Source organism: Bifidobacterium parmae (genome assembly GCF_002860365.1).
Lineage (GTDB): Bacteria > Actinomycetota > Actinomycetes > Actinomycetales > Bifidobacteriaceae > Bifidobacterium > Bifidobacterium parmae.
Genome location: NZ_NMWT01000001.1, coordinates 230,686 through 287,378 on the forward strand (window position 1 = coordinate 230,686; position 56,693 = coordinate 287,378).

52 protein-coding genes and 1 tRNA gene (1 of these 53 running past the window's edge) are annotated in these 56,693 nt (G+C 66.6%); 42 read left to right on the forward strand and 11 right to left on the reverse strand.

Annotated elements, in window-relative coordinates; translation table 11 throughout:
- Positions 1-413 carry the 5' end (the start) of an ROK family glucokinase gene (locus Uis4E_RS00900; RefSeq protein WP_101621364.1) on the reverse strand. The gene continues 538 nt to the left of window position 1, outside the view, so the window shows 413 of its 951 coding nt (coding positions 1-413); the start codon lies at positions 411-413; the stop codon falls past the left edge of the window.
- A 533-nt stretch (positions 414-946) separates the two neighbouring features.
- Here Uis4E_RS00900 and Uis4E_RS00905 point away from each other — a divergent pair.
- The 14 genes from Uis4E_RS00905 (at position 947) to Uis4E_RS00970 (ending at position 15,489) form a co-directional block, all read left to right on the forward strand.
- Complete coding sequence (locus tag Uis4E_RS00905; RefSeq protein ID WP_101621365.1) at positions 947-1,957, forward strand: sugar kinase; 1,011 nt, start codon at positions 947-949, stop codon at positions 1,955-1,957.
- A gap of 106 nt (positions 1,958-2,063) precedes the next feature.
- On the forward strand, positions 2,064-2,747 hold the full coding sequence (gene eda, locus Uis4E_RS00910; protein WP_101621366.1) for a bifunctional 4-hydroxy-2-oxoglutarate aldolase/2-dehydro-3-deoxy-phosphogluconate aldolase: 684 nt from the start codon (positions 2,064-2,066) through the stop codon (positions 2,745-2,747).
- Positions 2,748-2,905: 158 nt separating this feature from the next.
- A complete protein-coding gene (locus Uis4E_RS00915) occupies positions 2,906-3,745 on the forward strand; it encodes a sugar phosphate isomerase/epimerase family protein (protein ID WP_101621367.1) in 840 nt (279 codons plus the stop codon).
- A gap of 161 nt (positions 3,746-3,906) precedes the next feature.
- A complete protein-coding gene (gene bglB / locus Uis4E_RS00920) occupies positions 3,907-5,010 on the forward strand; it encodes a beta-galactosidase BglB (protein ID WP_207764523.1) in 1,104 nt (367 codons plus the stop codon).
- A 75-nt stretch (positions 5,011-5,085) separates the two neighbouring features.
- On the forward strand, positions 5,086-5,892 hold the full coding sequence (locus Uis4E_RS00925) for a gluconate 5-dehydrogenase (RefSeq protein WP_279324949.1): 807 nt from the start codon (positions 5,086-5,088) through the stop codon (positions 5,890-5,892).
- A 14-nt stretch (positions 5,893-5,906) separates the two neighbouring features.
- A complete protein-coding gene (locus Uis4E_RS00930; protein ID WP_101621369.1) occupies positions 5,907-6,545 on the forward strand; it encodes an RpiB/LacA/LacB family sugar-phosphate isomerase in 639 nt (212 codons plus the stop codon).
- A gap of 219 nt (positions 6,546-6,764) precedes the next feature.
- The gene (locus tag Uis4E_RS00935) at positions 6,765-7,829 is read left to right on the forward strand and encodes a LacI family DNA-binding transcriptional regulator (protein ID WP_101621370.1); all 1,065 of its coding nucleotides are present in this window, start codon (positions 6,765-6,767) and stop codon (positions 7,827-7,829) included.
- A gap of 355 nt (positions 7,830-8,184) precedes the next feature.
- Complete coding sequence (locus tag Uis4E_RS00940) at positions 8,185-9,489, forward strand: ABC transporter substrate-binding protein (protein ID WP_165784792.1); 1,305 nt, start codon at positions 8,185-8,187, stop codon at positions 9,487-9,489.
- A 199-nt stretch (positions 9,490-9,688) separates the two neighbouring features.
- A complete protein-coding gene (locus Uis4E_RS00945) occupies positions 9,689-10,669 on the forward strand; it encodes a carbohydrate ABC transporter permease (RefSeq protein WP_101621372.1) in 981 nt (326 codons plus the stop codon).
- Between the two features lie 6 nt (positions 10,670-10,675).
- On the forward strand, positions 10,676-11,557 hold the full coding sequence (locus Uis4E_RS00950) for a carbohydrate ABC transporter permease (RefSeq protein WP_101621373.1): 882 nt from the start codon (positions 10,676-10,678) through the stop codon (positions 11,555-11,557).
- 150 nt (positions 11,558-11,707) lie between these two features.
- Entirely contained in the window at positions 11,708-12,451 is a 744-nt protein-coding gene (locus Uis4E_RS00955) for a DUF624 domain-containing protein (RefSeq protein ID WP_133125362.1), read from the forward strand.
- The gene (locus Uis4E_RS00960) at positions 12,448-13,437 is read left to right on the forward strand and encodes a LacI family DNA-binding transcriptional regulator (RefSeq protein ID WP_101621375.1); all 990 of its coding nucleotides are present in this window, start codon (positions 12,448-12,450) and stop codon (positions 13,435-13,437) included. Before Uis4E_RS00955 ends, Uis4E_RS00960 begins: the two co-directional genes overlap by 4 nt.
- A 57-nt stretch (positions 13,438-13,494) precedes the next feature.
- A complete protein-coding gene (locus Uis4E_RS00965; protein ID WP_133125363.1) occupies positions 13,495-13,875 on the forward strand; it encodes a glycerophosphodiester phosphodiesterase in 381 nt (126 codons plus the stop codon).
- A gap of 204 nt (positions 13,876-14,079) precedes the next feature.
- Positions 14,080-15,489, forward strand: a complete 1,410-nt coding sequence (locus Uis4E_RS00970; protein WP_101621377.1) for an NAD-dependent succinate-semialdehyde dehydrogenase — start codon at positions 14,080-14,082, stop codon at positions 15,487-15,489.
- Positions 15,490-15,512: 23 nt separating this feature from the next.
- Here the strand turns inward: Uis4E_RS00970 and Uis4E_RS00975 are convergent, their stop codons facing one another.
- Entirely contained in the window at positions 15,513-16,511 is a 999-nt protein-coding gene (locus tag Uis4E_RS00975) for an EamA family transporter (protein ID WP_101621378.1), read from the reverse strand.
- A 290-nt stretch (positions 16,512-16,801) separates the two neighbouring features.
- Between Uis4E_RS00975 and Uis4E_RS00980 the strand changes: the two genes are divergently transcribed.
- Entirely contained in the window at positions 16,802-17,611 is an 810-nt protein-coding gene (locus Uis4E_RS00980; protein WP_133125364.1) for a hypothetical protein, read from the forward strand.
- A gap of 141 nt (positions 17,612-17,752) precedes the next feature.
- On the opposite strand, the gene Uis4E_RS00985 is transcribed toward Uis4E_RS00980, so the two are convergent.
- The gene (locus Uis4E_RS00985) at positions 17,753-18,181 is read right to left on the reverse strand and encodes a glycerophosphodiester phosphodiesterase (protein WP_101621380.1); all 429 of its coding nucleotides are present in this window, start codon (positions 18,179-18,181) and stop codon (positions 17,753-17,755) included.
- 511 nt (positions 18,182-18,692) lie between these two features.
- On the opposite strand from Uis4E_RS00985, the gene Uis4E_RS00990 reads away from it, so the two are divergent.
- The 9 genes from Uis4E_RS00990 to Uis4E_RS01030 all read left to right on the forward strand — a co-directional run bounded on the left by Uis4E_RS00990 (position 18,693) and on the right by Uis4E_RS01030 (position 26,727).
- Positions 18,693-18,766 (forward strand) — tRNA-Ile (locus Uis4E_RS00990).
- Positions 18,767-18,992: 226 nt separating this feature from the next.
- Positions 18,993-19,205 (forward strand): 50S ribosomal protein L31, encoded by a 213-nt coding sequence (rpmE, locus tag Uis4E_RS00995; protein WP_034526683.1) that lies wholly within the window; start codon positions 18,993-18,995, stop codon positions 19,203-19,205.
- A 171-nt stretch (positions 19,206-19,376) separates the two neighbouring features.
- Entirely contained in the window at positions 19,377-20,465 is a 1,089-nt protein-coding gene (gene prfA, locus Uis4E_RS01000; RefSeq protein WP_101621381.1) for a peptide chain release factor 1, read from the forward strand.
- Between the two features lie 2 nt (positions 20,466-20,467).
- Positions 20,468-21,373 (forward strand): peptide chain release factor N(5)-glutamine methyltransferase, encoded by a 906-nt coding sequence (gene prmC / locus Uis4E_RS01005; RefSeq protein ID WP_101621382.1) that lies wholly within the window; start codon positions 20,468-20,470, stop codon positions 21,371-21,373.
- Between the two features lie 347 nt (positions 21,374-21,720).
- Positions 21,721-22,899, forward strand: a complete 1,179-nt coding sequence (locus Uis4E_RS01010) for an ABC transporter substrate-binding protein (protein ID WP_101621383.1) — start codon at positions 21,721-21,723, stop codon at positions 22,897-22,899.
- Positions 22,900-23,111: 212 nt separating this feature from the next.
- Complete coding sequence (locus tag Uis4E_RS01015; protein ID WP_101621384.1) at positions 23,112-24,038, forward strand: branched-chain amino acid ABC transporter permease; 927 nt, start codon at positions 23,112-23,114, stop codon at positions 24,036-24,038.
- A gap of 1 nt (position 24,039) precedes the next feature.
- Positions 24,040-25,152 (forward strand): branched-chain amino acid ABC transporter permease, encoded by a 1,113-nt coding sequence (locus Uis4E_RS01020; RefSeq protein ID WP_165784793.1) that lies wholly within the window; start codon positions 24,040-24,042, stop codon positions 25,150-25,152.
- 1 nt (position 25,153) lies between these two features.
- Positions 25,154-26,023: an ABC transporter ATP-binding protein gene (locus Uis4E_RS01025; protein WP_101621385.1), complete on the forward strand. Its 870-nt coding sequence runs from the start codon at positions 25,154-25,156 to the stop codon at positions 26,021-26,023.
- On the forward strand, positions 26,023-26,727 hold the full coding sequence (locus Uis4E_RS01030) for an ABC transporter ATP-binding protein (RefSeq protein WP_101621386.1): 705 nt from the start codon (positions 26,023-26,025) through the stop codon (positions 26,725-26,727). The genes Uis4E_RS01025 and Uis4E_RS01030 overlap by 1 nt, the downstream gene beginning before the upstream one ends.
- 64 nt (positions 26,728-26,791) lie before the next feature.
- Here the strand turns inward: Uis4E_RS01030 and Uis4E_RS01035 are convergent, their stop codons facing one another.
- Positions 26,792-27,394, reverse strand: a complete 603-nt coding sequence (locus tag Uis4E_RS01035) for a sugar O-acetyltransferase (protein ID WP_423734896.1) — start codon at positions 27,392-27,394, stop codon at positions 26,792-26,794.
- A 248-nt stretch (positions 27,395-27,642) separates the two neighbouring features.
- Between Uis4E_RS01035 and Uis4E_RS01040 the strand changes: the two genes are divergently transcribed.
- From Uis4E_RS01040 to guaB, 3 genes are read left to right on the forward strand one after another with little or no spacing between them, the layout of a single operon-like run.
- Complete coding sequence (locus Uis4E_RS01040; RefSeq protein WP_101621388.1) at positions 27,643-28,290, forward strand: L-threonylcarbamoyladenylate synthase; 648 nt, start codon at positions 27,643-27,645, stop codon at positions 28,288-28,290.
- A complete protein-coding gene (locus tag Uis4E_RS01045) occupies positions 28,287-29,501 on the forward strand; it encodes an MraY family glycosyltransferase (RefSeq protein WP_101621389.1) in 1,215 nt (404 codons plus the stop codon). The genes Uis4E_RS01040 and Uis4E_RS01045 overlap by 4 nt, the downstream gene beginning before the upstream one ends.
- A gap of 45 nt (positions 29,502-29,546) precedes the next feature.
- Positions 29,547-31,097, forward strand: a complete 1,551-nt coding sequence (guaB, locus tag Uis4E_RS01050) for an IMP dehydrogenase (RefSeq protein WP_101621390.1) — start codon at positions 29,547-29,549, stop codon at positions 31,095-31,097.
- Positions 31,098-31,243: 146 nt separating this feature from the next.
- Here the strand turns inward: guaB and Uis4E_RS01055 are convergent, their stop codons facing one another.
- Positions 31,244-32,326 (reverse strand): LacI family DNA-binding transcriptional regulator, encoded by a 1,083-nt coding sequence (locus tag Uis4E_RS01055; RefSeq protein ID WP_101621391.1) that lies wholly within the window; start codon positions 32,324-32,326, stop codon positions 31,244-31,246.
- 404 nt (positions 32,327-32,730) lie between these two features.
- Here Uis4E_RS01055 and Uis4E_RS01060 point away from each other — a divergent pair, with 404 nt between their 5' ends.
- The 5 genes from Uis4E_RS01060 (at position 32,731) to Uis4E_RS01085 (ending at position 41,480) form a co-directional block, all read left to right on the forward strand.
- Positions 32,731-34,461 carry a glycoside hydrolase family 13 protein gene (locus tag Uis4E_RS01060; protein ID WP_101621392.1) on the forward strand — a complete coding sequence of 577 codons (1,731 nt, stop codon included), beginning with the start codon at positions 32,731-32,733 and terminating at the stop codon, positions 34,459-34,461.
- Positions 34,462-34,507: 46 nt separating this feature from the next.
- The gene (locus Uis4E_RS01065) at positions 34,508-35,773 is read left to right on the forward strand and encodes an MFS transporter (RefSeq protein ID WP_101621393.1); all 1,266 of its coding nucleotides are present in this window, start codon (positions 34,508-34,510) and stop codon (positions 35,771-35,773) included.
- Between the two features lie 1,246 nt (positions 35,774-37,019).
- On the forward strand, positions 37,020-37,667 hold the full coding sequence (gene orn / locus Uis4E_RS01075; RefSeq protein WP_101621432.1) for an oligoribonuclease: 648 nt from the start codon (positions 37,020-37,022) through the stop codon (positions 37,665-37,667).
- 250 nt (positions 37,668-37,917) lie between these two features.
- Entirely contained in the window at positions 37,918-39,363 is a 1,446-nt protein-coding gene (locus Uis4E_RS01080) for a DEAD/DEAH box helicase (protein ID WP_101621394.1), read from the forward strand.
- A gap of 536 nt (positions 39,364-39,899) precedes the next feature.
- A complete protein-coding gene (locus tag Uis4E_RS01085) occupies positions 39,900-41,480 on the forward strand; it encodes a polysaccharide deacetylase family protein (RefSeq protein ID WP_101621395.1) in 1,581 nt (526 codons plus the stop codon).
- A 12-nt stretch (positions 41,481-41,492) separates the two neighbouring features.
- On the opposite strand, the gene amrS is transcribed toward Uis4E_RS01085, so the two are convergent.
- On the reverse strand, positions 41,493-42,587 hold the full coding sequence (gene amrS, locus Uis4E_RS01090) for an AmmeMemoRadiSam system radical SAM enzyme (protein WP_101621396.1): 1,095 nt from the start codon (positions 42,585-42,587) through the stop codon (positions 41,493-41,495).
- Complete coding sequence (gene amrB, locus Uis4E_RS12130) at positions 42,574-44,388, reverse strand: AmmeMemoRadiSam system protein B (protein WP_243394262.1); 1,815 nt, start codon at positions 44,386-44,388, stop codon at positions 42,574-42,576. The genes amrS and amrB overlap by 14 nt, the downstream gene beginning before the upstream one ends.
- A 203-nt stretch (positions 44,389-44,591) precedes the next feature.
- Between amrB and Uis4E_RS01105 the strand changes: the two genes are divergently transcribed.
- Positions 44,592-45,338, forward strand: a complete 747-nt coding sequence (locus Uis4E_RS01105) for an HdeD family acid-resistance protein (RefSeq protein ID WP_101621397.1) — start codon at positions 44,592-44,594, stop codon at positions 45,336-45,338.
- 52 nt (positions 45,339-45,390) lie between these two features.
- Here the strand turns inward: Uis4E_RS01105 and Uis4E_RS11610 are convergent, their stop codons facing one another.
- The 3 genes from Uis4E_RS11610 to Uis4E_RS01115 all read right to left on the reverse strand — a co-directional run bounded on the left by Uis4E_RS11610 (position 45,391) and on the right by Uis4E_RS01115 (position 46,121).
- Positions 45,391-45,624, reverse strand: coding sequence for a hypothetical protein (locus Uis4E_RS11610; protein ID WP_133125365.1), 234 nt, complete (start codon positions 45,622-45,624; stop codon positions 45,391-45,393).
- A gap of 97 nt (positions 45,625-45,721) precedes the next feature.
- A complete protein-coding gene (locus tag Uis4E_RS01110) occupies positions 45,722-45,877 on the reverse strand; it encodes a DUF4160 domain-containing protein (RefSeq protein WP_101621398.1) in 156 nt (51 codons plus the stop codon).
- Positions 45,861-46,121: a hypothetical protein gene (locus tag Uis4E_RS01115; RefSeq protein WP_101621399.1), complete on the reverse strand. Its 261-nt coding sequence runs from the start codon at positions 46,119-46,121 to the stop codon at positions 45,861-45,863. The genes Uis4E_RS01110 and Uis4E_RS01115 overlap by 17 nt, the downstream gene beginning before the upstream one ends.
- 272 nt (positions 46,122-46,393) lie before the next feature.
- Here Uis4E_RS01115 and Uis4E_RS01120 point away from each other — a divergent pair, with 272 nt between their 5' ends.
- The 6 genes from Uis4E_RS01120 to Uis4E_RS01145 all read left to right on the forward strand — a co-directional run bounded on the left by Uis4E_RS01120 (position 46,394) and on the right by Uis4E_RS01145 (position 52,688).
- Positions 46,394-47,425: a ketopantoate reductase family protein gene (locus tag Uis4E_RS01120; protein WP_101621400.1), complete on the forward strand. Its 1,032-nt coding sequence runs from the start codon at positions 46,394-46,396 to the stop codon at positions 47,423-47,425.
- A gap of 99 nt (positions 47,426-47,524) precedes the next feature.
- Entirely contained in the window at positions 47,525-48,427 is a 903-nt protein-coding gene (locus tag Uis4E_RS01125) for a MetQ/NlpA family ABC transporter substrate-binding protein (RefSeq protein WP_101621401.1), read from the forward strand.
- Between the two features lie 7 nt (positions 48,428-48,434).
- A complete protein-coding gene (locus tag Uis4E_RS01130) occupies positions 48,435-49,547 on the forward strand; it encodes a methionine ABC transporter ATP-binding protein (protein ID WP_101621402.1) in 1,113 nt (370 codons plus the stop codon).
- 2 nt (positions 49,548-49,549) lie between these two features.
- Entirely contained in the window at positions 49,550-50,209 is a 660-nt protein-coding gene (locus Uis4E_RS01135; protein WP_101621434.1) for a methionine ABC transporter permease, read from the forward strand.
- A gap of 84 nt (positions 50,210-50,293) precedes the next feature.
- Positions 50,294-51,070 carry a type I methionyl aminopeptidase gene (gene map, locus Uis4E_RS01140; RefSeq protein ID WP_101621403.1) on the forward strand — a complete coding sequence of 259 codons (777 nt, stop codon included), beginning with the start codon at positions 50,294-50,296 and terminating at the stop codon, positions 51,068-51,070.
- 325 nt (positions 51,071-51,395) lie between these two features.
- The gene (locus Uis4E_RS01145) at positions 51,396-52,688 is read left to right on the forward strand and encodes a citrate synthase (RefSeq protein WP_101621404.1); all 1,293 of its coding nucleotides are present in this window, start codon (positions 51,396-51,398) and stop codon (positions 52,686-52,688) included.
- 328 nt (positions 52,689-53,016) lie between these two features.
- Here the strand turns inward: Uis4E_RS01145 and dapD are convergent, their stop codons facing one another.
- Positions 53,017-54,036: a 2,3,4,5-tetrahydropyridine-2,6-dicarboxylate N-succinyltransferase gene (gene dapD / locus Uis4E_RS01150; RefSeq protein WP_101621435.1), complete on the reverse strand. Its 1,020-nt coding sequence runs from the start codon at positions 54,034-54,036 to the stop codon at positions 53,017-53,019.
- Between the two features lie 224 nt (positions 54,037-54,260).
- Here dapD and Uis4E_RS12295 point away from each other — a divergent pair, with 224 nt between their 5' ends.
- From Uis4E_RS12295 to ftsE, 3 genes are all read left to right on the forward strand, one after another.
- Entirely contained in the window at positions 54,261-54,395 is a 135-nt protein-coding gene (locus Uis4E_RS12295; RefSeq protein WP_274518530.1) for a hypothetical protein, read from the forward strand.
- A gap of 182 nt (positions 54,396-54,577) precedes the next feature.
- Complete coding sequence (gene prfB, locus Uis4E_RS01155; RefSeq protein ID WP_101621405.1) at positions 54,578-55,708, forward strand: peptide chain release factor 2; 1,131 nt, start codon at positions 54,578-54,580, stop codon at positions 55,706-55,708.
- Positions 55,709-55,781: 73 nt separating this feature from the next.
- Positions 55,782-56,693: cell division ATP-binding protein FtsE (gene ftsE, locus Uis4E_RS01160; protein ID WP_101621406.1), on the forward strand; the 912-nt coding region annotated here is incomplete at its 3' end.

Genomic DNA, 56,693 nt, shown 5'->3' on the forward strand with positions numbered 1-56,693 from the left:
AGGCCGGTGCCGACGGTGAGCGCCACCATGTTGCGGCTGCCCTGGCCGGCGCCGTGCACGAATTCGCCCCAGCCGGCGCAGTTCGCGTCGTTCTCGACGACGACCGGCACGGCGTGGTCGATGAGCGCGCCCACGTGCTCGGACAGGTTGTAGTCGATCCACGCGGGGATGTTCGCGGCGAAGGTCAGGGTCTTGCGGTCCGCGGCGACGTTGCCGGCCGCGGAGATGCCGATCGCCTGGATGTCGGTGTGGCCGGCGGCGACGGCCTCGCGGTAGATCTCGGCGATGTGCTGGTTGATGGCGTCGGCGTCCATCGGCGTGGGCACGCGCCAACGCTGGATGATGCTATCGTTTTCATCGCACACGGCGCCCGCGATCTTCGTTCCTCCGATATCGATGGCCAGCGTGGTCATGGTGTTCTCCTTCGATCGATTCCTAACGCTGTAGACATTGAAAAGCATAACGTTTGCATCTGACGTAGCGGCATTGCGAAACGCACGTTCTGTCCGTATATTGGCACGTTCTGTTGCAATGTGATGACTGGGAGCGTTCACAGCAAACGAACTCGCACAGGAACAATCAGCAAACGATTGCATACGTGGTTCGGCCACTCTCGTCAGGGAGGCAAGGGGGAGCCGGGGGCGGAGAAGGAGGGCTCTTTGCGGGATTTGCATCGGGGATTGCAGAGCGGGTTGCATCAGGGCGCGGTCGTCCGGAATCCCGTGGGAGGCGTTGCGGCCGTTGGGATGAGGGCGGCCGTGCGACTCAATTCGGATGGAACGCGCGGCATGCCGGGTGAAACGAATGGCAACTTATTCCGCGAATCATCCGCGGCCCCATACTCTGAAGACACAACGACGACGAAGGTCCCGGACGAAGCGGTCGGGGCCCGGCAACGACGACGACCATAACCATAACGACGACCAATCAGGAAACGAGGTGTGCGATGGAGACCGGCAATGATTTCCGCGTTCCCGGCATACGACCAGGCGGCGTGCTCCTCGCCGGCGAGGCGATGGGCCTGTTCACTGCGGGGCAGGAAGGCCCGTGCAGCAGCGTCGGCATGTTCCAGGCCTCCGTGGCCGGCGCCGAACTCAACGTGGCCATCGGCCTCAAACGGCTCGGCCAGAACCCGCGCTACCTGACCCGCGTGGGCGACGACCCGCTCGGCGTCCGCATCCGCCTGCTCATGGAGGCCGAGAAGCTCGACACCTCCCTGCTGACCGTCGACGCCGATCACCACACCGGATTCATGATGAAGACCCGCGAGCACGTGGGCGACCCGAAGACCTACTACTACCGCAAAGGCTCCGCCGCCTCCACGCTCAGCGGCGACGACGTCAACAGAGTCGACCCCGCCGGCCTGTCCCTGGTCCACCTGACCGGCATCCTGCCGCCGCTCTCCCCGTCGACGATGGACGCCGCCGAGGCGCTCGTCGTCTACGCCAGGCGGCACAACCTGTTCCTCTCCTTCGACCCGAACCTGCGCCCCGCGCTGTGGATGAGCGAGACCGTGATGAAGTCCACGCTGCGCCGGCTCGCCGCGCAGTCCGACCTCGTCCTGCCCGGCATCGGCGAAGGCCGCGAACTGTTCGGCGTCGACGACGTCGAATCGATCGGCAAGGCGTTCATCGACAACGGCGCGCGCTGCGTCGTCGTCAAGGACGGTCCGCGTGGCGCCTACGCGACCGACGGCAAGGACGGCGTCTACGTGCCCGGCTTCGTCGTCGACCACGTGGTCGACACGGTCGGCGCCGGCGACGGCTTCGCCGCCGGACTCCTCTCCGCGCTGCTCGAAGGCCACACCATCGCCACCGCGATGGAGCGCGCCTGCGCGGTCGGCGCGATGCAGACGCAGGTCGTCTCCGACAACGAGGGACTGCCTACCATCACCGCACTCGACGAATTCATGATGCTGCACGACCGCGCGCCGCTGCGCGAGACCGTCCTCGTGTGACGCGTCCGCGCCTCACCCGCGCATCATCCACCCATATGATCCGCAATCGCAACCCGCAACCACAACACGACCAACGGCCATAGGCCTTCAAGCAAAGGAGCCCGTCATGAGCACCGCAGTCCTCGAACCCACCCTCACCACCCTGTCCGACAAGCAGGCCACCATCGACACGATGTCGCGTCTCGGCGTCGTTCCGCTCGTCACCCTGAACGACGTGGACGAGGCCATCCCGCTCGCCCACGCCCTCGCCGACGGCGGCGTGCCGATCGCCGAGGTCACGTTCCGATCCGAAGCCGCCCTCGCCGGCATGGCCCGCATCCACGATTACGTGCCCGAGGTCATGCTCATCGCCGGCACCGTGCATAGCGTTGAGCAGGCGCGTCAGGCCGTCGCCGCCGGCTGCATCGGCATCGTCACCCCGTCCTTCGACGAGCGCGTCGTCGACTGGTGCCTCGACAGCGACGTGCTCGTCCTGCCCGGCACCGCCGTCCCCTCCGACATCGAGAAGGCCTACGACCGCGGTCTGCGCTACGCGAAGTTCTTCCCGGCCGAGGCGTACGGCGGCGTGAAGACCCTCAAGGCGCTCGCCGGCCCGTTCGCCGAGATGAACTTCCTGCCCACCGGCGGCGTGAACCTGAAGAACGTGGCCGACTACGCGGCGCTGAGGAACGTGTTCGCCGTCGGCGGCAGCTTCCCGGTGCCGTCCGCCGCGCAGAAGATCGGCGACTGGGCGGCCGTCGCGCAGGCGTGCCGCGCCGCGCGCGAGGCCGTCGCCGCCGCCCGCGCCTGACCGGAGCCGCGCGCGGGACCGGTCCGTGCGCCCCCACAGACTTGCCGGCGTCGTGACGAGCGAGGACGCACCCCTGCCTTTTTGGTCCTCGCCCGTCGCGGCGCCGGCATTCCAATGCCCGAAGACACCACCCGCAATGCATCACAGGAGACGATACGATGATCAATTTCGGCGTTCGCGGCCATGACGTGCCGTTCGACGGCACCCCCGAGGACCTGGCGCGAGGCATCGCGGCCACCGGCGCGCACAACGTGCAGTTCGCGCTCAACGCGCTCTTCCCGGACCTCAAGTCCGGGGCGAAGGAGATCAATCCCGGCATGGGCACGTACTTCCGCCGCGTGCTCGACGAGCAGGGCGTGCGGATCGCCGTGCTCAGCTGCTACATCAACATGATCCACCCCGATCCCGCCACGCGCGAGACGCTGCTCGAGAAGTTCGAGGCGTACCTGCGCCACGCGAAGTACTTCGGCGCGCCGATGGTCGCCAGCGAGACCGGCTCCGTGCTCGAGACGCTCGGCGTGTACACGGAACGCAACTTCACCGAGGACGTCTACCTCGACACGGTCGGCGTGATCCGCCGGCTCGTCGCCGCGGGCGAGCGGTACTCGACGCTCGTCGGCATCGAACCGGGCCGCAACCACCCGATCCACGACCTCGCCACGATCGAACGGCTGATCCGCGACATCGACTCGCCGTGGATGGGCATCGTGCTCGACCCGTCCGTGCTCATCGACGGCGAGACGTACGACAGCCAGATCGACCTGATCGAGGAGGCGTTCTCCCGCTTCGGCGACCGCATCGTCGCCATGCACCTCAAGGACTTCCGCCCGGTGCCCGGACAGCTGGAGCTCGACATGGTGGACATCGGCGAAGGCGTGATGCGCGTCGCCGACGCGCTCGCCGTCGTCGAACGGTACCGGCCGTACCTGCCGGTCATCACCGAGGAGACCAAGGGCGAGGCGATCGCGCGCGCCATCGCACGGTACAAGGGCGTGTGATGGAAATTATGCAACACGCTGGAAATTGATTTCCATCTTTGCTGGAAACGTTGTATAGTATTCCATGAAAGCGAAAACCTCCAATCTCCATCGCTTTCCCGTCGGCAAACGGGATCACTGCCGATCCACGCCGGCGCCATATACACCAGAAACGAGGATCCATGGAACCACCACAGATGCCGGCCACCAAGGAACGGCTGACACGACTCATCGACGCCATGACGGACAACCTCGTCTCCATCGCGTCCAACGATGGTGAGGGGCTGTGGAAGGTCGGCGACGTCGTCATCGACGACAAGAGCTGGAACGTCTGGAACTGGCCGCAAGGCGTCGGCCTGTACGGTCTGTACCGCAACTACGAGGTCACCGGCAACGCCAAGGCGCTCAAGGCCGTCACCGCATGGTTCGACGCCCGCCTCGCCGAAGACAGCCCGAACAAGAACGTCAACACGATGTGTCCGCTGCTCACCATGGCCTACCTGTACGAACGCACCGGCGACAGCCGCCTGCGGCCCTACCTCGAGCAGTGGGCCCGCTGGGCGTGCGAGAGCATGCCGCGCACCGACCTGGGCGGCATGCAGCACATCACGCTCGGCGAACCCCACCACAACCAGCTGTGGGCCGACACGCTCGTCATGACCGTGCTCCCGCTCGCCAAGATCGGCCGCCTGCTCGGCGTCAGCCGCTACGTCGAAGAGGCGAAATACCAGTTCCTGATCCACATCAAGTACCTGATGGACAACACCACCGGACTGTGGTTCCACGGCTGGACCTTCGACGAACACCACAACTTCGTCGGCGCCCACTGGGCGCGCGGCAACTGCTGGGCCACCATCGCAATCCCCGAGATCATTGACATCCTCGGACTCAAGGAAGGCGACGCGCTGTACCGGTGGCTCACCGCCGTGCTCGAAGCGCAGGCCGAGGCCCTCGCCGCGCACCAGAGCGACAGCGGCCTGTGGCACACGCTCATCGACGACGAGGGCTCCTACCTCGAATCCTCCGGCACCGCCGGCATCGCCTACGGCATCCTCAGGGCCGTGCACCACGGCCACCTCGACGAGAAGTACCTCGACGTCGCCTACCGCGCCGTCGCCGGGCTCATCGACCGGATCGACGAACACGGCTCGGTCGCCGGCGTCTCCGTCGGCACCGGCATGGGATCGGACTTCGACTACTACCGCGGCATCGACATCTCGCCAATGCCCTACGGGCAGTCGCTCACCATCCTCGCATTCACCGAGATGCTCGTCTCCTACTGCTGACCACCACCAACCATCAACCACCACCAACCAACCACATCACCCATCGGGAAGAGGGAAACCTCGGAAAGGACCATCATGGGGTACGACATGAGCAAGTTCTCGCTCGAAGGCAAGGTCGCGCTCGTCACCGGCGCCAGCTACGGCATCGGCTTCGCCATCGCCACCGCCTTCGCCGCCGCCGGCGCGAAGATCGCCTTCAACGACCGCAGCCAGGAGGCCGTCGACCGCGGCCTCGCCTCCTACAAGGAGGCCGGCATCGAGGCCCACGGCTACGTCGCCGACGTCACCGACGAGGAGGCCGTCGCCGGCCTCGTCGAGAACATCGAGAAGGACCTCGGCACCATCGACATCCTCGTCAACAACGCCGGCATCATCAAGCGCATCCCGATGCTCGAGATGTCCGCCGCCGACTTCCGCCAGGTCATCGACGTCGACCTCAACGGCCCGTTCATCGTCTCCAAGGCCGTCATCCCCGGCATGATCGCCAAGGGCCACGGCAAGATCATCAACATCTGCTCGATGATGAGCGAGCTCGGCCGCGAGACCGTCTCCGCCTACGCCGCCGCCAAGGGCGGACTGAAGATGCTCACCCGCAACATCTGCTCCGAATACGGCGAGGCCAACATCCAGTGCAACGCCATCGGACCCGGCTACATCGCCACCCCGCAGACCGCCCCGCTGCGCGAACGCCAGCCCGACGGCTCCCGCCACCCCTTCGACGCGTTCATCGTCGCCAAGACGCCCGCCGCCCGCTGGGGCACCCCCGAGGACCTCCAGGGCCCCGCCGTCTTCCTCGCCTCCGACGCCTCCGACTTCGTCAACGGCCACGTCCTCTACGTCGACGGCGGCATCCTGGCCTACATCGGCAAGCAGCCTCAGTGAAAGGAACCACGCATATGAAGATCGCACTGATCAACGAGAACTCGCAGGCGGCCAAGAACGGCGTCATCGAGAAGGCCCTCACGAAGGTCGCCGCCACGCACGGCCACGAGGTGTTCAACTACGGCATGTACGCCGCCGACGACGCCGCGCAGCTCACCTACGTGCAGAACGGCATCCTCGCCGCCGCCCTCCTCAACACGAAGGCCGCCGACTACGTCGTCACCGGCTGCGGCACCGGCGAAGGCGCGATGCTCGCGCTCAACAGCTTCCCCGGCGTGATCTGCGGCCACGTCGAGGACCCGCTCGACGCGTACACCTTCTCCCAGATCAACGACGGCAACGCCATCGCCATCCCGTTCGCCCTCAAGAACGGCTGGGGCCAGGAGCTCAACCTCGAATACATCTTCGAGAAGCTGTGGATCGAACAGCCGGGAACCGGCTATCCGAAGGAGCGCGTCGTGCCCGAGCAGCGCAACAAGAAGATCCTCGACGGCGTGCGCGCCGCCGCCTACCGCCCGCTCGTCGACATCTACGAGGCGCTCGACCCTGAACTCGTCAAGGGCGCGTTCGCGGGGGAGCGGTTCAAGGAGTACTTCACCGCCAACGCCGAGGACGGCGACGTGAAGGACTACGTGCTCTCGCTCATCGGCTGAGCGGGAGCACCCCCTCAGTCGGCTTCGCCGCCAGCTCCCCCTGAAGGGGGCGCGGGGAATGGGATGCCGTTCTTTGCTCCCCCTCCCTCAGGGGAGCTGACCGGCTGTAGGCCGGACTGAGGGGGTGTCTCATTTGCGCAAATAACGTGCAATTCGTTTGACATTGTTCGTGTAGCATGGAAATCACGACGAAGTTTTCCATGCAGGAGGTCAATCATCATGGCGGAAGCGACCATCACCGATGTGGCGAAGGCCGCGGGAGTCGCGGCATCGACGGTGTCGCGCGCGCTGAACGGCGGCAACGTGAAGGCGGAGACCCGTGACCGCATCATGCAGCTCGCACGGCAGATGGGATATCGCGGCGCGGCCGTCGCCCCCGCGCGTCCGACGCGCGAGACCGCCGCAGAAGGCGGCGCACGCGGCAACCTGGGCGTCGTCGTCTCCGGCATCGGCAACTTCTACTTCACCGACATCTTCAAAGGACTGTTCTCGGTCGCGCAGAACGCGAAATACCGCCTGTTCGTGGCCGACCTGGACGCCTCGGGCGACCGCGTCGACACGCTGCAGAGCGTGATCGGCGCGTCCGAAGGCCAGATCCTCGTCTCGCCGCGGCTGAGCGACGCCGAACTGAAACGCTACTGCGACCCGGCCACCACCGTATTCACCAACCGTCAGGTCGAGGGATTCTCCACCGTCGGCATCGACGACGCGTCCGGCATCCTCCAGGCCGTGCGCCACCTCGCCTCGCTCGGGCACAGACACATCGCCTACATCTCCGGCTCCGGCAGCTCCTACGCCAACATGGTGCGCTGCCGGACCTGCATCGACGCCGCGAAATCCTACGGCATGGACTGCATCGTCATCGGACCGTTCGAACCCACCTACGCGGGCGGCGTCAACGCGGGCGACGCGCTGTTGCTCGAACCCGAGATCACCGGCGTCGTCGCGTTCAACGACCTCGTCGCCACCGGACTCATCGGGCGTCTGTCCGAGCGCGGCGTCGACATCCCCGGCGAGGTGAGCGTGATCGGCGTCGACGATTCCGTGCTCGCACGTGTCGTGCGCCCACAACTGACGACGATCGACGTGCGGCAGGAGCGCATGGGCGCGCTCGCCATGCAGATGCTCATCAACAAGATCGAATCCGCGGCGTTCCCCGAGGACGCCGCCGAGGCCGCCGAACCGCAGGTGGAGCTCGTGCCCGAGATCCTCGTCACCAGGGAATCCACCGGCGTCGCGCCCAAGTCCGTGGAGGACGACGCGCAGATCGACGAGGCGGCGTGACCTCCTCCTCAGTCACGCGAAGCGTGACAGCTCCCCCTGAAGGGGGAGCAAGAAAGAGAAGTGTTCACCCTGCGCCCCCTTCAGGGGGAGCTGGCCGGCCGTAAGACCGGACCGAGGGGATGCCCCGCAACGCATGAAAGGTCCCGTTTCCGATGAGGAGCGGGACCTTTTCCTATGCCCCGACAAGAACTCTGGAAACTATTTGCGGAAACAAATGGAAACAGTTGCGTGTCGCTGGAAATGTTTGCTATAGTGATTCATGTCACGGAAAACATCGGTGAAGATGGTTTCCAATCACACTCAGGCCGGTGGTCGAGGACGATCAACCCACGGCACATCAAGAAAGGTTGCAGTAATGAAGTTCGGCAAGAAAATCATCGCGGCGGTCGCGGCCGGCGCGGCGATGCTCTCCATGGCTGCGTGCGGCAGCGGTTCCAATTCCTCCGATGGCAAGGACGTCAACACCCTGACGGTCGCCTGGTGGGGCAACCAGCAGCGCAACGAGCGTCAGGCCAAGGTCAACAAGCTGTTCGAGCAGGCCAACAAGGGCGTCACCGTCAACGGCCAGTTCTCCGAATGGGACGACTACTGGAAGAAGCTGTCCACCAACGCGGCCGGCAAGCAGATGCCCGACGTGATCGCGATGGACTACTCCTACCTCCAGCAGTACGTCGACAACGGCCTCCTGCTCGACCTCGACCAGTACCTCGGCAAGACCATCAAGACCGACGACATCGACAAGAACGTGCTCGAGGCCGGCAAGCTTGACGGCAAGACCTACGCGCTGAGCCTCGGCAACACCGCTCCGGCACTCATCTACAACAAGACGCTGCTCGACAAGGCCGGCATCGAGGTCCCGGACCAGATGACCACCGACGACTTCATCGACATCTCCAAGCAGGTGTACGAGAAGACCGGCGTCAAGACCAACTACCGCTACTACGAGGCCTCCGAGCTGCTCGAATACCAGCTGCGCGGCGAAGGCAAGACCCTGTTCGCCGACGGCAAGCTCGGCGCCAGCGCCAAGGACGTGGAGAAGTACCTCGACGTCTACCAGACCGGCATCGAGGACGGCTGGCACATCAGCCCGGAGATCTTCGCCCAGATCAAGGCCGGCTCCGTCGAGCAGGACCCGCTGGTCTACGGCTCCGACCCGTCCGCCCGCTCCTGGTGCTCCTTCAAGTTCACCTCCCACTTCACCTCGATGCAGTCCGTGCTCACCGACGGCACCGAACTGGCCATGACCACCTGGCCGGCCAAGAACACGAAGAAGGCCGACTACGTCAAGCCCGCCATGTTCTTCGCGATCTCCAAGAGCGCCAAGAACCCGGAGCTCGCCGCCAAGTACATCGACTTCTACACGAACAACGAGGACGCCGTGAAGGCCATGTCCACCGACCGCGGCCTGCCGATCAACTCCAAGATGATGGACGCCCTGGAGCCGAGCCTCGCCGACACCGACAAGAAGTCCGTCGCGTTCCTCAACGACCAGGTCATCCCGAACAGCTCGAAGATCAACCCGCCGGCGCCCGCCGCCGCCACCGAGTTCAACTCCACGATGCTGCCGACCGCCGAGGAGAACGTCCTGTACAAGAAGAACACCGCCGCCGAAGCCGCCAAGACGCTGGTCGACGAGGCCAACGACGCCCTGGCGAAGTAAGGAGGCCCGATCGACACCAGACCATGACGCCGCCGCCGGCCCTTCCACTCAACCGACAATCGACGGCCGGCGGCGGACACCACAATCTCCTTTTCCTTCCAACTACTCCTCCTTCAGACGAAAGCCGGACATGGCTTGACGCAAAGCGACGTCCGGCTTTCGTCGTCTCCACACACTTCATTCTTCGAAAGGCATGGCAATGTCCCACGCAACCGCAGCGGCGCCCGTCTCGGCGCGCAACGCGAACACGGCGAGGAAGACCGCCGGGGTGACGTTCCGCAAGGAAGGCGCGCTACGCCGCTTCCTCAACAAGGAGAGCGTCGCCGGATACGTCTGCGCCTCCCCGTTCATCTTCGGCTTCCTCATGTTCATGATCGTCCCGATGGTGCTCTCCCTCTACTACTCGTTCACCGACTACAGCATCATCGGCGAGGCCTCCTGGATCGGCCTCGACAACTACGTCGAGATGTTCACCCAGGACGACCTGTTCTGGAAATCCCTCGGCGTGACCTTCCTGTTCGCCCTCATCTCCGTGCCGCTCAAGCTCATCTTCGCGCTGTTCGTGGCCATGCTGCTGCTCAAGAACTCCAAGGCCTCCGGCTTCTACCGCGCCGCCTACTACCTGCCGTCCATCCTCGGCGGCTCCGTCGCCATCGCCGTCCTGTGGAAGCAGATGTTCGCCTCCGACGGCACCATCAACCAGGTGCTCGGCCTGTTCGGCGTCAAGTCCGACTTCGCCTGGCTCGGCAACACGAAGACCGCCATCTGGACGCTCATCATCCTGGCCGTCTGGCAGTTCGGCTCCTCGATGCTGATCTTCCTCGCGTCCCTCAAGCAGATCCCCGCCGAACTCTACGAGGCCGCCAGCGTCGACGGCGCCTCCAAGTGGACGCAGTTCTGGAAGATCACCCTGCCCCTGCTCACCCCGACCATCTTCTTCAATCTGGTCATGCAGATGATCAACGGCTTCCTGGCCTTCACCCAGTGCTACATCATCACGCAGGGCAAGCCGATGAACTCCACCCTGTTCTACATGGTCCACATGTACGACGAATCCTTCACCAACTACCACGCGGGATACGGCGCCGCGATGGCCTGGGTCATGCTGATCCTGGTCGGCGCGTTCACCCTGTTCCTGTTCGCCACCAAGCGTTTCTGGGTCTACGACGAGGAGGCCTGATCCATCATGACCACTGCGACTTCAACCACCCCGGTCCGCAACGCGCCGCGCGTCAAGCCCGGCCGCATCGTCTACCACGTGCTCGTCTTCGCGTTCGCGCTGCTCATGCTCTACCCGATCGCGTGGATGGTGTTCAGCTCCTTCAAGCCCACGAAGACCGTGTTCACCACCGCCGGCGAGCTGTTCCCGACCACATGGACGCTCGACAACTACGTCAACGGCTTCCGCGGCTTCGAACCCGGCATCCCGTTCTTCCGCTACATCGGCAACTCGCTGTTCATCGCCGTGACCGCCACGATCGGCACCGTGTTCTCCTCCGCGATCGTCGCCTACGCGCTGAGCCGCCTCAAGTTCAAGGGCAACAAGACGCTGTTCGTCGCCATGATGATCTCAATGATGCTGCCCGCCCAGGTGCTCATGGTCCCGCAGTACCTGTGGTACCAGAAGCTCGGCTGGACCAACTCCTACCTGCCGCTCATCGTGCCCTACTGCTTCGCCATCCAGGGATTCTTCATCTACCTGATGATGAACTTCATCGACGGCATCCCGAAGAGCCTCGACGAGGCGGCGAAGATCGACGGCTGCTCCTTCTACGGCATCTTCGCCCGCGTGATCTTCCCGCTGCTCACCCCGGCGCTCGTCACCGGCTGCATCTTCTCCTTCATGTGGCGCTGGGACGACTTCCTCGGAGCCCTGCTGTACGTGTCCGACACCGAGAAGTACCCGGTGGCCCTCGCGCTCAAGCTCTTCTCCGACCCCGGCTCCTCCTCCGACTACGGCGCCCTGTTCGCCATGGCGTCCGTCTCCATCCTTCCCTCGGTGCTCATCTTCCTCTTCTTCCAGAAGTATCTGGTCGAAGGCGTGAGCACCTCGGGACTCAAGGGCTGAGGCTTCCTCCTCCTTCGACTCCAGCCCGCATCGCCGCCGCGCACCCGCCGCCATGGACTTGCTACCTCCTTCCTTCCCCATGGCGGCGGAGGCCGGCGCCGCTCCATATTCCGCATATCCGTTCCATCACCAGAAAGCCGGTTGACCACCATGAGCCTGTTCTCGCTGTTCTACAACGGTCGGAGCCATGAATCCGAGCGTCAGGCCAACCCGCAGGGCATCCACCTGTTCTTCGCCGTCATCAAGTGGCATTGGGGCCGCCTGATCGGCCTCAACGTCATGTTCATCCTCTCCTGCGTGCCGATCGTCACCATCCCCTGCGCGATGACCGCGATGAGCGCCGTCCTCGGGCGCATGGTTCAGCGCCGCATCTGCTACCCGTTCCACGACTACTGGCGCGAGTTCACGCGCGAATGGAAACGCTCCACGGCCTGCGGCGCCGTCATGTTCGGCGTGCTCGCCGCCGCCCTGTTCGGCATGCTCTTCTACCCGCGTTCCGGCATGCCCGGCGGCTACGCGCTCGCCGGCCTGTGCCTCGTCGCCGCGCTGTTCGACGTCATGGTGATGATGATCGTCTTCCCGCTCGTCGCGTTCACCGACCTGCCCGTCCCCGCCGTGCTCAGGAACGCCGTCCTGCTCACCCAGATGCGGTTGGGCCGGATGGCCGCCGCGCTCGCCGCGCTCGCCGGCCTCACGGCCGTCACCTACCTCGGCATGCCGTTCACCGTGCTCGTCCCGCCGCTGTTCGGATGCTCGCTCGCCGGCCTGATCGGCGTGTTCGCCGCATGGGACGGGATGAAGCGCCACGTGATCGTCGACATGGCCGACCACGTCACGGCGGGACGCGACGTCGCGTCCGCCGCCGTGGCGGACGGCGGGGAGGACGCGCGATGAGCGACAAGGTCACGATCTACGACGTCGCGAAGGTCGCCGGCGTCTCGCCGTCCACCGTCTCGCGCACGTTCGCCGCGCCCGGCCGAGTGAGCGCCGAGACGGCGCGCAAGGTCCAGGACGCCGCCGACGCGATCGGCTACCACGCCGATCCGATTACCTCCGGCCGCAGGCACGTCAACGGCAAAGGGCTGATCGCGGTGATCGTGCCCGACCTCGCCAACCCGTTCTTCGCCGCGATCTGCCGCAGCGTGCAGGACGAATGTTCCTCGCGCGGATTCGGCATGGTCGTCAGCGAATCGCGCGAGGTCGTCGCCCGCGAGCGCATCATCTTCGACGAGGTGCTGCCGTACGTGCGCGGCGTGCTGCTCGTCTCGCCGCGCATGCCCGACGTGATGATCCGCAAATGCGCGCAGCTGTGCCCGACCGTCGTCGTCAACCGCAACGTGCGCGGCGTGCCCAACGTGGTCATCGACATCTCCGACGCGGTCAAGCAGGCGGTGCGGTACTTCGCGCTCATGGGCTACCACCGGCTCACCTACATCGACGGGCCGTCGACCTCGTGGGTGGGCGGCGTCAAATGGCGCACCATCTCCGACGAATGCAACGCCCGCAACATCTCGCTCAAACGCTCCCACCCGTGCGCGCCCACCGTGGACGGCGGCAACGTGTTCGTCGACGAGTACCTGCTCAACCCCACCGGCGCGGTCATCGCCTACAACGACCTGATGGCGCTCGGCTTCGTCGCCGGCATGCGCAAGCGCGGCTACGAGTGCCCGGAGCGGTTCTCGGTGATCGGCTTCGACAACGACAAGCTCGCCGCGCTGTCCAACCCGTCGCTGACCACGATCCACATGCCGGCCGCCGCGCTCGGCTCCGACGCGGCCGCCGCGCTGCTGAGCCGCATCAGCGGCGGCGACGTGCCTGGCACGGCCGTCACCGTCCCCGCCCGCCTCGTCATGCGCCACAGCGTCGGCAAGGCGGCGTGAACCGGGACAACAAGTGGCAACCCATTGACCGCGGAACCGTCAATCGAGGAGGACATCATGCCGTTACCCGTTCCGCCGCGAGACTGCGGCTACGACCACGACCACGCCGTCGCATTGGCGCGACGGGACGGCGTGACCGACGACGAATTCGCCGAAGCCGCCGCCTACGGGCGCCTGCTCGACGCGCACCGGGCGTGGGGGCTGCCGTTCAACGGCTACTGCAACGCCGCCGGATACGGCTACGTGCAGGAGCCGACGTTCGCCGTCGCGCAGGACGGCTGGAACGCCTACGAGGCGTTCAGCCGGCTCAGCCGCGGCGCGCAGACCGCCGTCGTCTACGAAAGCCTCACCGCCGGGCATGACGTCGACCATGAATCCGCGCGACAGTTCCTCAAGCATGAACGCGGCGTCATCATCCACGCCAACCAGCCGTACTGACCGCCGACGTGTCGGCTGTGAGGCAAATCACGGCCGACATGCAGAGCGGTTCCTCCGCCCGCGAGGGCACGGGATGCACCATGGATATACGGGTGCCGCGAGATTGCGGGGCGCCGGTCGAGGAAGGCCGGTGGCGCGGCTCCGGGCCGAGTCGGAGATTCGATGAGGCCATATCCCCGACGGACCAGCAAAGGACCCATCACAATGACGTATGCAACCATCAACCCGTACACCGGCGAGACCGTCGCCACCTTCCCGAACGCCACCGCCGACGAGGTCGACGCCGCGCTCGGCAACGCGCACCGCGCCTTCCTCGCATGGCGCGACCTGCCGGTCGCGCGACGCGTCGCCGTGCTCGAACAGGCCGCGAGCATCCTCGAAGCGAACCGCGAGGACTACGCCGCCACCATCACGCTCGAAATGGGCAAGACCGCGGCGGAGGCGGCCGGCGAGATCGACATCTGCGTCGCCATGCTGCGCTACTACGTGGACCACGGCGAGGAGCTGCTCGCCCCGCGCTTCCTGTCCGCCAACGGCTACGGCGACACCGACGTGCAGCTCGTCAACGATCCGATGGGCGTGATCTTCGCCGTCGAACCATGGAACTTCCCCTACTATCAGGTCGTGCGCATCACCGCGCCGCAGCTCACCGCCGGCAACGTCGTCGTGCTCAAGCACGCGTCCAACGTGCCGCAGTGCGCGGCGCGCATGGCATCGCTGTTCCATCTCGCCGCCGAAGGCGCCGGCGTCGACGAGGCCGTGGCGGGAGGGCTCCTCACCAACCTGTACCTGCCGCACGACCTGACCGAAGCCGTGATCGCGCACCCGGCCGTGCGCGGCGTCGCACTCACCGGATCGGAGAAGGCGGGCGGCCTCGTCGCCTCGCTCGCCGCGAAACATCTCAAGAAGAGCACGCTGGAACTCGGCGGCGCCGACGCGTTCATCGTGCTTTCCGACGCCGACGTGGACAAGGCCGCCGACTGGGCGGTGCGCGGACGCAACTGGAACGCCGGGCAGGTGTGCGTCTCCTCGAAGCGGCTCATCGTGGTCGACGAGGTGTACGACCGGTTCCTCGCCCGTTACCGCGAAGGCGCGGCGAAGCTCGTCGCCGGCGATCCGAACGACCCGAAGACGACGCTCGCGCCGCTGTCGAGCGCAGGCGCGAAGCGCACGCTGCAACGGCAGGTCGACGAGGCGGTCGCGCAGGGCGCCCACGTCGAATACCTCGCCGACGTGCCGGAGACCGGCGCGTTCTTCCCGCCCACGCTGCTCACCGACGTGAGCGAGGACAACGACGCGTTCCACACCGAGTTCTTCGGGCCGGTCGCGCAGCTGTACCGCGCGAAGGACGAGGATGACGCGGTGCGCATCGCCAACGACTCGCCGTTCGGGCTCGGCGGCTCCGTGTTCAGCCGGGACGTCCGCCACGCGCAGCAGGTGGCGCGCCGGCTCGACACCGGCATGGTCGCCGTCAACCATCCGACCATCGTCGCGGCGGACATCCCGTTCGGCGGCGTGAAGAACTCCGGCTACGGCCACGAGCTCATCGACCTGGGACTGAAGGAGTTCGTCAACCAGAAGGTCATCGCCGTGGGCGACATTGACGCCTTGTGACGGCCGAGGCCGGGCACGGGCGGTTACGGACGCTTCGGGCGTTCCAGGTGGCGGCGCGCCAGGTCGAACGTGTAGATGGCGAGGGCGAGCCAGATCACCGAGAACGAGACGAACCGGTGCGCGGGCACGTGTTCGCCGAGCACCGCGATGCCGAGGATTAGCTGGATGGTGGGCGTGATGTACTGCGTGAAGCTCAGCGTGAGGAACGCCGCATGCCGCACGCCGTACGAGGTGAGCACGAGCGGGATCGCGGTGAGCAGCCCGCAGCCGGCGAGCAGCGCCCACACCCACCACGGCTCGCCCTCCGGCACGCCGAAGCCCGGCTGCGCGGCGAGCGCCGCGAACGCGAACGGCGCGAGCACGCCGGTCTCGAACGTCAACGATTGGAACGGGTCGAGCGGGATGAACCGTTTGATCAGGCAGTACCCGGAGTAGCTGAACGTCATGAGCAGGGCGAGCCCCGGGAACGCGCCCGTGTCGAGCACGTAGAGCGCGCCGCCGGCAAGCGCGACCACCATCGAGACGAGGCCGGGCCGTGTGGCCCGCTCATGCAGGATGACCAGCGCGAGCGCCATGTTGATGAGCGGCATGAGGAAGTTCGCGGCGCTCGCCTCGGAGGTGCGTCCGACGGCGACGAGTCGGATGTAGACGACCCAGTCGATGGTGACGAGCACGGCCGCCGCGACCTCCATCCAGAAGACGCGCGGCTTGCGCCACATGGCACTCACGGCCGCGACGAACCCGTGCCAGCGCCGTGTGGCCAGCATGAACAGCACCATGACGACGGCCGCCGTGAGGATGCGGTAGAGCATCACGTTCATCGACGGCACGGTGGCGAGCGCCGCCCAGTACAGGGGGAACATGCCGTAGACGAACGCCTGGGCGAGCGTCGCGGCGACGCCCCGCGGCGTCTGGATGACGCGTTCGCCGGTCCGCGGCGTCGTCGCCGGGGTACGTTCGGCGGCGGTGTCGCCGCCCGCGCTCGTCGCGTCGTGTGCGTGAGATGCCGGTTCGTTCGTCATGTCGTCTTCCGTCGTGGTCGATGGTGGTCGATTGGTGGTTGGTGGTGGTTGGTGATTGCGGCCGGTGGCGATTGTATCGCGTCCGCGGAATGGGGTGCCGCGTCGTATGGAAGGGGCGCCGCGTCGCGCGGAACCCGCGCGATGGCGGTGGACGACGCGCGCTCGTCCACCGGGTTTTCCACCGTCGGGCACGGGAACGTGGATGGGTTTGCCCGTGCCGCGACGGGGACATACCGTGGGGTGCACGGGGAGGGCGACGGCGCCTTCCGCAGGATCTCGGAGGGGGAATCATGATGATGGTTGATATGCCGGACGGGCTGGTGGCCGATGCGCCGCGCGGCGTGCCGGTCGATGCCGGCACGGCCGCGGCGAAGGACTCCGGTCGCGGCCGTGACACATGCGCCCGTGGGGCTCGCGTCCATGACGGGGGTGATGTTCCGCGGGACGTGCCGGTCGCGACCGTGCCGATGGCCGATGTGGTCGCCATGTTCCGTGAGAACGATCTGGTGACGTATGGGGATGCGCGGCGCGAGTTCTTCATCCAGTTGAATCTCAATCCGTTCCGGCCGCGGTCGCGCGCGTTCCACGAGCATGTGGAGGACGCGTTCGCCCAATGGTTCGCGTTCGATTATCACCTCGACGTCTCCGGCCTGACGCCGTTCGCCGTGGCCGCGGCGTACGAGCGTCTCGACCGCGGCGATCTGGGGGAGCGGGGGTATCGCGACCTGTGCGAGATGTCGTCGTCGAACGTCGCCTCGTGGTTCTGGGTGCGTGGCGCGTGCGCCGGGTCGGGCGTCGTGACGGTGGAGGATCTGGCGCATGGCGGCGTGTTCGACGTGCGTGACCGGGCGGCGGCGCGGCGGTTCGACGGCGCGTGCGGCGGCACGATCATCGGCCGCGTGGCGGAGGTTCGCGGCGTGTGGCGCATGCCGTGGGCGACGTTGTATGAGGCGCATACGCCGGACGATGACGCGTTCCGCGCGCATGTGGCGGCTTCGCTGCGTGCGTGGGAGCCGGGCTATGTGGATTACGCGCGTCTGCTGTTCGGCCGGGACCGCCGCCTCAAGGTCGATTGGGAGGAGGTGGCGGCATCGCGGTGACGGCCGCCGCGTGACGGTGGTGGAACGCACAGGGCCGTGGTCCGGGGATTGATGCCCCGGGCCACGGCCCTTCGGTGTTGCTGGTGCGGACGCGCCCTTGCGTCGGCGCCGGGCGGATGCGGGACGCGGGTCCCGTGCGGATCAGTACTTGTTGGCGCCCTCGCCGATGAAGTTCACCTTGAAGCCGCGCTGGTAGTGCAGGAACATGCTGGCGCCGTAGCGGTCGACCGGGCGGTGGGTGAACAGCATGCGGATCGCGAACGCGGTCTGCACGTCCTCCGGCAGCGCGAGGAACGCCTTGTGGGCGTCCCAGTAGGGTTCGCGCACGATGGCGGCGTCCGGCACGTAGGCGTAGCCGTAGCCGTCCTCGTTCACGTAGCCCATGAACGGCAGGTCCCACGCGTCGTAGCGGGTGAGCTTCGCCTTGTACTCCTCGACCTCGGCCAGCGCGGCGTCGCTGATGCCGAACGACTTGGCGACCTTGTTGGCCTCGGCGGTCTTCTCCTCCGGGGTCTTGTCGAACATGTCGAAGTTGACGGTGATTACCTTGTCTTCGGCTTCCTCTGCCATGACTGCGTCCTTCCCTAATCGAATCGAACATGATACATGTTCGATTCTGTGGTGAGAAAATGTACGTTTTATCCGATGTTGCTTGGGGTTTTCATTGATGCCTTGATGAACATCTGCGATACAGACTAGCATGATGTGAGCGCTCAAGGTATTGAAAATACACAATTTCCGGCCTTGTTAACGCGGGCGTTACCTTGCTGGGAGATATTGTGCGCCTTCTTGGCTTCATGTGCGAATGACTACGTAATCAACCATCGTTGATGGTAGGTATTTCATGGAAACGAACATTCATGTTCGTTTTTCTTGGTGGTCCGGCGTGTCGCGGAACGGAGGCGGATGCCGGTGGCCGGCGGTGGCCGGCGGCTGCGGACGCGTCAAGGGTGTGGCGGGTGCGGGGAGGGGGAGCGGGAGCTGTCGATGACGGATGAGGGCGGGCGGTCGCGGGTGCGCCGTGGCGTGTGATGACGGGCGGTGCGGGGCCGTCCGTGGTGCCGGTACAATCGTGAGGGTTGCCCCCGTAGCTCAGTCGGTTAGAGCAGCACCCTTATAAGGTGTTTGTCCTGGGTTCAAGTCCCAGCGGGGGCACTGTCTGTTATTCGCCCCCCGCTGGCGGGGGCTGTCGGCGAAGCCGACTGGGGGTGGTCGTCGGGTGGAACCACCCTCAGTCTCACTGCGTTCGACAGCTCCCGCCAGCGGGAGCGGGCGGCGTGTCCCGGGTGTCGGGGCGGGGGACTATCATCCACTAGGTTCCGGTTCACGCCAGCCATAGGGGCGAGGCGACCCGGGTCACCTGAATTCCTTAGGAGACATCATGAAGCAGGGTATCCATCCCGATTACCATGCCGTCGAGGTCCTGTGCTCGTGCGGCAACACCTTCGTCACCCGTTCCACCTACAAGGGCGACCACATGACGGTCGACGTGTGCTCGAAGTGCCACCCCTTCTACACCGGCAAGCAGAAGATCCTCGACACCGGCGGCCGCGTCGCCCGCTTCGAGCGTCGCTACGGCAAGAAGGCCAAGTAGCATACTTGACGCCAGTCCCGCGAGACGGGTCGGCGCGCTTCGGCGTACCGTCCCGCCACCATTCGCAGGACTGGCGTTTTTGTATGCCCGCACACCCGCCGGCGCGTCCGGCCCATGCCGTCCGCGAACCGCGGAACCGAACACCATACCAATCCCGAGGAAGACAAGACCATGGCAGACGAACAGTTCCCCGCGGCGGCGACCGCGCTGGAGGAATACCGGAACATCGAACAGGAGATGGCCAGTCCCGAGGTGGTGACCAACCCGGACAAGATGCGCAAGCTGGGCCGCCGTCACGCCGAGCTCGGCGCGATCGTCTCCGCGTACAAGACCTATCTTTCCGTGCGCGACGACCTCGAGGCCGCCCGCGAGATGGCCGGCGAGGACCCCGACTTCGCGGCCGAGGCGAAGCGCCTCGAGGCGGAACTGCCCGCCGCCGAGGAGAAGCTCCGCACCGCGCTCATCCCGCGCGATCCGGACGACGCGCGCGACACGATCATGGAGATCAAGGCCGGCACCGGCGGCGAGGAGGCCGCGCTGTTCGCCGGCGACCTGCTGCGCATGTACACCCGCTACGCGGAGAAGCGCGGCTGGACCGTCACCATCCAGTCGGAGAACGGCACCGAGCTGGGCGGCGTCAAGGACGTGCAGATCGCCATCCGCGCCAAGGGCACGCCCGCTCCGGAGGACGGCGTGTGGGCGTCCCTCAAGTACGAGGGCGGCGTACACCGCGTGCAGCGCATCCCCGTCACCGAATCGCAGGGCCGCATCCAGACCTCCGCGGCCGGCGTGATCGTCTTCCCGGAGGCCGACGAGGACGACGACGAGATCGAGATCGATCCGAAGGACCTCAAGATCGACATCTTCATGAGCTCCGGTCCCGGCGGACAGTCCGTGAACACCACGTACTCCGCGGTGCGCATGACGCACATCCCCACCGGCATCACCGTGAACATGCAGGACGAGAAGTCGCAGATCCAGAACCGCGCCGCCGCGCTGCGCGTGCTCAAGAGCCGCCTGCTCGCCATGAAGCACGAGCAGGAGGCCGCCGAGGCCGCCGACATGCGCCACTCGCAGGTGCGCTCCCTCGACCGTTCCGAGCGCATCCGCACGTACAACTTCCCGGAGAACCGCATCGTCGACCATCGCACCAACTACAAGGCGTACAACCTCGACCAGGTGCTCGACGGCGACCTGCAGGCCGTGATCGACTCCGACATCCAGGCCGACGAGGCCGAACGTCTCGCCAACCAGAAGTGATGATGGGCATCGAGGGAATGATCCGCGCCGCCGCGGCGCGACTGCGCGAGGCGGGCGTCGACACGCCCGAACACGACGCGAAGCTCCTGCTCGCCGAGGCGGCCGGCGTCGAGCTGCGCGACGTCGACAAGGCGCTGCTCATGGGCGATCCGCTCGACGCCGGCCGCGGAGCCGGCACGGACGACGAGATCGCCGCGCGCTTCGACGCGATGGTCGCCCGCCGCGCCAAGCGCGAGCCGCTGCAGCACATCACCGGGCACGCGCCGTTCCGCTATCTCGACCTGAAGGTCGGACCGGGCGTGTTCATCCCGAGGCCGGAGACCGAGACCGTCGTGCAGGCGGGACTCGACTGGATCACGCGCAACGGTCTGTACCATCCGCTCGTCGTCGATCTGTGCGCCGGCTCGGGCGCGATCGGCCTCGCCGTCGCGACCGAGGTGCCCGGCGCCGAGGTGTGGGCCGTCGAGAAGTCGCCGGAGGCGTACGCGTGGACGGAACGCAACCGCGACCTCATCGCGCGCGCGAACCCGACCGCCGGCTACAACTACCATCTCGAATTCGGCGACGCGACCAGCACGCTCACCCTCCCGCAGCTCGACGGGCGCGTCGACGCCGTCATCACGAACCCGCCGTACGTGCCGCTCGACCAGATCCCCGAACAGCCGGAGGTGCGCGACCACGATCCCGCGCTCGCGCTGTACGGCGGCTCGGCGGACGGCGCGCTCATCCCTGAGCGGATCGTGCTGCGCGCCGCGCGGCTGCTGCGCGCCGGCGGCGTGCTCGTCATGGAGCACGACGTGACGCAGGGGGAGCGGCTCGTCGCCTACGCGCGCGCGAACGGCTTCGCGACGGCCCGAACCGAGAACGACTGGACCGGCCGCCCGCGCTTCCTCTTCGCCGAACGGTAGAATTCGCCGAACGGTAGAACTCGGCCTCCCTCGTCGACGAGGGAGGCCTTCGTGTTTCGAAATGCGGAAAACAGCCGCATGTCGGACGAAAACGTGGGTTGTCTCACAATAAGAAACACCATTGCGGGCGGTACCGGCATGCCTGTATAACAGTCGGCGGCAAGCATCGTGGGAGAGGAGACGAGGGTGCCGCGCGCATGGCCACAAGCCGGGCGCGCCGCACGCCGACAGGAGTCCCGCGCGCACATCATGCGCGTCCCCGCACGAGCCGACGGTCCCGGAGGGTCCGGGAAGAGGCTCATGGCCACGGTGCGCAATTCACGAAGAAGAAAGAAGGCAGAACAGTCATGTTCTCCAAGAAGATGATCGCGGCCGGCGCGGCCGCCGTCATGGCCATGTCGCTCGCCGGATGCTCCGGCGGCAGCATGGACGACTCCTCCAGCTCCAGCTCCGCCGCTTCGGGCGACACCATCACCATCGGTTCCGTGACCACCAACTCCGGCACCGCCGCCGCGTACGGCGAGGCCGAGGTCAAGGGCTTCGAGCTGGCCGTCTCCGAGATCAACGCCAAGGGCGGTATCAACGGCAAGAAGGTCAAGCTGGAGTCCCTCGACGACAAGGGCGACGCCACCGAGGCGTCCAACGCCTACAACAAGCTCGCCGCCGACAACAACGTGCTCGCCGTGGCCGGCCCGACCATCTCCGCCACCACCGCCGCCGTCGCGCCGCTGGCCGACCAGACCAAGCTGGTCACCATCGCCCCGGCCGCCACCTCCGACTCCATCGAGACCGGCAACTACCTGTTCCGCACCTGCTTCAAGGACTCCTACCAGGGTGAGGTGGCCGCCCGCTTCGCCGCCGAGAACCTGAAGGTCAAGAAGGTCGCCGTGCTCTACGGCACCGGCGATCCGTACTCCTCCGGCGTCGGCGAGGCCTTCGCCAAGGCCGCCGAGAAGCTCGGCATGCAGGTGGTCGACAAGGAGAGCTCCTCCTCCGCCGACGACACCGAGTACTCCGCCCAGCTGCAGAAGATCCAGGCCTCCGGCGCCGAGCTGCTGTACGCCCCGTACTACTACTCCGTGGCCGGCCCGTACATCATCCCGCAGGCCCGCTCCGTCGGCTTCGAGGGCTACGTGATGGGCCCCGACGGCTACGACGGCCTCAAGCTCACCGGCGACAAGTCCCAGTACGACAAGACCTTCTACACCACCCACTACTCGGCCGACGACACCTCCAACACCAAGGTGCAGGACTTCATCAAGTCCTACAAGGCCAAGAACAACGCCGATCCGAACACCTTCGCCGCCCTCGGCTACGACACGATCTACATGATCAAGCAGGCCATCGAGAAGGCCGGCAAGAGCGCCACCCGCGAGGACGTGCGCAACGCCGTCGCCGGCATGAGCTTCGAAGGCGTCACCGGCAAGTTCACGATGGACAAGTCCGGCTCGCCGACCAAGTCCGTGATTGTGCTCGAACTCAAGGACGGCAAGCCCGTCTACAACACCACCGTCCAGCCCAAGTGAGCCACGCTCCAGTGAGTCCCGCCCACCAGGGTCGCGGCGTGTGACGCGACGAGAACAGGAGAGCGGCCGGTTCGCCGGCCCTCTCCGTTTTTGCGTTTTCATGCGCCCGTTCCGTTCGATTCGGATCGTCCGGATTCCGTTCGTTTCAATTCCGTCAATTCCGATTCCGTCAATCCCGGTTTCGTCAATCTCATAGAAAGAAAGGGGGAGCGATGACCGATCAGATCATCATGTTCATCAGCCAGCTGTTCAGCGGTCTCAAGATCGGCAGCGTCTACGCGCTCGTGGCGCTCGGCTACACCATGGTCTACGGCATCATCCGACTGATCAACTTCGCCCACGGCGATTTCATCATGGTCGGCGCCTATGTGCTGATGCTCACCATTCCCGCCATCGTCGCCATGGGCATGCCCGCCTGGGTGGCGATCGTCCCGGCCATCCTCGTGTGCGTGGCCGTCGGCATCATCGTCGAGAAGGCCGCCTACAAGCCGGTGCGTGAGAAGGGCAATTCGATGACCGCCCTCATCACCGCCATCGCCATGTCGCTGCTGCTGGAGAACGGCGCCCAGGCCGTCTTCGGCGCCGACTTCCAGACCGTCCCGACGATCTTCCACCTGCCGTCCATCGCGTTCGGCAAGCTCAAGCTGCCCGGCGACACGCTCCTGACCATCGTGCTCGGCCTGATCATCATGATCGGCCTGCAGCTGTTCGTCAAGTTCACCAAGCAGGGCAAGGCCATGCGCGCCGTCTCCGAGGACAAGGAGGCCGCCGTGCTCATGGGCATCAACGTGAACTCCACGATCGCCCTCACCTTCGCGATCGGCTCCGGCCTCGCCGCCGTCGCCTCGCTCATGTACTGCGCCGCCTACCCGCAGGTCTCCCCGATGATGGGCGCCATGCTCGGCCTCAAGGCGTTCGTCGCCGCCGTGCTCGGCGGCATCGGCTCGATCCCGGGCGCCATGATCGGCGGCATCGCCATCGGCCTCGTCGAGAGCCTCACCAAGGCGTACATCGGCACGATCACCGGCGGCGTCATCACCTCGGCGTTCTCCGACGCCATCGTGTTCGCCATCCTGATCGTCGTGCTGCTGGTCAAGCCGTCCGGCATCATGGGCAAGAACGAGGGGGAGAAGGTCTGATATGAAGAAGTCCATGCTTTCCACGAGGCAGTCGTACCTCGTGTGCTTCCTCGGCATCCTCGCCTCGTTCGGCGTCGTCATGGCGCTGTGCGAGTCCGGCATCGCCAACTCCTACATCAAGGGCATCATGATGACCGCGTGCATCGCCATCATCATGACCACCTCGCTGAACCTCACGATCGGCGTGCTCGGCCAGCTGACGCTCGGCTGCTGCGGCTTCGAGGCGATCGGTGCGTACGTGGCCGCCCTCGCCTCCAAGTACATGGTCGCCACCGGCATGCTCGTCGACCCGACGCTGCGCTTCCTCGTCACCACGCTGCTCGGCGGCGTCGTGGCCTGCGTGTTCGGCATCCTCATCGGCATCCCGGCGCTGCGCCTGCATGGCGACTACCTCGCCATCATCACGCTCGGCTTCGGCGAGATCATCCGCGTCATCATCCAGAACCTCAAGGTGGCCGGCGGCATGGGCCTCGACAAGGGCGCGGCCGGCCAGGCGCTCATCGGCATCGAGCGCACCGCCAACCTGTACATCGTGTTCTGGATCATGATCATCACCGTCGTGGTGCTGTTCATGTTCGGCCGCTCCCGCTACGGCCGCGCCGTCAAGGCCATCCGCGACGACGAGATCGCCGCCGGCGCCTCCGGCCTCAACACCACGTACCTCAAGGTGCTCGTCTTCGCGATCTCCGCGTTCTTCGCCGGCATCGCGGGCGGCATCTTCGCCCAGTACATCGGCTCGCTCAACCCGACGATGGCCGGCTGGCTCAACTCCATCAACTACGTGATCATGGTCGTCTTCGGCGGCATGGGCTCGATCACCGGTTCGATCGTCTCCGCGATCGGCCTGACGATCCTGCCGGAGCTGCTGCGCGCGTTCGCCGACTACCGCATGCTCGCGTACTCGGTGGTGCTCGTGCTCGTCATGATCTTCCGCCCGCAGGGCATCTTCGGCTCCTGGGAGTTCTCGCTGCCGCGCCTCGTGAACCGTCTGCTGTTCCGCAACCCGAAGGCCGAGGCCGAGGAGAAGGCCGAAGCCGCCGAGGCCGGAAAGACGGACGCCGCGACCGAGACCGTCGCAACCGCCGCAACCGCCACGGAAACGAAGGAGGCGTGAGATGACCGACGCGAAGACCAGCGAACAGCCCATCCTCAAGGCCGAGCACCTCGGCATCACCTTCGGCGGCCTCAAGGCCGTCTCCGACTTCAACATGACGATCCACAAGGGCGAGCTCATCGGTCTGATCGGCCCGAACGGCGCCGGCAAGACCACCGTGTTCAACCTGCTGACCGGCGTGTACAAGCCCACGGAAGGCGACTTCTGGCTGGACGGCGAGCACATGAACGGCAAGAAGACCTACCAGGTCGTGCGCGCCGGCATCGCCCGCACCTTCCAGAACATCCGCCTGTTCAAGCAGCTCACGGTCGAGCAGAACGTGCTCGTCGCCTTCGACGAATCGTTCAGCTACCATCTGGGCGGCGCCATCTTCCGCACCCCGCGCTTCTGGAAGCAGGAGAACGAGATGCACGCCAAGGCGATGGACCTGCTGAAGATCTTCGACCTCGACGGCCTCGCCTCCACGCAGGCCGCGAACCTGCCGTACGGCCAGCAGCGCAAGCTGGAGATCGCGCGCGCCCTCGCCACCGGCATGAAGCTGCTGCTCCTCGACGAGCCGGCCGCCGGCATGAACCCGACCGAGACCGAGGATCTGCTGCGCTGCATCAACACGATCCGCGACCGCTTCGGCATCGCGATCCTGCTCATCGAACACGACATGAGCCTCGTGATGAGCGTGTGCCAGCGCATCCAGGTGCTCGACTACGGCCGCACGATCGCCTCCGGCACCCCGGAGGAGATCGCCAACAACCCGCAGGTCATCTCCGCCTACCTGGGCGCCGACGACTCCGACGACGCCGAAGCCGACTCCACCGACCACGCGACGCCCGAACCGAGCATCGCCAAGACCATGCAGGAAGGGGCACGCTGATGCTGGAAATCAAGGATCTGTGCGTCTCCTACGGCGCGATCGAGGCGGTCAAGGGCATCAGCCTGACCGTGAACGACGGCGAGATCGTCTCGCTGATCGGCGCGAACGGCGCCGGCAAGACCACGACGCTGCACACGATCACCGGCCTCGTGCCGGCGAAGTCCGGCTCGATCGTCTACGACGGCCACGACCTGCTCAAGACGCATGCGAACAAGATCGTGACCCTCGGCATGGCGCACGTGCCGGAAGGCCGCCACGTGTTCACCCGCATGACCGTGCAGGAGAACCTGGAGATGGGCGCGTTCAGCCTCAAGGACCAGTCCGGCATGACCAAGGACCTCGACATGGTGTTCGACTACTTCCCGCGCCTCAAGGAGCGCCGCCGCCAGCTGGCCGGCACGCTCTCCGGCGGCGAGCAGCAGATGGTCGCCATGGGCCGCGCCCTGATGAGCCATCCGAAGACCATCCTCATGGACGAGCCTTCGATGGGCCTGTCGCCGCTGCTCGTCAAGGAGATCTTCAACATCATCGTGACGCTGCGCAAGGAGGGCATCACCGTGCTCCTCGTCGAGCAGAACGCGAAGATGGCCCTGTCCATCGCCGACCGCGCCTACGTGCTCGAGACGGGCCGCATCACGATGGAGGGCAAGGCCTCCGACCTGCTCCACGACGAGAAGGTCCGCAAGGCCTACCTCGGCGCGTGAGCGTCCGGTAGCGCCGGAAGACAGCGTGGCCCCCTCCGCGATGAACGGAGGGGGCCACGTCGTCTCACGCCCGGCAGTAGTCCTGGTAGACGCTGGCGTCCTTGTCGGTGATCGTCTTGATCACGCGGGCCGGATTGCCGACGGCCACCGAGTTCGCGGGGATGTCCTTGGTGACGACCGCGCCGGCGCCGATCACGCAGCCGTCGCCGATGGTCACGCCGCCGAGCACGGTCACGTTGCCGCCGAACCAGCAGTTCGAGCCGATCCGGATCGGCTCGCCGTACTCGTAGTCGTAGGCGGAGCCGTCCTCGCGCGTGCGCACGTTGCGGTCCTGCCACCTGAGCGGGTGCATCGGCGGCAGCAGGGAGACGTTCGGTCCGAACAGCACGTCGTCGCCGATCGTGACCGGCGCGCAGTCGAGCACGGTGAAGTTGAAGTTCGCGAACACGCGGTCGCCGATTCGCGTGTGGCACCCGTAGTCGAAGAAGACGGGGCCCATCACGTCGAGGTTCGCGCCGTGGCCGGGCAGCAGCTCGTCGAGGATCGCGGCTCGCGTCGCGTCGTCGTGGCGGGAGGTCGCGTTGAAGCGGGTGCACAGGTCGCCGGCCTTGCGGCGCAGTTCGTCGAGTTCCGGGTCGGAGGCGTCGTACAGCTTGCCGTCGAGCATCTCCTCGCGTTCGGAGCGTCGCGGCGTCGGCAGTTCGACGGGCGGGACCGCGAAGACGGGGGAATCGGAATCGTTGGAAACGTTGTCATCGGTGGTGGCGTCGGTCATGATGCTCCTTTGCGTGGTGCGTATGTCGCGGGTTTTCGATTCAGCTTAGATGTACGAGCGTACATAACGGCGTATGTGTGGCGGTCGAGGTGCGATGGTGCAATGATGGATTGTGGAAAACAGGTTTCAGGAGGCGTTCGATGAGTGAGATTCGTGCGATCGACGACGATGCGCTGCACGAGGCGGCGGCCATCGTGCGGGACGGCGGACTGGTGGTGATCCCCACGGACACGGTGTACGGGATTGCCGGCGACCCGCGTTCGACCCGCGCCATCGACCGCATCTACGAGCTCAAGCGCCGTCCGCGCTTCAAGGCGCTGCAGGTACTGCTCGCCGACGTCGAACAGCTCGACGGGATCGGCCTCGACCTGCCCGCCCCGCTCAACCGCCTTTCCGCGCGGTTCCTGCCCGGCGCGTTCTCGCCGATCGCCGTCGCGCGCGAGGACTGCACGCTGAAGACCGTCGCCAAGGACGGCACGCAGGGCATCCGCGTGCCCAATTCGACGCTCGCGCTGCGCATCCTCAGGGCCACCGGCCCGCTCGCCGCGTCCAGCGCGAACCTGTCCGGCGACGAGAGCGCGCAGAGCGTCCACGAGGCCGTCGAGGCGTTCGGCGACGCCGTCGCCCTGTATCTCGACGGCGGCTCGACGCCCGGCCACGTCTCCAGCACCGTCGTCGCCGCCGACCCGCACGAGCGCGACGGCATCGCCATCCTGCGCGAGGGCGTGATCGGCCAGTCCGAGATCCGCGCCGCGCTGCACGTCAACGGGGGAGGACTCGGCGCATGAGGATCTACCTGTTCATCGCCGCCATCGCCGGCGGCGCCACCTACCTGCTCACGCCGATCGTGCGCCACGTGGCGATCGAGATCGGCGCGGTCGGCGAGGTGCGCGCCCGCGACGTCCACAAGATCCCGACGCCGCGCATGGGCGGCCTCGGCATGATGCTCGGCTTCGCCGTCGCCATGCTGTTCGCCAGCCACATCAGCTTCATCCAGGGCCTGTTCCAAGGCAGCCACCTGCCGTGGGTCGTGCTCGCCGGCGCGGTCATGATCTGCCTGCTCGGCATGGCCGACGACCTGTGGGACCTCGACTGGATGCTCAAGCTCGCCGGCCAGCTGCTCATCTCCGTGTTCGTCGCGTGGGGCGGCCTGCAGATCATCTCCCTGCCGCTCGGTTCGCTCGTCACCGCCTCGCCGAGCCTGTCGATGGCGATCACCGCGTTCCTCATCGTCGCGTCGATCAACGCGGTCAACTTCGTCGACGGCCTCGACGGCCTCGCCTCCGGCATCGTCGCGATCGGCGGCATCGCGTTCGCGATCTACTCGTACATCCTCGCGCGCACGTCGCCCTCCTACGCGTCGATGGCGACGCTCATCGACGTGGCGCTCGTCGGCATCTGCGTCGGATTCATCCTGCACAACTGGCATCCGGCGAAACTGTTCATGGGCGATTCCGGCTCGATGCTGCTCGGCTACCTCATCACCTGCGCGTCGATCGTGATGACCGGCCGCATCGACCCCGCCTCCGTGCACACGAGCATGTACCTGCCGGTGTTCATGCCGATCCTGCTGCCGATCCTCGTGCTGTTCCTGCCCGTGCTCGACATGTGCCTGGCGATTGTGCGCAGGCTCGCGAAGGGCCAGTCGCCGATGCACCCCGACCGCATGCACCTGCACCACCGCATGCTCAGGATCGGCCACACGGTGCGCGGCGCCGTAGCGATCCTGTGGTCGTGGGCCGCGCTCATCTCGTTCGGCTCGCTGATGATCCTGTTCTTCAAGGCGTGGCACGTGTTCATCGGCATGGCGGTCGTGGGCGCGGTGCTCGCCGTCGTCACGATGTACCCGTACCTGAAGCGCCGCGTGCCCGAAATCATGGAGGAGAACGCGCGTGAGGCGGTCGCCAAGGCGGAGCACGCCTCCGGCCGCGTCAACGACGCCGCCGGGGACGACGGCGACGCGGACGGCGACGGCAAGGCCTCGGGGAACGCCGCATAACACCGCCCACCGCGTAACGTCACCCCACGTTCTTATAGTGGACGCATGGCTACAAACCCCGATATGAACGCGCAGTCCGCGTACGCTCCGCTCCCTCCGATCTTCGCCAAGCTCGGCCTCGCCTATGACGATGTCCTGCTGCTGCCGAACGAGACGGACGTGATTCCCTCCGAGGTGGACACCACCACCCATCTGACCCGCAAGATCACGATGAAGGCCCCGGTCCTCTCCGCCGCCATGGACACCGTGACCGAGTCCGAGATGGCCATCGCCATGGCCCGCAACGGCGGCATCGGCGTGCTGCACCGCAACCTCTCCATCGACGACCAGGCCGCCCAGGTCGACGTCGTCAAGCGCTCCGAGTCCGGCATGATCACCGACCCGCTGACCGTCAACCCGGACGTCACCCTCGCCGACCTCGACAAGCTGTGCGGCAAGTTCCACATCTCCGGCCTGCCGGTCGTCGACAAGGACAACAAGCTCGTCGGCATCATCACCAACCGCGACATGCGCTTCATCGCGTCCGAGGACTACGACCACCTCAAGGTCAAGGACGTCATGACCCGCGAGAACCTCATCACCGGCCCGTCCAACATCTCCAAGGAGGACGCGCACGACCTGCTCGCCAAGCACAAGGTCGAGAAGCTGCCGCTCGTCGACGCCGAAGGCCACCTGACCGGCCTGATCACCGTCAAGGACTTCGTCAAGACCGAGCAGTACCCGGACGCCACCAAGGACGAGCAGGGCCGCCTGCGCGTCGCCGCCGGCGTCGGCTTCCTCGGCGACGCCTGGCAGCGCGCCTCCGCCCTGATGGAGGCCGGCGTCGACGTGCTCGTCGTCGACACCGCGAACGGCGAGGCCCGTCTCGCCCTCGACATGATCTCCCGCCTCAAGCACGACTCCGCCTTCGACGGCGTGCAGATCATCGGCGGCAACGTCGGCACCCGTTCCGGCGCGCAGGCGATGATCGACGCCGGCGCCGACGCCGTCAAGGTCGGCATCGGACCGGGCTCCATCTGCACCACGCGCGTGGTCGCCGGCGTCGGCGTCCCGCAGCTCACCGCCGTGTACGAGGCCGCCCAGGCCTGCCGCGCGGCCGGCGTGCCCTGCATCGCCGACGGCGGCATCCACTACTCCGGCGACATCGCCAAGGCCCTCGTGGCCGGCGCGTCCTCCGTGATGCTCGGCGGCACCCTCGCCGGCTGCGAGGAGGCCCCGGGCGAGAAGGTGCTCCTGCACGGCAAGCAGTACAAGCTGTACCGCGGCATGGGCTCCCTCGGCGCGATGGCCCCGCGCGGCAAGAAGTCCTACTCCAAGGACCGCTACTTCCAGGCCGACGTCACCTCCAACGACAAGGTCGTGCCGGAGGGTGTCGAAGGCGAGGTCCCGTACCGCGGACCGCTCAACGCCGTGCTCTACCAGATGCTCGGCGGCCTGCACCAGTCGATGTTCTACATCGGCGCCCACAACATCTCCGAGATGGCCGAGAAGGGCCGCTTCATCCGCATCACCGACGCCGGTCTGCGCGAGTCGCACCCGCACGACATCGTGATGACGGCCGAGGCGCCGAACTACTCCGGCTTCCACGCCAACTGATCGGCGCGTTCAGTCGGGTAGCGTATAACGCATGACGTGGGGTCCCACCGGTCCGGTGGGACCCCACGTCGCGTTTCGGGGGAGCGGCGGCATCGTGTCGTCATGTCGCGTCGTCACGTCGCGTCATGCGCGGCCGCCGCGCGCGCTCACGCCGTGAGCCGCGCCGTGGTCGCGCGCATGAGCAGCGACGTCGGCGCCACCGTATGCGCCTCGTCCGGCTCGTCGCCGCGCATGAGCGCGAGCGCCTTGCCGGCGGCGGCGCGTCCCAGCTGCACCGGGTTCTGGCGCACGGTGGTCAGGTCGACGACGTCGCCGACGTTGTCGCCGTCGAAGCCGACGAGCGACACCTCCTCGGGGATGCGCCAGCCGAGCCGTCGCAGCTCCTTGAGCAGCAGGACCGCGCACCGGTCGTTCTCCACGCAGATGCCGGTCGGCCGGCTCATCGCGCCGACGAGCTGGGCGGCGATGCCGGAGATCGCGGCCGCCTCGCCGCCGACCGACTCCTGCGCCTCCTCGTCGCCCTCGTCGCCGAGACGGGAGAGCGAGGGAATCGTGAGGATGTGCTCCTCGTCGTAGCCCTCCTGTTCGGCGGCGTCGAGGAATCCGCCCATGCGCACGGCGTCGCTGCACGTGAACGGCGACGGCTGCACCGGCTGCTCGACGTAGGCGATGGATTCGTGGCCGAGCGAGCGCAGCAGACGCACGATGCCGTGCATGGCCGCCTCGTCGTCGATGCGGATGGACGCGTCGAAGCCTTCGGTGGAGGGCACGTTGACGCCGACCATCGGGATGGTGAGCGTGTCGAGGAATTCGCGCTGGCGTTCGTCGAGGATGAACGAGACGATGATGACCGCGTCGAAGTTCTGCGTGCCGGGCAGCGTGTGGAAGAAGCGGTTGAGGTCCGTCTCCTCCCACATCACGTAGGGGACCACGTCGTAGCCTTCGGTCGACAGCACCTCGTACACGCCTTCGAAGGTGTTCGCGTTGAACCAGCTGTTGATCTCGTTGGGCAGCAGCACGGCCACGCGCATCGATTTGCCGCTCGCCAGCGACGAGGCCGTCTTCGAGAAGGTGAACCGGAGCTTCTCGGCGGCCTCCTCGACGCGGGCGCGCGTGTCCGGATTGACCTTGTCGAGGCCTCTGAGCGCGCGTGACACGGTGGATACGGAGACGCCCGCCTCCTTCGCCACGTCCGCGATCGTCGTCCTCGCCGTCTGTTGGCCGGGCATAGCCGTTCCTCCTTGTCTGTATCGCTGCATGGTCGTGCCGTGATTGTGCCGTGGTCGTGCCGTACCGTCGCGTCGTCCGCCGTTCCGCGGCGCGCCGCGTGCCGCACGATGCTCGACTGCGAATCCATCGACGGCGGGTCCGTATCGTGACCGTGCCGCCGTCCACCTTCGGATTGACGCCGTTACTACGATACTCCATGCGTTCAAAGCGCTTTCATCGAAATTATATAAAAGCGTTTGCAGTATTGCAAATCCGCCATTTGCCGTCAATGTCAAACCCGTTCGACACGCCGATTGCAGGTCATTTTGCATTTCGTTGTGCAAGCGTTATTATTCAAGGGTTACGAAAACGAAGAACATGTTGGAACGCTTGCTTGCAAGCGTTTGTATTCAAGGAGGAACACATGGTCGAAGCCACCGATCCCGCCCTGTGGTGGAAGCAGGCGGTCGTGTATCAGGTCTATCCGCGCTCCTTCAAGGACACGAAGGGCGAGGGCCTCGGCCAGATCGCTGGCGTGACCGAGAAGATCGACTACCTCGCCGACCTCGGCGTCGACGCCATCTGGCTCAGCCCGTTCTACCCCTCCCAGCTCGCCGACGGCGGCTACGACGTGGACGACTACCGCAACGTCGACCCCAAGCTCGGCACCATGGACGACTTCGACGCGCTCGCCAAGGCCGCGCACGAACGGAACATCAAGGTCGTCGTCGACATCGTCCCCAACCACAGCTCCAACCTGCACCCGTGGTTCCAGGAGGCCCTGAAGGCGGCCCCCGGCTCCCCGGAGCGCGACCGCTACATCTTCCGCGACGGCAAGGGCCCCAACGGCGACATCCCGCCGAGCAACTGGGAGAACCACTTCGGCGGCCCGGCCTGGACCCGCGTGCCCGACGGCCAGTGGTACCTGCACATGTTCACCAAGGAACAGCCCGACTGGAACTGGAACAACCCCGAGGTGCGCGAGGACTTCCTCACCACCCTGCGCTTCTGGCTCGACCACGGCGCCGACGGCTTCCGCGTGGACGTCGCCCACGGCCTCGCCAAGGACCTCGACCGAGACGATCTCGACGACTACGTCGTGTGGTGCACCTCCGACCAGCCGGACGACGGCTCCCACCCGGTCATCGACCGCGACGAGGTCCACGAGATCTACCACGAGTGGCGCAAGGTCTTCAACGAGTACAACCCGCCGGCGTTCGCCGTCGCCGAGGCGTGGGTGCAGCCCAACCGCCAGTACCTGTACGCCAGCCCGGACGACCTCGGCCAGATCTTCAACTTCGAGTTCGCCAAGAAGGACTGGATCCGCGACAACATGCACCAGGCCATCGAGGAGGGCATCGAAAGCGCCGAGCGCTCCGGCTCCTCCGCCACGTGGGTGATGAGCAACCACGACGTGGTCCGCCACGCCACTCGCTACGGCCTGCCGCAGGTGCCGACCAGCGAATACCACCAGCTCGCCAAGGACTGGGTGCTGCGCGACGGCACCACCTACCCGCTCGACAAGGAGGCCGGCACCCGCCGCGCCCGCGCCGCGATCCTCATGGAGATGGCGCTGCCCGGCTCCGCCTACGTCTACCAGGGCGAGGAGCTCGGCCTGTTCGAGGTGGCGGACATCCCGTGGGACCGCGTCGAGGACCCGTCCGGCCACCGCACCTCGCAGGCCGCGTCCACCAAGGGCCGCGACGGCTGCCGCGTGCCGCTGCCGTGGACCGCCGACCCGGCGAACTCGTACGGCTTCACCCCGGCCACCAAGGCCGACGGCACCCCGGCCGAGGAGGCCCACCTGCCCCAGCCGGCATGGTACACGGACTTCGCCGCCGACAAGGAGGCCGCCGATCCGGACTCGATGCTCAACCTGTATCGCCGCACGCTGGCCCTGCGCCGCAAGCTGCAGACCAACGACCTGAGCCTCGAATGGCTGCCCGAGGACCGCTCCACGGGCAAGCCGGACGGTGCGAACGGGTTCACCGGCGGCACGATCGCCTACAAGCGCGCCAACGGCTGGGCCTCGATCACCAACTTCGGCGCCGACCCGGTCGACCTGCCCCAAGGCGAGGTGCTCCTCACCTCCGGCCCGCTGACCGACGACGGCAAGCTCCCCCAGGACACCTCCGCCTGGATCCAGCTCGCCTGACACAGGACTTACCCAAAACTCAACGCAGAGAAAAAGGAAAGAAACAATGACAACAGCAGAAGCGGCCCCGATCCGCAACACCCCGGCCGAGAAATGGCGCTACGTCGCCGGCTTCATGGCCTTCGCCGTCCTCTCCGGCGTCGCCTTCTTCGGCACGATGTCCGTGCTGGTCCCGCAGCGACTGCGCGCGGACCTCGGCATGGGCACCGTCGAGTCGACCGCCGCCCTCGGCGCGATCAACTCCGCCGGCTCCATCGCCTCCATCTTCATCGCCCTGTTCATCGGCGCCCTGTCCGACCGCACGCGCAGCAAGTGGGGCAAGCGCACCCCGTGGATCTTCACCGGCGCGTTCATCTACGGCGTCTGCTTCTGGTCGCTGAGCCGCCCGTCCACCGCCGTCCTCATCGGCATCTTCTACGTGCTCGCCCTCGTCGGCCTCAACATGGTGCAGGCCCCGATCTACGCCCTCATCTCCGACCGCGTCGAGGAATCCAACCGCGCGACCGTCTCCGCGGCCATCGGCGGCGGCGGCGTGATCGGCCAGGGCATCGGCACGCTCATCGGCTCCCGCTTCATGGAGAACGTCGAGGTCGGCTTCGTCTGCACCGGCCTGTGCGCCCTCGCCGCCGGCCTGCTCGCCGTGTTCCTCACCCCGAAGGAGCCGTCCAGCAAGGACATGCCGAAGGACACCTCCAAGTCCATGGGCAGGGTCATCCTCGAATCCCTCACCCCGCCGCTCAAGGACTGTGGCGACTTCTATCGCGCGTTCATCTGCCGCACCTGCCTCATCGTCGCCTACCAGATGATCTTCAGCTACCAGCTGTACATCCTGACCGACCACATCGGCGACTCCGGCAAGCAGGCCGCCAACGCGATGGCCATCATCTCCGTGCTCACCATGGTCGCCTCCATGGTCGCCTCCCTGATCTCCGGCCCGATCGCCGACGCGCTTCACCGCCGCAAGGCCCCGATCGCCGTCGCCTGCGCCGTGTTCGCCATCGGTCTGGCCATGCCGTGGATCTTCCCGACCGAGATGGGCATGTTCCTCTTCGGCGGCATCGCCTCCTTCGGCTACGGCATGTACCTGTCCGTCGACCAGGCGCTGAACGTGGACGTCCTGCCGAACAAGGAGACCGCGGGCAAGGACCTCGGCTTCATGAACATCGCCACCTGCGCCGGCCAGGCCATCGGCGTGGCGATCACCTCCAGCATCGTCGCCGCCACCCACTCCTACAACTTCGTGTTCCCGACCGCCATCGCCATGGCCGCGATCGCCGCGATCGCCGTCCTCGGCATCAAGCGCGTCAAGTAACACGCCCCGCTCTCCTTCCCGGCTTCTCTGACAGACTGAGCCGTACAGCAAACATCTGAGGTGTTTGTAGGCGAAGGCGGGCGGCAGCGAGCAAAACATATCGCTGCCGTAGGCAGTCCGTAATTGCGGATGAGCCAGCCAGGGGAGAGACCTCAATACTTCTCCTACGGCCCGTCAGGAACGGGCCGCGGGAGATACCACACTTCCCTTCATTCCCTTTCCAACAGTGGGCCCCGCCGTTTCCAACCGGCGGGGCCCACGCCTTTTTTGGGGGCATGCCTTCGGCCCTGTCCGCTCTCTCTCGTGCCGAGACTCTTGTGCCGAGACTCTTGTGCCGAGACTCTTGTGCCGAGACTCTTGTGCCGAGACAGACCGGCGCGATTTTTCCCGGGAACAGCCGCGTCGTCCGGGTTTTCTTGTGCGGGGGAGGGGCGTCGGCGCGATTTTTCCGGGGAATCGGCCCACTCGTTCGGGAATAGTCGCGCTGACACCGGCTTAGTGCGATTTTTCCCGGGGCGATGGGGGTGTTTTCCGGGTTTTCTTGTGTTGGGAGGGGCGCCGGCGCGATTTTTCCGGGGAATCGACCCATTCGTCCGGGAATAGTCGCGCTGACACCGGCTCAGTGCGATTTTTCCCGGGGAACAGCCGCGTCGTCCGGGTTTTCTTGTGTTGGGAGGTGGTCAGTGCGTTTTTTCCCGGATGACAGGGGTGATTTCCGGGTTTTCTTGTGCTGGGAGGTGGTCAGTGCGATTTTTCCCGGGAATCGGCCCACTCGTCCGGGAATAGTTGCGCTGACACCGGCTCAGTGCGATTTTTCCCGGGAAACAGCCGCGTCGTCCGGGTTTTCTTGTGTTGGGAGGTGGTCAGTGCGATTTTTCCCGGATGACAGGGGTGATTTCCGGGATTTATTGCGCCGATACGGGGTGGTGGGCGGTACCGGGGTATTGGGTGGGCGGTACCGGGCGGTACTGGGTATTGGGTGGGCGGTACTGGGTATCGGATAGGTGGTACCGGGGTATCGGGTGGGCGGTACTGGGTACCGGGTAGGCGGTACCGGGGTATTGGGTGGGCGGTACTGGGTATCGGGTAGGCGGTACCGGGTATCGGGTAGGCGATACCGGCGTGCCGGATAGACGGTACTGGGTGCCGGATGGGCGGCGGTACCAGGTATCGGCCGAGCGTCCGTCGCGCGGTATAGTCTGTACTGTTCTGCCCAGGCATAGGTTAACTAGGAAAGAGGCACATGATGGTGGACGCGCATGACGCGGAGACGTACACGGCGGAGGGTTCCCGCCTCATCTGGATCGACTGCGAGATGACCGGACTCGACATCTTCGGCGGCGACGAGCTCGTCGAAGTGTCCGTCGTGCCCACCGACTTCGACCTCAACGTGCTCGACGAGGGCATCGACTACGTCATCAAGCCTTCCGACAAGGCCGTGGCGCACATGAACGACTTCGTGCGCCAGATGCACACCCGCTCCGGCCTCATCAACGAGTGGGAGCACGGCCTGAGCCTCGAAGAGGCCGAGAAGAAGGTCACCGAGTACGTGCTGCGCTTCACTCCCGACGGCGTCAAGCCGCTGCTCGCCGGCAACACGATCGGCTCGGACAAGAAGTTCCTCGACCATTACATGCCGAACCTGATGAGCCACCTGCACTACCGCAGCATCGACGTGAGCACGTTCAAGGAGCTCGCCCGCCGCTGGTATCCGGCCGTGTACGAGAACCGTCCGCCGAAGAACGGCGGCCACCGCGCCCTCGCCGACATCATCGAGTCGCTCGACGAGCTGCGCTACTACCGCGAGGCCGTCATGGCCGCAGCCCCCGGCCCGGACGCCGCCGAAGCCGCGCGCATCCGCGACCACATCGTCGCCACCAGCCTCAACGCCTGATCGACTCCCGGCGACCACCCCACCCGGCTTCGCCGGGAGCCCCCGACGTTATGTGCGACGTGCGCGGTACGCACTGCTATGGGACAGTCCACAGGACTGTCCCATCCAGCGGGGGCGATGGTGCTGCCTCGCCTTCGGCGAGGCCGTTGTTCGGCGGGGTGCCGGATTCCCTCCCGCTGGCGGGAGGTGGCGCGCAGCGCCGGAGGGGGCATATGGTGGGATCTTGGCAGTGGGAGCAGGAAGGAAGTCCATGAGACAATCCGAGGCGTTGGCGATCCTCAACGCCGGGGCGAACGTGTTCCTGACGGGCGCGCCCGGCGCGGGCAAGACGTACGCGTTGAACGAGTTCATCCGCGAGGTGCGCGCGGACGGCGCGAACGTCGCCGTGACCGCCTCGACCGGCATCGCCGCCACGCACGTCGACGGGCAGACCATCCACTCGTGGAGCGGCGTCGGCCTCGCCACCGTGCTCGATGCGAAACTGCTCAAGACCATCAAGACGCGCCGCAAACGCAAGATCCAGGCGACCGACGTGCTCGTCATCGACGAGGTGTCGATGCTGCACGCGTGGCTGTTCGACATGGTCGACCAGGTGTGCCGCGAGATCCGCCGCGACCCGCGCCCGTTCGGCGGGCTGCAGGTCGTGCTCTCCGGCGACCTCTTCCAGCTACCTCCCGTCTCCGTGTCGGGACGCAACCGCGACGTGATCCCGCCGAGCCCCGAGTTCACGGCGTCGCGCGAACGGTACGCGCGCGCCGGACTCAACCCGGAGGGCTTCGTCACCGAATCATTGGTCTGGCCGGAACTCGACCCGGTCGTCTGCTACCTGACCGAACAGCATCGTCAGGACGACGGACGCCTCCTCACCGTGCTCACGCACATCCGCGAAAGCCGCGTCGACGACGCCGACCGCGACGCGCTCGTCACGCGTCTCGGCGTCGCGCCCGAACCCGGCACGGTCGCCACGCACCTGTTCCCCGTGAACCGTCAGGCCGACAACCTCAACGATCTCCGGCTCGCGAGCATCATGCTCGACAGCCACGAGTTCCACGCCGAGCAGGCGGGGCCGGCGAACCTCGTCGAACGGCTCAAGCGCAACATGCTCGCCCCCGAACGGCTCGTGCTCAAGGAGGGCGCGGCCGTCATGGCGCTGCGCAACGACGCCGACCGCCAGTATGTGAACGGGTCGCTCGGCACCGTGCGCGGCTTCGCGAACGAGAATAAGGGCGGCTGGCCGATCGTCGCATTCGAGAACGGCAACATCGTCACGATGAAACCCGCCACGTGGGAGATGATGGACGGCGACACCGTGCTCGCCTCCGTCTCGCAGGTGCCGTTGCGCTGCGCGTGGGGCATCACGATCCACAAGTCGCAGGGCATGACGCTCGACCGCGCCGTCATGGATCTGAAACGCACGTTCGCGCCCGGCATGGGCTACGTGGCGCTTTCCCGCGTCGAATCGTTGGACGGACTGTATCTGGAGGGCGTCAACAACCGCATGTTCGCGGTCTCGCCCGACGCGGTCGCTTTGGACGGCGACCTTCGGGAGGCGTCCGCCGCCGCCTCCGACCTGCTCGCCGGACACGGCGCCGCCGCGTTCAAGCCGGGTGCCGGCTCCGACGGCGGCTTCGGCCTGGACGGCGTGCCTGGAGGAGCCGCACCCGGCGATGAATTCGCCCAAGACGCCCTCTTCTGACCGCTTTCGGATACCGTACCCGCGACGGGCTCTTCGCATTTCGGCGGGCAAGTGTGGGCTTGGATGGCTTGTCCGAATCCGCCGATTCTCTTTCTCGCTTGGCAGGGGTGCATCCTCACCGCTCCGAACACCCATCTGCGTTACGAGGGGTACTCGATTAGGGTTTATCCAGGGCTCGGGCACCGTAATGGCCGCCATGTACCTCGATGAGGCGTTCTCAGGTACCCCTCATAAGCAAGTTGTCTCCGGAGAACGACGGGAAAGTACCCCTGCCAAACGAGAATGCGATGGAATGACGACCGTTCACCCCCGGCCCGCCATGGCACCCTCCAAATCGGTCACGGTTCTTTCCTGGACTGCCGTGGCTCCCTCCATGTCTGTCCACGGTTTCCCGTGGAAAACCGTGGAGCGAGTCGTGATGGCGGGGGAGCGAACCTGTGTCGTCCACGTTCGTTGACGGGTGAGGTCCCCCTACTCGCCCGTGAATTGAAGCGTGTGGGACAATGAGGTGAGGAATCATCGTGGAGGAGGGTGTCATGGCGGACGACAAGCACATCGACGATGCGGATGACGCGCGAATCGACAACGAACACGACGATGTCGCGGACGACTACGCGGACGACTATGCGGACGACGTGTTCCGCGAGCTCGGCGACGACGCCGCGGAACCGTATGACGACGGCACGGCGCCGGACGTGCCGACGGCAGGCGCGGAACCATCCGCGGACGCAACGGGCACGCCGGACGCGAACGGTCCGGGTACGGGCGAATCGGATGCGACCCTGCCGGACGTGGATGGCGGGGTCACGACGGCGCGACGGCGGCCGAAGCCGCTCGTCGTCGCGCTCGTCGCGGCGTTCGCGGCTGGCGCAGTGTTCGCCGGCGTGGCCGTCACCCGCTCGATCCTCGATTTGAACGCGCGCAACCACGCGTCCGCGCTCGCCTACTGCCGCCGGGAACGCGCGCAATACACGGAGACGCTCACCGGCTACACGCCCGTCGCGCGGCAGGCGACCGCGCTGCTCAAGGAGACCGCGTCGCTCACCGGCAGCGACTCGCGCGCACGCCTCCAACAGCAGATGGACGCCATGCACGACGCCGACGTGACCGCTCCCGCCGAACAGGATTGCGCGGCGGACGCGCACACCGCCGACATCGCCGCGCTCGGCGACCGGTACGCGGCCGCGGCGAGCGCCATGGCCGACGGGCTCATCTCCATCCGCTACGACACGGACACGCTCAAGCAGATGAAGGACGGGTTGAACGCGCAGGACGCGCGCAAACAGCTGACCACGCTCATCGCGCGCGCGAAACTCGCCTACGACAGGTCCGCGGGCAAGGCGGACGAGACGGCGCGCAGCACGCTCAAGAACGCGATCGACACAGCGCAATCCGTGCTCGACACGACGCCGTCCGACGCGGGCGACGCCGTGAACGAGCAGATCCAGCCGATCTCCGAGGCGACCGCCAAGGTGATCGCGCTGATGCCGCTCGATTGCCATTTCACCGACTGCGTGGCGCTCACCTTCGATGACGGGCCGAACAAGCGGACCACGCCCAAGGTGCTCGACGAGCTGAAGGCCGCCGACGTGCCCGCCACGTTCTTCCTGCAGGGGCAGTTCGTCAGCGGGTCGAACGTGAAGCTCGTGGGGCGCATGGCCGCCGAAGGGCACAGCGTCGGATCGATGTCGTGGCGGCACACCCAGATGCATGCGATGGGCGCCAGCCAGCTCGCCAAATGGTTCAAGGACACGGATTCGGTGATCTCCGAGGCGTCCGGCAAGCCGGTCACGCTGTTCCGGCCGCCGGACGGCGCGTGGAGCGACGCGCTGCGCTCGCAGGCCAAGGCGAGCGGGCAGGCGATGATCCTGTGGGGCGTGGACTCCGGCGACTGGGGCAAGCTCGACACGAGCGAGATCGAGAAGCGCACGCTCGACGGCGCCTACCCCGGGTCGATCATCTCGCTGCGCGACGGGAACCCCGAGACCGTGAAGGCGCTGCCGGGAATCATCAAGGGATTGCAGGCGAAGGGATACCACATCGTCACCGTGGACACGCTCCTCGCCGGCGACATCCAGCCCGGCTCGGTCGCCTACGGGTTGAACGACGTGCAGTGAGCGGGGCTCCGATCACCAACGGCCGGCGATTGGGGTGCCGCAGTCGGGGCAGCGGGCGGTGGCGGCGGTGTCGGCGGGATCGCCCGCCGCGCCGCCCTTGCCGTCCAGCCGGTTCTCGATGATCCGGTACCAGTCGCGGACGACGAGCGGGGCGCGGCACTCGGGATTCGGGCAGAACGTGGTGTCGCCCTCCCGGTCGTGCACGTTGCCGGTGTACACGTACCGCAATCCTTCCGCCATCGCGATGCGCCGCGCGCGCGTCAGCGTCGCGTGCGGCGTGGGCGGCACGTCGGTCATCCTCCACGCCGGGTGGAACGCCGAGAAATGCAAGGGGACGTCCGGGCCGAGCGTCTCGCGGATCCACGCGCATTCCGCGTGCAGCTGCGCGTCGTCGTCGTTGAGGCCGGGGATGAGCAGCGTCGTCAGCTCCACCCACACGTGGCGGCCGTCCGGCGTGCGCGCCTCGTTCACCGCATAGTCGATGGTGTCGAGCACGTCCTGCAGGTGCGTGCCGGTCACCTTCCAATAGAACTCCTCGGTGAAGCCCTTGAGGTCGATGTTCGCCGCATCCATCGCCGCGTAGAAGTCGGGACGGGCCGGCGCGGCCATGTAGCCGGCGGTCACCGCGATCGGACGGACGCCGCGCTCCCGGCACGCCCACGCCGTGTCGATCGCGTATTCGGCGAACACGATCGGATCGTTGTACGTGAACGCCACCGAACCGATGCCGCGGTCCGCCGCGACGGCCGCGATCCTCTCCGGCGACGCCTCCGCGCCCAGACGATCGAAGTCGCGCGCACGCGAGATATCCCAGTTCTGGCAGAAACGGCACGCCGAATTGCAGCCGGCCGTGCCGAAACTCAGCACGCGCGACCCCGGATGGAAATGGTTGAGCGGTTTCTTCTCCACCGGGTCGACGGCAAACCCGGAACTACGGCCGTACGTGTCCGAACGAATCGCGCCGCCGTGGTTCGACCGCACGAAGCAGAACCCGCGCTGGCCGGGCTTCAGCACGCACCGGCGCGGGCACAGCTCGCAGCGCGCACGGCCCGTGCCGTCCGTGAAGCGGGTCTGCCATCGGCCGAGGGCCGGGTCAGTGGTCGGCATGGGCGGTCACCTCGTAGCGCTCGCAGACGATTTCGCTGTTCCTCCAGTCGAGCGCGGCGTCGAGGCCGGCCTTGGCGAGCAGGTGCGCGACGAACTCATGCGGATTCGGCAGCTGCTCCCACACCTGCGGCAGGAACGTGGCGCGCCGCCGCCCGTCCCGTTCGGCAAGGATGAGACCGTCCCTTCCGGGGCGCAACGCGCGTTCCAGCTCGTTGCGCGAGCGCACCGGATGCTCCGACGGGACGGCGGTCATGCGGCCGTCGTCGCCGCGCCGCCACTCGGGCGTCACGACGAGGATCGGCTCCGGTTGCGACAGTATGGACACCTCCACGTCGAGCAGCGGATACTCCTCGGCGGCGACCGGGAGGAAGCGCGGATCGCGGCTCGCCGCGTCCACCGCATGCTCGGCGACGTCGCGGCCGAGCGGCTGATGCGCCTCCAACGTGCCGATGCATCCGCGCAGTTCGCCGCCCTCCGTCAACGTGACGAAGCTCGCGCCCGGCTCGTCCAGCCACGGGTGCGAGGCGATGATCGACTCCACGGAATCCGGGGATTGCGGGGATTCGTCATCCAATCCGAGATGCGCGCGGATCGCCGCCCGCGCCAACCGCAACAGCACGTCGCCGCGCGACTCGTCGGTATGGGTGTCATTGGTATGGGTGTCGGTATAGACGTCATCGGCGTGGGCAGTGGGGGAGTCGTTCGCGTCGGTGATGGCATCAGTGGCGTCGGCGTGTGCGTCGCCCCCGCTGGATGGAACAGTCCGGTGGCCTGTTCCATAGCAGTGCGCACCGTGCACTCCGCCCCCGCTGGCGGGGGCTGTCGGCGTAGCCGACTGGGGGTGGTCGTCGTCCTCCCACACGGCGAACGACGCGTACCCGACCACCGCCTCGTCGGGATCGCGCATCGCCGGGCGCTCCTCGCCCGCGATCGCGACCACGCCGTCATCGCCGGACGTGGACCGGCCGAGCAGACGCATCGTAAACGACGACGCTGACCCGGCGGTACCGGCCGGGCCGCTGGCGGCCGGCACCAGCCCGCGCGTCAGCACGTCCAGCAGGCCGTTGACCGGATACGCGCCGCACGCGCGGTCCGGGCGGATAGGGCCGTCGCGCCGCGCGATCGCGTCGATCGTCGCGTCGTCGAGCGCCCGCGCGTACGCCTGCGGATGGTAATGCGACAGATCGGAGCTGATCACGATCACCGTCTCCGGGCCTCCCCACAGGGCGCGAAGCACGTCGCCCACCTCGCGCGGGCTTGCGTCGCCCGCGTTCAACGGCACGATCTCGATATCCGGGCCGAGCACGGTCTGCAGGAACGGGATCTGCACTTCGACCGCATGCTCGCGCGCATGCGTCGGATCGTTTACGATCAGGGCCGGAGCCTGCTCCATCGCGCGCTTCTCCGCCGCGGTGTCGATGGAGACCACACCCAACGGCGTGGCGAACGCGTCGGCGCTCGGGGCCGCGACGCCGCGCACCGCCACGCGATGCGTCGGGCCGACGATCACCGCTCGCGTGATGCGGCCGCGCCCGCGTTCGAGCAGCGCGTAGGCGAGCGCCGCCGTCGTGCCGGAGTACACGTAGCCGGCGTGCGGCACGATCACCGCCTTCGGCGCGCCCTGCGGCAGCGGATTCGCGGCCGCGCCGGCGAGCTTCGCGACGAGTTCGCGTCCGTATTCGAGCTGACGGTCGAGCATCCGCCGCAGCGCCGCGCGGTCGGCCGGGTAGAACGCGCCCGCCACCGCCGCGGGACGGATGCGCGTCGATCCTTCGTTGGACTGTTCCTTCGGCTGTGTCATATCGACCACCCCCGTACCATTCTAGTTTCCTCCGGCGTTCCCGGTTGCGCGCTCGGCCGATCGTCCGATGAGGCGGAACGTTTGCGGTTGTCCACGTCTCGTTATTGGGCAACATGACTAATTGTGATGGTAGTGAGAATTAGACGGATTGTCTAGCATGATGGTGAGAACATGCCGGAAGATCCGGACGCAAGGAGGTCATCATGACGAACACGAACCCCGATTCCCGCCAGCCTCAGGCCGGGCGGGACGGCGACCCGTACGCCAACCCGTATGCGGACCAGGGCAACAACCCATATGCCGGCCAGCAGGGGCCGCAGAACCATCCGGGTCGGAACGACGGCCCCGCCGGCGGCCCGTGGAACGGCCGACCTGTCGACCCGTTCAAACTCATCGAAAGCATGCTGCCGCAGCATGCGAAGAACTGGGTGCGCGGATTCTACGGCGTGATCGGCGTGGCCGCCGTCGTGCTCGGCGCGGCCCTGCTGTTCTGGCCGGGCATCACGCTGAAGGTCGCGGCCGTCCTGCTCGGCGTCTACCTCGTGGTCTCCGGACTCGTGCGCGTCGTCGTCGCCATCGTCGAACTCGGCCTGCCGAGCGGATGGCGCGTGCTCGACATCCTCGTCGGCGTGCTGCTCACCATCGGCGGCCTGCTCATGCTCAAGAATGCGGCCGTCTCCGGGCAGACGCTCGCCCTGCTCGCCACGATGACCGTCGGCATCGGCTGGATGCTCGAAGGCTTCATGGCGCTCATCGAATCCTGGCGGCTCCCCAGCTCCGGATGGGCCGTGCTGTACGCGATCGTCTCCATCATCGCCGGATTCGTCGTGCTCATGTCGCCGGTAAGCTCCACCGTCTGGCTCGTCGTCTTCGCCGGTTGCGCGCTCGTCGTCATGGGCGTCTCCGCCCTCGTGCGCGCCTTCACCTTCGGCCGCCTGTCGAAGCGATGAGGTGAGAGGCAGATGACTTCCGTAGTCTTGGCCGCGCTTTGATCGACCAAGACTACGAGATCACGGGTTGCCTGTGAATGATTGTTCCCAGATGATTCGTCAGCGCTCGGACGTCATCGTCGGAACACCCCCATTGACGGACCAAGGTGAGCGGTTCGCAGTCGAACAACGCTGTGGCGAGGTCCGTTCTCCTTTCTGCGATGATTCTGCGGTTGCGCGGGTTGAACAGCAGCGTGTAGCCGTGATAATCGCCGATTTCCCGCAACTTAGTCGTGGAATCGGGCATACCCGAACATCTCCTGCCATGCCACGATGATTTCCGGTGCGACCGACTCAAGGAACTCGGTGATTCCCTGCTGTTCCTTCGCCGTCATATCCGGGCTTTACTTGGCGATTCGTACCGTACCGTCCTGCAGAATCCAGAATTTCGCGGATGACGGCGACGGTTTGCCTTTGGCGACATGGACGTGAATCGGCTCGTTGCTTTCATTCGCCCAGAAGTAGACGAGGAATCCCCGGATCCTATACAGTCCAGGCATGTTGGATACCGCCTTCCCGTGCATAGCGCATGATCGATTTCATGCCGCGGACGGTGCTGACGAGAAATCCATTGGTCTCCTGCTGGCTGAATCCCGTATTGGCTGGAATCGTGCCGTCCGGAATCCTGACCTCGGCGTGCTTGTCCCCCTTGTCGAAGAAGACGAGCACGCTGCCGTCGGGCTGGACATCGGAATGTGTGACGCGCGTGCCGTCGCCGGTCTCGTAGTAGTCGTATATCCGCATGATTGGCTCCTGTCTTTCTACATTGTAGGTCCGCGCCGCCATACGTCGTCACCGACGGGCGTCACGACGCCGGCTGTCACGAGCTGGCGCGTTCCATAAGGAGCCTCTATAGCAACGCCGTTGTCGTGAAGGCGGAACACCCGTATAGTGGCAGTCACATCGCAAGGTTCGGGGGAACCGGCGATGTGATGTGAATCGGGCAATCGACGATACGCGTGGGGACGCGGCGTCGAACCACACATACCCAATACGGGAAGGGGATTACCGTGGCATTGTCATACGCGGTGCTCGGCTCGGGAGGCATGGGCATCCAATACGGGGTGCTGCTCCAGGAGTTCGCGCACAGGCACGTCGACTTCATCGACACGTGGAGACCGAACGTCGAGAGGATCCGCGAACAGGGCGGCGTCTACGTCTCCCAGGACGGCGAGGACCGGCACCTCGTGCCCATCGACATCCACTATCCGGAGGACTACCACGGGAACCCGGACGTGTGGATCGTGTTCGTCAAACAGCAGCAGCTCGATGGATTCCTCGAACGGGCCTCGCACGCCGGGCTGTTCCGCGACCATCAGGTCGTGTTCTCCGCGATGAACGGGTACGGGCATTTCGAGAAGCTCGGCGCATACTTCTCCCGCGACCGCATCTTCGGCGGCACCGCGCTGATCGGCGCCTACGTGTACGGGCCGGGCGACGTGAACTTCACCGGCGGCAAGCACGCGAAGGCGATGAACATGTGCGCGTGGGACGAGCGGCGCACCCCGCTCGAGCAGGAGATCCGCGACGACTTCGCCGCCGCCACCCTCAACCCCACCATCGTCGACGACTTCCTCGGCATGTGCCTCGCGAAGATCGTGTTCAACTCCGTGCTCAACACGCTGTGCACGATGTACGAGATCCGCTTCGGCCAGTTCCACGCGAACCCCGGCGCCCGATGGATGACCGAACGGATCGTCGACGAGGCGTACACGGCCGCCGAGAAGGCGGGCATCACGCTGCTCGGCACACGCGAGACGGAGGTCGAGACGATCCTGCACACCGCGGGCGTCGCCCATCCGCTCCACTACCCGTCCATGTACCAGGACCTCACCAAGGGCAGGCCCACCGAAGTCGACTACATCAACGGCTACATCGCCCGGCTCGCCCGCGACCACGGCGGCGAGGCGCCACTCAACGAGTTCCTCGTCCACGAGGTGCATCTCGCCGAACAGGCGTACGCGATCCATCATCCCGAAGTCGCCGAGGAGGCCGCGCGCAACGCCGACCAGCTCGCGAAGGACACGGCGGCCGCGCTCGCCGCGTGACCGCGCGTCCGCGCTGCCGTCACGGCCGTGCGCCACGCACGCGCCATCACACCAACCACCACACACGTGTCATCACACACCATAGAGAAGGGAACCATCATGTCCATCATCGCCACCACGCCGGGCCGCGCCGCACGGCTCGCCACGACCGCCCGCCGCGTGATCGCCGCGGCCGTCTCCATCGCCGCGCTCGCCGGACTCGCCGCCTGCGGCTCCGCCAGCGCCGCCGGAACCTCCGCCTCCGACGCGATCGCCAAGCCGGCAAGCGGCAAGACCACGAAGATCGTCGTCGGCGTCGCCCCCGGACCCTACGGCGACATGACCACCAAGGTGATCGCGCCGCTGCTCAAGAAGGACGGCTACGAGCTCACCACCAAACTGTTCAACGACTACGTGCAGCCGAACAAGGCGCTCGCCTCCGGATCCATCCAGGCCGACCTGTTCCAGCACATCAACTACCTGAAGAAGTTCTCCGCCGACAACAAGCTCGACCTGACCTCCCTCGGCCAGGTGCCCACGCTCGGCCTCGGCATCTACTCGAAGAAGTTCACGTCCGTCGACGCGATCAAGGACGGCTCCACCGTCGCCATCGCCAACGACGGCAGCAACCTCGCCCGATCCCTCGGCGTGCTCGAACAGCAGGGGCTCGTCACCCTCAAGGGCGACGTCGACCCGACCAAGGCCACCGTCAACGACATCGCCACCAACCCGAAGAACCTCGTCATCAAGCCGATCGACGCCGCCCAGCTCGCCCGCGCGCTCGACAGCGTCGACGTGAGCCTCGTGCCCGGCAACTTCGCCTGGGCCGCCGGCCTCAAGCCCAAGCAGGCGCTCGCCATGGAGAAGCAGTCCGAAGGCGTGATCAACGTGTTCGTCGTGCGCACCAAGGACGCGGACGGCGACTTCGGCAGGAAGGTCAAGGCGCTGCTCGTCTCCGACGAATTCAAGCAGGCGATCGCCAAGAGCGAGTTCGCCGACTTCGGCAAGCCCACGACCTGGTGACGCGCGCATGACGGCCACCACCAACGCGACCGTCGCCGCCGGAACCGTTTCCGGCGGCGACGCCGTCATCACGCTCGACCACGTCTCCGTCACCTTCCACGAGCGCGGGCGCGCCATCGAAGCGGTGAAGGACGTGAGCCTCGCCGTCGCCGAAGGCGAGGTGTACGGCATCGTCGGATTCTCCGGCGCAGGCAAATCCACGCTCGTGCGCACCATCAACCTGCTCGAACGCCCCACCGCCGGCCGCGTCCTCATCGACGGGCGCGACGTGACCGCCCTCAAAGGCGGCGCGCTGCGCGACCTGCGCAAACGCATCGGCTTCATCTTCCAGGGATTCAACCTGATCGGCAACGTCACCGTCGGCGAGAACATCGCGTTCGCGCTCAAGGCCGGCGGATGGCCGAAAAACGGCCGCAAGGCGCGCATCGGCGAACTGCTGCGCCTCGTCGGCCTCGAATCCAAGGAGGACAGCTACCCGTCCAGCCTCTCCGGCGGCCAGCAGCAGCGCGTGTCCATCGCACGCGCGCTCGCCAACAAGCCCGAGATCCTGCTGTGCGACGAGGCGACCAGCGCCCTCGACCTCGAAACCACCGAGGAGATCCTCGCGCTGCTCAAACGCATCAACCGCGAACTCGGCATCACCATCGTGTTCATCACCCACCAGCTCGACGTCGCCAAAACCGTGTTCGACCACGTCGCCGTCATGGAGCACGGACGCATCGTCGAACAGGGCGCGACGTTCGACGTGTTCGCCGAACCCGCGCACGACACGACGCGCGCCCTCGTCGAACGCTACCTCGGCGTCGCCGTGCCGCCGCAGCTCGTCCCCTCGCTGCCCGCCGGCACGATCGTCGAACTGCGCTACAAAGGCGACGACGCGCTCGAACCGCTCATCAGCGAGGTCGCGCGTGCGCACGACGTGACCATCGACGTGCTGCACGCCAACGTCGAATACTTCGGCGCGCAGGCCATCGGCACGCTGCTCGTGCTCGTCTCCGGCGACGACGCGCCGCGCGCCGCCGCGCTGGCGGCGTTGCGGGCGCGCGTCTACGGATACCGGGAACTCGACCGTCGCGCGCTGGCCGCCGGCACGCGCGACGAAACGGAAAGCGAGGCATGACGATGGACTCGACATGGCAGATACTCCACGACAATCTCGGCAAGGCGCTCGCCGACACCGCGTACATGGTGGTCGTCGCCACCGTGATCGGCGTCGTGCTCGGCACGCTGATCGCGCTCCTGCTGTACGTGACCGAAAACCGGCTGTTCACGCCGCACGCCGGCGTGAACACGGTCGTCGGATTCGTCGTCAACGCGATCCGCTCCCTGCCGTTCCTCATCCTCATGGTCGTGCTCATCCCGCTCGTCCAACTGCTCATCGGCGACCCGTACACGCCCACCGGCGGCGCGATCTCGCTGTCCATCGCCGCCGTGCCGTTCTTCGCGCGCGTCGCCGAAAGCGCATTCAGCGAAGTCGACCCCGGACTGCTGGAAGCGGCCGTCTCCACCGGCGCGACCATCCCGCAGATCATCGTCGGCGCCGTGTTCCCGCAGGCGCTGCCCTCGTTCATCCGCGGCGTCGTGCTCACCGTCATCTCGCTGATCGGATACTCGGCGATGGTCGGCACGATCGGCGCGGGCGGCATCGGCGACATGGCCATCCAATACGGCTACAACCGCTACGAGACCGGCGTGCTCGTCGCCATCGTCGTGATCCTCATCGCGCTCGTGCAGGTCATCCAATGGGTCGGCGACCGGGCGGCGCGACGGGTGACGCATTGACGAGACGGCGCACTATCGTGAGAACCAGTCTCGACAGGGCGTTCCCGCCCATCGGAACCTAGGTAGAAAGATTCTGGAAGTCTCATGATCGAACTGAAGACCCCTCGCGAAATCGAGGAGATGAAGCCCGCCGGCCGTTTCGTCGGCTCCATCCTGCGCGAACTCAAGGAATACACGAAGGTCGGCACCAATCTGCTCGACATCGACGAATTCGTGCACAAGAAGATCGTCGACCGCAAGGGCGCCGAATCCTGCTACGTGGACTACGCGCCCGACTTCGGCACCGGCCCGTTCGCCCACTACATCTGCACCTCCGTCAACGACGCGGTGCTCCACGGCGTGCCCTACGACTACAACCTCAAGGACGGCGACCTCGTCTCCCTCGACCTCGCGATCAGCGTCGACGGCTGGGTGGGCGACTCGGCCATCAGCTTCGTGGTCGGCAAGGACAAGGATCCGGAGGACCTGCGCCTCATCAAGTGCACCGAGGAGGCGCTCGCCGCCGCCATCGAAGTCGCGCAGCCCGGCAACCGCCTCGGCGACGTGTCCAGCACGATCGGCGACATCGCACGCGAATACGGCTACCCGATCAACCTCGAATTCGGCGGCCACGGCGTCGGACACATCATGCACGGCGACCCGCACGTGCCGAACGACGGCAAGGCGCGCCACGGCTACAAGCTGCGTCCGGGCCTCGTCATCGCCATCGAACCGTGGTTCCTCAAGACCACCGACGAGATCTACCAGGATCCGAAGGACGGCTGGACCCTGCGTTCCGAGGACGGCTCCCGCGGCGCCCACAGCGAGCACACCATCGCCATCACCGAAAACGGCCCGGTGATCCTCACCACGCGCGAGTAGGGAACCGTCACGCGCCCGAAGCGCGTGGCCGTATCGTCGCCCCCGCCAGCGGGGGCTGTCCGTCCTGGGACGGACTGGGGGTGGTCCGGAATCGGCTTGCCGTGCACCACCCCCAGTCGGCTTCGCCGACAGCCCCCGCCGTTATGTGCGACGTGCGCGGTGCGCACTGCTATGGAACAGTCCACAGGACTGTTCCATCCAGCGGGGGCGTTGCGTATCTGCGTCGGGGGCGTTCCTTTATGTTCCGGGTAGTGGGCAATGGGGCCTTGCGGAAACATGGGGCGGCTATGGTGGCCGGCAACATCGAACAGGAATGAGGTCACCCATGGCAACAGCACAGCTGAACGTCGACGATAGCAAGTACACGCTGCCGGTCGTCGAGGCCACCGCCGGCCCGGACGGCATCGTCGTGTCCAAACTGCGCAACGACGGCTGGGTGACGCTCGACCCCGGCTTCCTCACCACCGCGCAGTGCGAATCGAAGATCACGTACATCGACGGCCAGCATTCGATCCTGCGCTACCGCGGCTACCCGATCGAGCAGCTGTGCGAGAACTCCGACTTCCTCGAGGTCGCGTGGCTGCTGCGCCACGGCGAACTGCCCAACAGGGAGCAGTACGAGAAGTTCGTCTCCGCCATCAACCACCGCACGATGGTGGGGGAGGACTTCCGCACGTTCATGGGCTCGTTCCCGCGCACCGCGCATCCGATGAGCGTGCTCGCCTCCGCGATCAACGCGCTCGCCACGTTCTACCCGGACACGACCGACATCACCGACTCCGACCAGCTGGACGAATCCGCGATCATCATCATGGCGAAGGTGCGCACCATCGTCTCGTACATCTTCCGCCGTCGCCGTGACGAGCCGATGCTGTACCCGGACTACGCGCGCGGCTACGTGGACGACTTCCTGCGCATGTGCTTCGCCGTGCCGTACGAGCCGTTCGAATCCGATCCGCTGTACGTGCACGCGCTCGGCCGCCTGCTCATCATCCACGCCGACCACGAGCAGAACTGCTCCACGTCGGTCGTGCGCATCGCCGGCAGCGCGCACGCCAACCTGTATTCGGCGGTCGCGGCCGGCGTCAACGCGCTGTCCGGCCCGCTGCACGGCGGCGCGAACGAGGCCGTCCTGCGCCAGTTGAAGGCGATCCGCGACTCCGGCAAGTCGGTGCGCGAGTTCGTCGAGGACGCCAAGCGCGACGGCCACCGCATCTCCGGACTCGGCCACCGCGTCTACAAGTCGTACGACCCGCGCGCGGCCATCGCCAAGACGTATCTCGAGAAGATCATGGATCGCGAGGACACGTCGAAGCTGCCGGCCGACGAACGCGCCCTGTTCGACGTGGCGGTGGAACTCGAGGACATCGCGCTCCACGACGACTACTTCGTCTCGCGCCACCTCTACCCGAACGTCGACTTCTACACGGGACTCATCTACCGGGCGATCGGATTCGACCCGGCCATGTTCACCACGCTGTTCGCCCTGGGGCGCATCCCCGGATGGATCGCCCAGTACCGCGAGATGCTCGCCGACCCGGCCACGAAGATCGGCCGTCCGCGCCAGGTCTACACCGGCGCCGTCGAACGGGACTACGTCCCGCTCGACGAACGGTAGGGAATATATGCGGCCCCCGCCGGCGGGGCCGATGAACGGGCCATGCGGGATTCACGCCGCGGGACGGCTACGACGTGGCCCCGGCGGGGCCGATGAACGGGCCGTACGGGATTCACGCCGCGGGGCGGCTACGACGTGGCCCCCGCTGGCACGGGCTGTAGGGATTCACGCCGCGGGACGGCTGGCTGTACGACTTGGCCCCCGCTGGCGGGGGCTGTCGAACGCAGTGAGACTGGGGGTGGTCGCAGACGGAACGCTTGTGTGCCCGTCGTGACCACCCCCAGTCCGCTATCGCGGACAGCCCCCGCCGGCGGGGGCCGAGTAGGAGTCAGTTCTTGTGGAGTTTGGCGTTGAGTTCGATGCCGGTCTTGCGGTAGCGGGCCTCGATGCGGCCGTTGACCGAGTTGCGGATGAACAGGATGTTGTCCTTGCCGGACAGGTCCGCGCCCTTGACGACCTCGAGCGGTTCGCCGGCGGCGGCCTTCGCCTTGTCCCAGATGGTGACCTTGGTGCCGGCGGTCACGTACAGGCCCGCTTCGACGACGCAGTTGTCGCCCAGCGAGATGCCGATGCCCGCGTTCGCGCCGAGCAGCGAGTGCTCGCCGATCGAGTTCCTGAGCTTGCCGCCGCCGGACAGGGTGCCCATGATCGAGGCGCCGCCGCCGATGTCGGAGCCGTTGCCGACGACCACGCCCTGCGAGACGCGGCCCTCGACCATCGAGACGCCGAGCGTGCCGGCGTTGAAGTTCACGAAGCCGGCGTGCATGACGGTCGTGCCCTCGGACAGGTGGGCGCCCAGGCGCACGCGGTCGGCGTCGCCGATGCGCACGCCGGACGGCACGACGTAGTCGATCATGCGCGGGAACTTGTCGACGCCGAACACGTTGACCGAGGCGGCCGGCGCGGCGGCGGGCAGGCCGGCGTTCGCGGCGAACGACTGGGCGGCCGCGGTGGCGGCGGCCTCCACGTCGGCCTTGCGGGCGTTGAAGTCCTCGACGGCGAACGGGCCGTAGTTGGTCCACACGACGTTGTTGAGCGCGCCGAAGATGCCGTCCAGGTTGAGCGTGTTCGGCTTGGCGAGGCGCATGCTCAGCAGGTGCAGCTTCAGGTAGGCGTCCTCGGCGCCGGCGACGGGCGCGTCCAGATCGCTCACGGTGAACACCGGCACGCGGCGCACGCCGCGCGCGTCGGCCTCGTCGTGGGCGAGCACGCCGAAGTCATGGTTCGGACGGTCCGCCTCGGCGGGGGCGGCGCCGAGCGCGAGGCTCGGATACCACACGTCCAGGGTGTTGCCGGCGGCGTCGATGCTCGCCAGGCCCCAGCCGTACGCGGTGCGTTCATCAGTCATCTGCATTGCTCCTTACATACATCGGGATACAGGTTGCTTCCCTGTCCACCTTAGCCTGCGCGGCCGTCGGGCGCGTGCCGTGCCCACGTGATGTTCCACGAGGTGTTTCACGGGTGTTCCACGACGTGTTCCACGACGTGTTCCACGACGTGCGCCGCGCCGTGTTTCGCCCGCGGCCGAGCCGGCCCCGCCGTTGACCAAGCGGTAGGGTACAATCGCGCATCGTGAGTGACTATCAGCAGGATGAGCGCGGCAACCGCGAGCGCCGCCGCCGCACCATGGTGCGCGCGGTGTGCATCGTCATAGCCGCAGCCATGCTGATCTCCTTGGTGGTTCCCGCCATCTACGCCGGTCTTTGACGTCCCGTCACGCGTGTTCCCGCGTGACGTCCAGCCTCGCATACCCTCGGCAGGTTCGCGGCCGGAGGGGTCTGCGGCGAAAGGCGCGTCGCGCATCCGCCGGACGGGGAGGGGAGCACGAGGCCCGAAGGCGGGCGGCATCCCAAGGTTTTCCAAAGGTACGAAACATAAGGTAGACAACGATGGCTGAATTTGATTATTCCCAGGCGATCGCCGACGTGCGCGCCAAGTACGACTCCATCGCCAAGGCGCTGGACGTGGACCGCATGAAGGCGGAGATCGCCGAGCTCGAGCAGCAGGCGGCCGCCCCCGGTCTGTGGGACGATCCGGAGAACGCGCAGAAGGTGACGAGCAAGCTCTCGGCGGCCGAATCGCAGCTGAAGCGCCTCACCTCCGCCGGTTCGCGCATCGACGACGTGGAGACGCTCGTCGAGCTCGGCCGCGAGGAGGAGGATCAGGAGTCGCTCGACGAGGCGCAGACCGAGCTCGGCTCGATCGCCGACGATCTCGCCGCGATGGAGATCCAGACCCTGCTCGACGGCGAGTACGACGAGCGTTCCGCCGTGGTGACGATCCGCTCCGGAGCGGGCGGCGTCGACGCGGCCGATTTCGCGCAGATGCTGCTGCGCATGTACCTGCGCTACTGCGAGCGCATGGGCTTCAAGGCGAAGGTGATGGACACCTCGTACGCGGAGGAGGCGGGCATCAAGTCCGCGACCTTCCAGGTGGACGCGCCGTACGCGTACGGCCGCCTGAGCGTGGAGGGCGGCACGCACCGCCTCGTGCGCATCTCCCCGTTCGACAACCAGGGCCGCCGCCAGACCAGCTTCGCCGCCGTCGAGGTGGTGCCGCTCGTCGAGGCGACCGACCACATCGACATCCCGGACACCGACATCCGCGTCGACACGTACTGCTCCTCCGGCCCCGGCGGCCAGGGCGTGAACACGACCTACTCGGCCGTGCGCATCACCCACCTTCCCACCGGCCTCGTCGTGACGATGCAGGACGAGCGCTCGCAGATCCAGAACCGCGCCGCCGCCATGGCCGTGCTCCAGTCCCGACTGCTCGTGCTGCGCCACGAGGAGGAGGCGAAGAAGAAGAAGGAGCTTGCCGGCGACATCAAGGCCAGCTGGGGCGACCAGATGCGCTCCTACGTGCTGCACCCGTACCAGATGGTCAAGGACCTGCGCACCGGCTACGAGACCAGCCAGACCCAGGCCGTGTTCGACGGCGACCTCGACGGCTTCATCCAGGCGGGCATCCGCTGGCGCCACGAGCAGCGCCGCGCCGCCAAGGAAGAGGCCGAGGCCTAACCAGCACATCCGCGCGGCACCGGGCGCACACGCGCACCGCGTGCATCCCGCGCACTTCCAAGGAAAGCGATTCATGGCACTCATCTCATTGGACCATGTCAGCAAGATCTACCCGAAGGGCACGCGTCCCGCGCTCGACGACATCAACCTCGACATCGAGCGCGGCGACTTCGTGTTCCTCGTGGGCGCGTCCGGCTCCGGCAAGACCACGCTGCTGAGCCTGCTGCTGCGCGAGGAGGAGGCCACGGACGGCGAGATCCGCGTGGCCGGCAACGACCTGCGCCGCATCTCCGACCGTCAGGTGCCGCAGTACCGCCGCACCATCGGCTTCGTGTTCCAGGACTACAAGCTGCTCAACAACAAGACCGTGTGGCAGAACGTGGCGTTCGCGCTCGAGGTGATCGGCACGCGCCGTTCCGCCATCAAGTCGATGGTGCCGAAGGTGCTGGAGACGGTGGGTCTGACCGGCAAGGAGGACAGCTACCCGCACGAGCTGTCCGGCGGCGAGCAGCAGCGCGTGGCCATCGCCCGCGCCTACGTGAACCATCCGCAGATCCTGCTGGCCGACGAGCCGACCGGCAACCTCGATCCGACCACGTCGCTCGGCATCATGGAGGTGCTCGACGCGATCAACCGCACCGGCACCACCGTCGTCATGGCGACGCACAACGAGGAGATCGTCAACTCGATGCGCAAGCGTGTCGTCGAACTGCACACGGGCCGCATCGTGCGCGACGAGGAGCACGGCTCCTACGATTCGTCCACGTACTTCCCGGACGCGGAGGTCACGTCGAAGGCGCATCAGGCGATCGGTGCGGATGAGCGGTTCCGCGCGGACAGCGCGGACGCGACCGAACGCATGGACGCGCACGCCGCCATCGAGGCGGGCGCGGTCGCGGCCGGCGCGATGGACGGCGACGAGGGCATCGCCCGTCTCGCCCAGTCCGTGCATTCCGGCCGCACCGGCCGTTACGGCGAGGCGTTC

Excerpts from the sequence above, each read along its gene's own strand:
- Uis4E_RS00905 (WP_101621365.1), top strand. The coding sequence starts at position 947 with ATGGAGACCGGCAATGATTTCCGCGTTCCCGGCATACGACCAGGCGGC.
- eda (WP_101621366.1), top strand. The coding sequence starts at position 2,064 with ATGAGCACCGCAGTCCTCGAACCCACCCTCACCACCCTGTCCGACAAG.
- Uis4E_RS00915 (WP_101621367.1), top strand. The coding sequence starts at position 2,906 with ATGATCAATTTCGGCGTTCGCGGCCATGACGTGCCGTTCGACGGCACC.
- bglB (WP_207764523.1), top strand. The coding sequence starts at position 3,907 with ATGGAACCACCACAGATGCCGGCCACCAAGGAACGGCTGACACGACTC.
- Uis4E_RS00925 (WP_279324949.1), top strand. The coding sequence starts at position 5,086 with ATGGGGTACGACATGAGCAAGTTCTCGCTCGAAGGCAAGGTCGCGCTC.
- Uis4E_RS00930 (WP_101621369.1), top strand. The coding sequence starts at position 5,907 with ATGAAGATCGCACTGATCAACGAGAACTCGCAGGCGGCCAAGAACGGC.
- Uis4E_RS00935 (WP_101621370.1), top strand. The coding sequence starts at position 6,765 with ATGGCGGAAGCGACCATCACCGATGTGGCGAAGGCCGCGGGAGTCGCG.
- Uis4E_RS00940 (WP_165784792.1), top strand. The coding sequence starts at position 8,185 with ATGAAGTTCGGCAAGAAAATCATCGCGGCGGTCGCGGCCGGCGCGGCG.
- Uis4E_RS00945 (WP_101621372.1), top strand. The coding sequence starts at position 9,689 with ATGTCCCACGCAACCGCAGCGGCGCCCGTCTCGGCGCGCAACGCGAAC.
- Uis4E_RS00950 (WP_101621373.1), top strand. The coding sequence starts at position 10,676 with ATGACCACTGCGACTTCAACCACCCCGGTCCGCAACGCGCCGCGCGTC.
- Uis4E_RS00955 (WP_133125362.1), top strand. The coding sequence starts at position 11,708 with ATGAGCCTGTTCTCGCTGTTCTACAACGGTCGGAGCCATGAATCCGAG.
- Uis4E_RS00960 (WP_101621375.1), top strand. The coding sequence starts at position 12,448 with ATGAGCGACAAGGTCACGATCTACGACGTCGCGAAGGTCGCCGGCGTC.
- Uis4E_RS00965 (WP_133125363.1), top strand. The coding sequence starts at position 13,495 with ATGCCGTTACCCGTTCCGCCGCGAGACTGCGGCTACGACCACGACCAC.
- Uis4E_RS00970 (WP_101621377.1), top strand. The coding sequence starts at position 14,080 with ATGACGTATGCAACCATCAACCCGTACACCGGCGAGACCGTCGCCACC.
- Uis4E_RS00975 (WP_101621378.1), bottom strand. The coding sequence starts at position 16,511 with ATGACGAACGAACCGGCATCTCACGCACACGACGCGACGAGCGCGGGC.
- Uis4E_RS00980 (WP_133125364.1), top strand. The coding sequence starts at position 16,802 with ATGATGATGGTTGATATGCCGGACGGGCTGGTGGCCGATGCGCCGCGC.
- Uis4E_RS00985 (WP_101621380.1), bottom strand. The coding sequence starts at position 18,181 with ATGGCAGAGGAAGCCGAAGACAAGGTAATCACCGTCAACTTCGACATG.
- rpmE (WP_034526683.1), top strand. The coding sequence starts at position 18,993 with ATGAAGCAGGGTATCCATCCCGATTACCATGCCGTCGAGGTCCTGTGC.
- prfA (WP_101621381.1), top strand. The coding sequence starts at position 19,377 with ATGGCAGACGAACAGTTCCCCGCGGCGGCGACCGCGCTGGAGGAATAC.
- prmC (WP_101621382.1), top strand. The coding sequence starts at position 20,468 with ATGGGCATCGAGGGAATGATCCGCGCCGCCGCGGCGCGACTGCGCGAG.
- Uis4E_RS01010 (WP_101621383.1), top strand. The coding sequence starts at position 21,721 with ATGTTCTCCAAGAAGATGATCGCGGCCGGCGCGGCCGCCGTCATGGCC.
- Uis4E_RS01015 (WP_101621384.1), top strand. The coding sequence starts at position 23,112 with ATGACCGATCAGATCATCATGTTCATCAGCCAGCTGTTCAGCGGTCTC.
- Uis4E_RS01020 (WP_165784793.1), top strand. The coding sequence starts at position 24,040 with ATGAAGAAGTCCATGCTTTCCACGAGGCAGTCGTACCTCGTGTGCTTC.
- Uis4E_RS01025 (WP_101621385.1), top strand. The coding sequence starts at position 25,154 with ATGACCGACGCGAAGACCAGCGAACAGCCCATCCTCAAGGCCGAGCAC.
- Uis4E_RS01030 (WP_101621386.1), top strand. The coding sequence starts at position 26,023 with ATGCTGGAAATCAAGGATCTGTGCGTCTCCTACGGCGCGATCGAGGCG.
- Uis4E_RS01035 (WP_423734896.1), bottom strand. The coding sequence starts at position 27,394 with ATGCTCGACGGCAAGCTGTACGACGCCTCCGACCCGGAACTCGACGAA.
- Uis4E_RS01040 (WP_101621388.1), top strand. The coding sequence starts at position 27,643 with ATGAGTGAGATTCGTGCGATCGACGACGATGCGCTGCACGAGGCGGCG.
- Uis4E_RS01045 (WP_101621389.1), top strand. The coding sequence starts at position 28,287 with ATGAGGATCTACCTGTTCATCGCCGCCATCGCCGGCGGCGCCACCTAC.
- guaB (WP_101621390.1), top strand. The coding sequence starts at position 29,547 with ATGGCTACAAACCCCGATATGAACGCGCAGTCCGCGTACGCTCCGCTC.
- Uis4E_RS01055 (WP_101621391.1), bottom strand. The coding sequence starts at position 32,326 with ATGCCCGGCCAACAGACGGCGAGGACGACGATCGCGGACGTGGCGAAG.
- Uis4E_RS01060 (WP_101621392.1), top strand. The coding sequence starts at position 32,731 with ATGGTCGAAGCCACCGATCCCGCCCTGTGGTGGAAGCAGGCGGTCGTG.
- Uis4E_RS01065 (WP_101621393.1), top strand. The coding sequence starts at position 34,508 with ATGACAACAGCAGAAGCGGCCCCGATCCGCAACACCCCGGCCGAGAAA.
- orn (WP_101621432.1), top strand. The coding sequence starts at position 37,020 with ATGGTGGACGCGCATGACGCGGAGACGTACACGGCGGAGGGTTCCCGC.
- Uis4E_RS01080 (WP_101621394.1), top strand. The coding sequence starts at position 37,918 with ATGAGACAATCCGAGGCGTTGGCGATCCTCAACGCCGGGGCGAACGTG.
- Uis4E_RS01085 (WP_101621395.1), top strand. The coding sequence starts at position 39,900 with ATGGCGGACGACAAGCACATCGACGATGCGGATGACGCGCGAATCGAC.
- amrS (WP_101621396.1), bottom strand. The coding sequence starts at position 42,587 with ATGCCGACCACTGACCCGGCCCTCGGCCGATGGCAGACCCGCTTCACG.
- amrB (WP_243394262.1), bottom strand. The coding sequence starts at position 44,388 with ATGACACAGCCGAAGGAACAGTCCAACGAAGGATCGACGCGCATCCGT.
- Uis4E_RS01105 (WP_101621397.1), top strand. The coding sequence starts at position 44,592 with ATGACGAACACGAACCCCGATTCCCGCCAGCCTCAGGCCGGGCGGGAC.
- Uis4E_RS11610 (WP_133125365.1), bottom strand. The coding sequence starts at position 45,624 with ATGCCCGATTCCACGACTAAGTTGCGGGAAATCGGCGATTATCACGGC.
- Uis4E_RS01110 (WP_101621398.1), bottom strand. The coding sequence starts at position 45,877 with ATGCCTGGACTGTATAGGATCCGGGGATTCCTCGTCTACTTCTGGGCG.
- Uis4E_RS01115 (WP_101621399.1), bottom strand. The coding sequence starts at position 46,121 with ATGCGGATATACGACTACTACGAGACCGGCGACGGCACGCGCGTCACA.
- Uis4E_RS01125 (WP_101621401.1), top strand. The coding sequence starts at position 47,525 with ATGTCCATCATCGCCACCACGCCGGGCCGCGCCGCACGGCTCGCCACG.
- Uis4E_RS01130 (WP_101621402.1), top strand. The coding sequence starts at position 48,435 with ATGACGGCCACCACCAACGCGACCGTCGCCGCCGGAACCGTTTCCGGC.
- Uis4E_RS01135 (WP_101621434.1), top strand. The coding sequence starts at position 49,550 with ATGGACTCGACATGGCAGATACTCCACGACAATCTCGGCAAGGCGCTC.
- map (WP_101621403.1), top strand. The coding sequence starts at position 50,294 with ATGATCGAACTGAAGACCCCTCGCGAAATCGAGGAGATGAAGCCCGCC.
- Uis4E_RS01145 (WP_101621404.1), top strand. The coding sequence starts at position 51,396 with ATGGCAACAGCACAGCTGAACGTCGACGATAGCAAGTACACGCTGCCG.
- dapD (WP_101621435.1), bottom strand. The coding sequence starts at position 54,036 with ATGACTGATGAACGCACCGCGTACGGCTGGGGCCTGGCGAGCATCGAC.
- prfB (WP_101621405.1), top strand. The coding sequence starts at position 54,578 with ATGGCTGAATTTGATTATTCCCAGGCGATCGCCGACGTGCGCGCCAAG.